Here is a 55,537-nt window from a genome sequence, read left to right as displayed (position 1 = left end):
CTCGTCCGCCGAGCCGACGCGGGAGAACTCGGCCTCGCCGAGCCGTGGCGCCGAGCGGACCCAGTCGCCCTCGGCGTCCGCGTCGCCCACTCCGCGCGAGCCGTCCGTCACTCCTTCGAAGGACACGACGGAGTCGACCGCCGAGCGGTCGGAGAAGACCACGAAGCCCGCCGCGGCGCCACCGCGGCCGAAGGCCGGGATACCCACCCGCTCCAGCGAGGCCCCGGCGCCCGAGCAGACCACCGAGCGCGCCGTGGAGGCCCCGGCGGCCCCCGGCTCCAGTTCCTCCGAGGCGGCCGTGCTCTCCCTGGTCAACAAGGAGCGCGCGAAGGTGGGGTGCAGCCCGGTGCGGGCCGATGCCTCGCTCGGCAGGCTGGCGCAGGACTTCAGCGACGACATGGCGGAGCGCGGGTTCTTCGACCACACGGACCCGGACGGCAAGACGCCCTGGGACCGCGCCGACAAGGCGGGCGTCAAGGGTCTGGGCGGCGAGAACATAGCCAGGGGGCAGGCCACCGCCCAGTCCGTGATGGACTCGTGGATGAACAGCGAGGGCCATCGCGCGAACATACTGAACTGCGATTACACCCGGCTGGGTGTGGGTGTCCACACCGGCTCCGGCGGCCCGTGGTGGACGCAGGATTTCGGCTTCTGAGCCCGACCGCCCCTGACGGAGCCCCGGCCGCCCCCGGTAATGCTCACTAACCATACGAAAGCGCCATCTGTCGGGGAGCGCTTCCGGTTGTAAAGTCGCCGCTATGGACGCCTTCGATGTCTTCTCCCGGCAGTGCCCCTCGCGCACCACGCTGGAGCATGTGACGGGCCGCTGGGGCGGCCTGACGCTCACCGCCCTGTACGAGAGCCACGAGAACGACGAGAGCCGCCTCCGCTTCAACGAACTGCGGCGGCGCGTCGACGGCGTGAGCGAGAAGATGCTCTCCCAGACCCTGCACGCGCTGGAGCGGGACGGCCTGGTGCTGCGCGAGGCGCGGCCGGTCAATCCGCCGTGGGTGGATTACGAGCTGACTCCGCTGGGCCGGGACGTCGCCGAGCGGCTGCTCGGGCTGATCCAGCTGGTGGAGGGGCGGATGTCCGAGGTGATCTCGGCGCGGGAGCGTTATGACACGACGCGCGGAGCCCGCTGACAGCGCGGACAGAAGTAGCTGGACCGGTTCATCCAGGGCCGTCGGCGGATCGGTGTCCCACAGCGCCGGCACGGCTGGTCCTCCCGTCCGTACGCGTCCAGCGACCGGTCGAAGTATCCCGATTCGCCGTTCACATTGACGTACAGGCTGTCGAAGCTGGTGCCGCCGACATCGAGGGCCGCGTTCATCACGTCCCGTACATGCCCGAGCAGTTCCGTGGCGCGTGGCCGGGGCAGGGTGGCCGTGGGGCGTTCGTAGTGGAGACGGCCGCGCCACAGCGCCTCGTCGGCGTAGATATTGCCGACGCCACTGATCAGCGACTGGTCGAGCAGGGCGCGCTTGACCGTCGTACGGCGCAGCTTCAGCGCGGTGAGGAAGGCGGCCTCGTCGAAAGCGGGGTCCAGCGGATCCCTGGCGATGTGCGCGATGACATCGGGCAGTCCGTCGGGGGTGTTCTCGTGGAGCGAGAGCCCGCCGAAGGTGCGCTGGTCGACGAAGCGCAGCTCGGTCCCGAGGGTGTCGGCGAAGCGGATCCGGATGCGCAGATGCTTCTCGTCGGGCGCGCTCTCCGGCTGGACCAGCAGCTGGCCGCTCATCCCGAGGTGGCCGAGGATCGAGGCGTCCGTGTCGGCGAGGGGCAGCCACAGGTACTTGCCGCGCCGGCGTGCCGTACCGATGGTGTGCCCCTTGAGCTGGGCCGCGAAGTCGGCGCCGCCCGCGGTGTGCCGCCGTACCGCGCGCGGATGCAGCACCTCGGTCTCGGCGACGGTCCGGCCGCTGACCCAGCGTTCGAGTCCACGCCGGACGACTTCGACCTCGGGCAGCTCGGGCACGGAAGGCTCCTGGGGGTGAGGGGACCGTAACGAGTGCGCCCCTCATGCCGTACGACGACGCGAGGGGCGCACCCGGAAGGAGAGAGCACGAACGCTCAGGCGTTGGCGGTGTCCGCGGGAGTCTGCTCCGAGGAAGCTGAAGAGGTGTCGGCGTCCCCTTCAGACGTGGCCTGGACAGACGTCGCCTGGACAGACGTGGCATCGACGGCCGTGGCGTCCTCCGCCTCGGTGTCTTCCGCCTTGGCGTCGACGCCGTCCTTCACGTCAACGCCGGAGCCGGCGTCGGTCTTCCCCGCCGCCTCGCGTTCGTCCGCCGCGGTCCGGATGGCCCGCCAGGCGGACTCCGCCGCCTGCTGCTCCGCTTCCTTCTTGCTGCGGCCGGTGCCGGTGCCGTACGAGACACCACCGACGCGGGCGGCAGCGGTGAAGGTCTTCTCGTGGTCCGGGCCTGTTTCCGTGACGTGATACTCGGGCACACCGAGACTCTCCGCCGCGGTCAGCTCCTGGAGACTGGTCTTCCAGTCCAGGCCGGCCCCGAGATTCGAGGACTTCTCGATCAGCGGGTCGAAGAGCCGGTGCACCAGCTCGGACGCCGCGTCGAGGCCCTTGTCGAGATAGACAGCGCCGATCACCGCTTCAAGGGTGTCGGCGAGGATGGACGCCTTGTCCCGGCCGCCCGTGCCCTCTTCGCCCCGGCCGAGCCGGATGAAGGAGCCGAGTTCGAGGCCGCGGCCCACTTCCGCAAGCGCACGCGAATTGACCACCGCGGCCCGCAATTTGGCCAACTGGCCTTCAGGCAGATCGGGGTGGGTGCGGTACAGCGTGTCCGTGACCACCAGACCGAGCACCGAATCCCCGAGGAATTCGAGCCGCTCGTTGGTGGGCAGACCGCCGTTCTCGTACGCGAACGAACGATGGGTCAGCGCACGCACCAGAAGGGCGGTCTCGAGCTGATACCCGAGCCGCCCTTCCAGAAGCGTGTGGGACGAGGCTGTGCTGACATTGTCTGTCTGCTTCTTGGCATGGGACAGTTCAGACATTGAGCCTCTCACCAGCCGCTCAGACCTCGAGGACCTGGCGCTTGTTATAGGTGCCGCAGCTCGGGCACGCGATGTGCTGCAGCTTCGGCTCCTGGCAACGCTCGCACGAAACCAGGGTGGGGACCGCAGCCTTCCACTGCGACCGGCGGTGGCGCGTGTTGCTGCGCGACATCTTCCGCTTCGGAACAGCCACGGCTACTTCTCCTGCTTCTCGTCGACGCCCGCTTCGGCGCCGCCCATGTTGTCCTTCTCGCCGTCCTTGACGGTCTCGGCGAGTCCCTGCAGTGCCGCCCAACGGATGTCGACGGCGTCGTGGTGGTGGTCCGGGTTCTCGTCCAGCCTGATCCCACATGTGGAACACAGACCGGCACAGGTCTCCCGGCACACCGGCTGCATCGGCAGTGCGAGTACCACCGCGTCACGCAGCACCGGTTCGAGATCGAACAGGCCATCTTCGACGAAGAGTCTGTCGTCGTCCTCGCTGTACTCGGCGTCAGCGGCCGGCTCCGCACGGGCGCGGCCCCGGTCATCGGCGTCGTGGTACGAGAACATCTCCTGGAAGTCCGCCGCCACTTCCTGGCTGAGCGGCTCCAGACACCTTACGCACTCCCCCTCGGCCACCGCACGGGCGGTGCCCGTGACGAGGACCCCCTCCATGACGGATTCGAGACGGAGGGCGAGCTCCACGGGCGCGCCCTCGGGCGTCCCGATCACCCCCGCGATACCGAAGTCCTTGGGGGCGGGTACCGAGCGGGTCAGCTTCTGGAGCGCACCAGGACGCCGCCCCAGCTCGTGTGTGTCGAACACGAGGGGGTCGCGGTGGTCGAGGCGCGCGTTCAGGGCTTTTCCCGCTTTCGGATCGTTGGGGGGCCGCCACCGTCGCGAGAGCGAGCGGGCGGCATGGGTCGCGGACATGCACGCGGCCGAAGAGCCAGGGTACTGGACCGGCCGCCGTAGGCCCAATCCGGTCTCTCGGCGGCCACCGGCCCGGGCGCCCGGTCCCGGCGCCCCCGGCCGGTGGTCTCAGCGTCCTTGCTCGTACCGGCGCAGCTGCTCGATGTCGATCATGCTGGTGTCGAAGAGGCTGGTCTCGTCGAGGGTGCTGCGCGGCTCGTGGGCCGGGGGCAGCGCGTGCTGCTGGGGCCGGCCCTCGGGCTGCTGCTGCCAGCCGTAGTTCGGGTCGTACACCTGCGCCTGGCCGTGGCCCTGCTCCTGACCCTGCCCCTGGCCCTGGTCCTGGCCGTAGCCCTGCTGCTGGTACGCGTACGGGTCCTGCTGGTAGCCGTACGCGTCCTGCTGCTGGTAGCCGCCGTAGCCGGCGTCCGCGGCGTACGCGCTGTCCTGGTAGCCGGCCTCGGCGTACTGGGGCACTGGCTGGGCCTGGGGCGGTGTCTGCGGGTACGCGGGCTCGGCGTAGGGCTGCTGGACCGGTACGGGGGGCTGCTGCGCCACCACGGGCTGCTGGACGCCTTCCCGGGGGTCCCCCGCGAGGTCCGCCAGATAGTCCGCGTCGCTGGTGCGCCCCTGGGGGCCGGCCGCGTCCTGGGCGGCCATGTGGGCGCCCAGATCGTCCGAGTCGGTGCGGCCGTGGAGTTTCTGCCTGCCGCGGCCGACCGCTTCGAGGGTCTTGGACAGAACGGCCTCGAAGGCGCCGAACTTGGTGTCGATGTACTCGTCGGCCCGCCGGATCAGGGTGCCGGGGTCGTCGCTGTACTCGGGGGCATCGTCGTCGTCACCGCCGGGGGCGCGGCCGAGCAGCTTCTCGCGGCCCCGGTCGACGGAGCCGATGGTCTTGGTGAGGACGACCTCGAAGTTGGCGAGCTTGGAGTCGACGTAGTCGTCGGCCTCGGCTCGGATCTCCTCGGCGTCCCTGCGGGCCTCCGCGAGGATGCGGTCGGCCTCCTCCTGGGACTGCCGGGCGACCGCGGTGTCGGAGATCAGCCCGGAGCGCTGGGCGTGCGCCGCCTCGATGATGCGCTCGGCCTCCTGGCGGGCCTGCTCGGCCAGCTGCTCCCGGCCGCCGATCAGCTCCTGGGCCTGGGCCAGCGAGCCCGGGAGCGCTTCCCGTACCTCTTCCAGCATGGCGAGCAGCTCGGCGCGGTTCACCACGCAGGACGCCGACATGGGCATGGAGCGGGCGTTGCCCACCGTGTCGACGATCTCGTCGAGCTTCTTCTGTACGTCCACCGTGTGCTCGCCACTCTCTCAGCTGGTTTGGAGACGGACGCAACGACTGTACGGCCAGTTCGAGCCCGTCCGACACCGGATGACGGGCCGTCAGTTCCTCAGCGCTCGCCGAGGCGCGTCATCAGGGCCGAGTGGACGGCCTCGGGCAGCAGGTGGGAGACGTCTCCGCCCCAGGTCGCGACCTCTTTGACCAGGGAGGAGGAGAGGAAGCTGTAGGTGGGGTTGGTGGGGACGAACAGCGTCTCGACCCCCGAGAGCCCGTTGTTCATCTGAGCCATCTGGAGTTCGTAGTCGAAGTCGCTGACGGCGCGCAGCCCCTTGACGATGGCGGGGATGTCGCGCTGCTTGCAGAAGTCGACGAGCAGCCCGTGGAAGGCCTCGACCTCCACATTGCCGAACTCGGCGGTGACCTCGCGGATCAGATCGATCCGCTCCTCGATCGTGAACAGCCCCTTCTTGGACTGGTTGATCATTACCGCGACATGTACGACGTCGTACAGCTTGGAGGCGCGGGCGATGATGTCGAGATGTCCATTGGTGATGGGGTCGAAGGACCCCGGACAGACGGCGCGGCGCAACTTGATTCCCTCGCTCTCCGGTCCGGTCATGGTGCGTCTTCACTCGTAGAGGCGGCGCGACCGTACCAAAGCGTCCCCTCGCCGTAGCGACGGGACCGCAACGGCTCGAAACCCTCCGGCCAGTCGAACTCCCCACCTCTGGTGCTGCGTTCCACGGTGGCGACGGCGGCGGCGCCGAGCCAGCCCCTGGTGCGGAGTGTGAGCAGAATCTCCCGAAGATCGTCGTCGGTGACGGCGTACGGCGGATCGAGGAAGACCAGGTCGTAGGGGGTGTCGGGGACCGGACCCAGGACGATCTGCTCCGCTTTGCCGGTACGGACCTCCGCGCCGGGAAGCCCGAGCGTCGCGACGTTCGCACGGACGGTCCGGGCGGCGCGCGGGTCCGCCTCGACGAGCAGGGCGTGCGCGGCGCCGCGGGAGAGCGCCTCCAGGCCCACGGCGCCGGATCCCGCGTACAGATCGGCGATCCGGATGCCTTCGAGGGGGCCGAGGAGCGATTCCCAGCTGGAGAAAAGGCCCTCACGCGCCCGGTCGGAGGTGGGGCGGGTGCCGGTGCCCGGCGGTACGGCGAGACGGCGTCCGCCGGCGGCACCGGCGATCACGCGGGTCATGGGAGTCGGGTCCTCGGTTCGATGGGGTCGTGGGCGGTCGGTCGGGTACGGGTGGACGCGGAGCTCGAAGAATGGCTCTGTCCCCACGATATGGCGTACGTCCCGAGCGGGCCCGGCCCGGTGCGACATGGCCGGGTCCCGTGCGACATGCCGGGGTCCGGTGCCCGTGGCCGCTTCCGGTGCGACATGGCGGGTCCGGTGCCCGTGGCCGGGTCCGGCCGGTCCGGCGGGTCAGCCCTTGTCGAGGTACTGCTCGCGTTCGGTGTCCAGCAGGGCGTCCAGCGCCGTACGCAGCTCCGGGGAGCCCGTCAGCTCCGGATCCTCGGCGACCACAGCCGCGGCCTCCTCCCGGGCGGCGGCGATGATCTCCTCGTCCTCGATGACCGCGAGCATCCGCAGCGACGAGCGGACCCCGGACTGGGCCTGGCCGAGGACATCGCCCTCACGGCGCTGTTCGAGGTCGATACGGGAGAGCTCGAAGCCGTCGAGCGTGGCAGCGACCGCGCCCAGCCGGGCCCTGGCCGGGCTCGCCTCGGGCATGTCCGTGACCAGCAGACAGAGGCCGGGGGCCGAGCCGCGGCCGACGCGTCCGCGCAGCTGGTGCAGTTGGGAGACGCCGAACCGGTCCGCGTCCATGATCACCATGGCGGTGGCGTTGGGGACGTTCACACCGACCTCGATGACCGTGGTCGCGACGAGCACGTCCACCTCGCCCGCGGCGAAGCGGCGCATCACGGCGTCCTTGTCGTCCGGCTGCATCCGCCCGTGCAGGGTCTCGACGCGCAACCCCTGGAGCGGTCCCCCGCTGAGCTGCCCGGCGACCTCCACGACCGCGAGCGGGGGCCGCTTCTCGGCCTCGTCCTCCTTGGACGGCTTCGTCTTCCCCTTCGCCTTGTCGTCCTCCTCGTCGTCTCCGATCCGGGGGCAGACGACATACGCCTGATGTCCCTTTCCGACCTCTTCCCGCACCCGCTCCCAGGCGCGGGCGAGGAAGTGCGGCTTGTCCTGGGCGGGCACCACATGGCTGGCGATCGGCGAGCGGCCCGCCGGGAGCTGGTCGAGGACGGAGGTCTCCAGATCGCCGAAGACGGTCATCGCGACCGTACGGGGAATGGGTGTGGCCGTCATGACCAGCAGATGCGGGGGCTGCTTGCCCTTGGAGCGGAGCGCGTCGCGCTGCTCCACGCCGAAGCGGTGCTGCTCGTCCACCACGACCAGTCCGAGGTCGTGGAAGCGCACCTTGTCCTCGATCAGCGCGTGCGTACCGATCACGATCCCGGCCTCGCCTGTGACCAGATCGAGCAGCGCCTGACGCCGCGCGGCCATGCCCATCGAGCCGGTGAGCAGGACGACCTTGGTGCCGTGCTCGGCGCCGCCGAGCATGCCTCCCTGGGCCAGCTCGCCCATCATTTCCGTGATCGAACGGTGGTGCTGCTGGGCGAGCACTTCCGTGGGCGCCAGCATGGCGGCCTGACCGCCAGCGTCGACGACCGCGAGCATCGCCCGGAGCGCGACCAGCGTCTTGCCCGAGCCGACCTCGCCCTGGAGCAGCCGGTGCATGGGGTGTTCGGTGGCGAGATCCGCGAAGATCTCGCCGGTGACCTTCTGCTGGCCGTCGGTGAGGGTGAAGGGCAGGTCGGCGTCGAAGGCGTCGAGCAGTCCGTCGGGCACGGGCCTGCGGGCGACGGCGGGCAGCTGCGCGTCCGCGTACCGCCGCCGGGCCAGCGCGATCTGGAGGACGAACGCCTCGTCCCACTTCAGCCGCTGTCTGGCGGATTCGATGTCGGCCCGGCTCTCGGGCCGGTGGACCTTGAGCAGCGCCTCGGGCAGCGAGGCGAATCCACGGCCCTCGCGCAGCGCGGGCGGCAGCGGATCGACGGCCTCCGCGGCTCTGGGCAGGACCGCGTCGACGGCCTTGGTGATCTTCCAGGACTCCAGCCCCTTGCAGGCCGGGTAGATCGGGATCAGTCTGCCCGCGAAGGCGTCCACGGCCTGCGCGGTGTCCTCCGTGGTCCCGTCGTCGGCGGTCGCCCTGCCCAGCGGCACATAGGTGGGATGCGCGAGCTGGAGCTTGCGGTTGAAGACGGACACCTTGCCCGCGAACATCCCTCGGCTGCCCGGCGGCAGCTCCTTGTGCGGCTTGTGGATTCCCCTGCCGAAGAAGACCAGTTGGAGCCGGCCGCTGCCGTCGGTGAGCGTGATCTCCAGACGCTGGCCCCGGCCGTGGTTGAACGTCATGATCCGGGAGTCGGCGACCTGCGCGACCACCGTGACGTCCTCGTCCAGCGGCAGATCGGCCAGCTTGGTGAGCTGGCCGCGCTCCTCGTACCGCCTGGGGTAGTGGTGCAGCAGATCGCCGACGGTGTGCAGGTCGAGGTGTTCGGCCATCACCTTCGCGGTGGCGGGGCCGAGCGTCTTCTTGAGGGGTTCATCCAGCGCGGACACGCGATCCATTGCACACCACGCCACTGACAGGCTGCTACTCCACGCCGATGAGCAGCGGAACGGACTGTCTGCCGCCCCGGTAGACCACGGTGTCGACGGCCAGATGGCCGTCCCGTACGTAGGTCTCCAGACGGTCGGCGAGCGCGTCGGGCAGCTCGTCGCCGAGCACCAGCGTCACCAGTTCGCCGCCGGCCGCCAGCATCCGGGAGAGCACCGCCTCCGCGGTGGCGGTGAGATCGGCGCCGATCACCGCCACGTCCCCGTCGATCAGGCCGAGGACGTCCCCGGCCTGGCAGATACCCGCCATGGTCCAGGACTGCCGTTCGGCGACGGCCAGTTCGGCGTAGCGGGTGGCGCCGGCCGCGGTGGTCATGGCGACCACGTCCTCGTCGAAACGGCGGTCCGGCTGGTGGACGGCGAGCGCCGCGATGCCCTGGACGGCGGCCCTGGTCGGGATGAGGGCGACCCGTACGCCCTCGGTACGTGCCTGTTCTGCGGCCGCGGCGGCGGTGTGCCGCAGCGCCGCGTCGTTCGGCAGGAGCACCACCTCGCGCGCGTGGGCCCGCCGGATCGCCTCGACCAGTTCCCCGCTGGCGGGCGGCTCCCCGGGGCGCGCGAGCACGGTCGTCGCGCCGGCCTCGGCGCACAATCCCGCGAGCCCTTCTCCCGGGACCACCGCGACGACGGCCCGCTGAACCCGCTCCGGCGGTTCCTCGGTGGCGGCGCCGAAGTGGCTGATGCGGATGCGGTACGGGCGTCCGGCCTCGACCCCGGCCTCCACGGCGGCGCCCGCGTCGTCGACATGGACGTGTACGTTCCACAGCCCGTCGCCGCCGACGACGACCAGGGAGTCCCCCAGCCCGTCGAGCCGGGTCCGGAGCCGCGCCACGGCGCGGTCGTCCGCCTCCAGCAGATAGATCACCTCGAAGGCGGGCCCGCCTTCGGGGGCGCAGGACCCGATCGCCGACTCGACCGCGGCCGGGTCCGCGTACCGGCGCCTGCCCATCGGGAAGGCGGCCGGTGTCTCGCCCGTGAGGGACCGGACCAGGGCGCCGAGGACGGCGAGCAGCCCGCGCCCGCCGGCGTCGACGACACCCGCGCGTCCGAGCACGGGCAGTTGGTCGGGGGTGGCCGCGAGCGCGGCGCGTGCGCCCGCGTACGCCGCGCGTACGGTGGCACCCGCGTCCGCCGCCCCGCTCCGTTCCGCCGCCTCCGCCGCCTCCGCCGCTTCCGCCGCGGCGGAGGCCACGCTGAGGATCGTGCCCTCGACGGGATGCGCGACGGCCTCGCGGGCCAGTGCCGCGGCCCGCCGCAGCGCCGGTGCGAGCCGTGTTCCTTCGGCCCCCGCGGTATCCGTCGGCGCCGGGTCCGCCAGTACCTCCGCCATCCCGCGCAGCAGCTGCGCCAGGATCGTCCCGGAGTTCCCCCGGGCACCGAGCAGCGCGCCGTGCGCCATGGCCCGTACGGCATCGGCGGGCGCGGGCACGGACGCACCGGTCTCATGGGCCGCGAAGACGGCCTCGACCGCCTGCGCCGCCGACTCCACGGTCAGATAGAGATTGGTGCCGGTGTCACCGTCCGCGACCGGATAGACATTGATCGCGTCGATCTCCTCGCGCTCCCGGCCCAGGGCCTCCAGCGCCAGCGAGCACCAGCTCCGTACCGCTGCTGCGTCGAGGGTCTGCGGCACCTGAGGGTCCTCCTTGAGCGGCCGTGATGCGGGCTGCACGCAGGGTAGCCCGGGGACGGGAGGCGAACAGCGGGCCAACCTGACGGAACGGAGCCGCTGGCCGTCATGGTAGTTTTCTTGTACCGAGGCAGGCGTTGTATGCTGCTGCGGTTGCCCGATGAGAGTCGGGCCAATCCCCCGGCAACGCCACATGAGTCACTGATTCCCGGCACGCCGGATATCTCTGTACGAGCATCTGAAGTCTTTGGAGTGACCCGTGGCTGCCAACTGCGACGTCTGCGGCAAGGGGCCGGGCTTCGGCAACAACATTTCGCACTCGCACCGCCGTACGTCCCGTCGCTGGAACCCGAACATCCAGCGCGTGCGTGCCGTGGTCGGTCGGACGCCGAAGCGGCTCAACGTCTGCACATCGTGCATCAAGGCCGGCAAGGTCTCGCGCTGACGCCTGCGTCGTAGCGCAGCCCCTGCGGTTGCCTTGAAGAGCCGGTCCACCTCGGTGGACCGGCTTTTTTGCCATGCCGGGGCCGCGGCCCGTGCCGGTGCCGGGGCCCGTCGTCATGTCGGCGTCGAGCGGCGCCGTCAGCGCAAGCGCCACCCGTGATCCACCGGGCCTATCCCCGCGCCCAGCGCGAAGCCGTGCGCGATCGCGCCCGTCACATACTCCTTGGCCGCCCGCACGGCCGCCACCACGTCCTGCCCCCGGGCCAGGCCCGAGGCGATCGCCGACGCGTAGGTGCAGCCCGTGCCGTGGGTGTGCCGGTTGTCGTGGCGCGGTGCGCGCAGCCAGTGTTCCTCGACGCCGTCGGTCAGCAGATCGACCGCGTCCCCGGGCAGATGCCCGCCCTTGATCAGCGCCCAGCGGGGCCCGAATTCGAGTACGGCGCCGGCCGCGCGCCGCAGCCCCGTCTCGTCCTCCACCCGTACGCCGGTGAGCTGGGCCACCTCGTCCAGATTGGGGGTGGCGACGGTCGCGACCGGCAACAGCCTCGTCCGTACGCCGTCCAGCGCCGAGGCGGCCAGCAGTGGATCGCCGTGCTTGGAGACCCCGACCGGGTCCACGACCACGGGGGCGTCGGTCCCGGCGAGCAGTTCCGCGACGGCCGCGACCAGTTCGGCGGAGGAGAGCATGCCGGTCTTCACCGCCTGGACGCCGATGTCGTCGACGACCGCGCGGTACTGGGCGCGTACGGCCGCCACGGGCAGCTCCCAGGCGCCGTGCACGCCCGTGGAGTTCTGTGCCGTGACCGCCGTGAGCACGCTCATGCCGTGCACGCCGAACGCCAGCATCGTCTTCAGATCCGCCTGGATGCCCGCGCCGCCGCCGGAGTCCGATCCGGCGACGGTGAGCACGCGCGGTGGCACGGACGGTGGCGTTGTTCGCTCAGCTGTCGGCATGGTGCCGAATCTACTGGGCGTCCTCGATGTCCCCGAAGTGGTCCCAGCCGCCCTTGCGGTTCCAGGGTGCCCCGTCGACCGTCACCTGCGGCAGCGCGGACGGGTTGAGCACCTCACCGATCACCTTCCAGCGGGCCGGCAGCTTCACGTCCGGCGGGAACGTGGCGACGATGGCGTGATCCTCGCCGCCCGTCAGCACCCACTGGAGCGGGTCGATCCCGACCGCCTGGCCGATGTCGTTCATCTGCGAGGGGATGTCGATCAGACCTGCGCGCAGATCGATACGGACCTTGCTGGCCTCCGCGATATGCCCCAGATCCGCGACGAGTCCGTCGCTGACGTCCGTCATGGCGGTGGCACCGAGCCCGGCCGCCGCCGGACCCGCGTGGTACGGCGGTTCCGGTCGGCGGTGGGCCTCCACGAAGGCGCGGGGCGAGCGGAAGCCGCGTGAGAGCACCGCGTGCCCGGCCGCCGACCAGCCCAACCAGCCGGTGTAGGCGATGACATCGCCCGGCCGGGCGCCGGACCGGGTGACCGGCTCGTGGTTGCGGAGATCGCCCAGCGCGGTGATGGCGATGGTGATCGTGTCGCCGCGTACGACATCTCCGCCGACCACGGCCGCGCCGGCGACCTGGCACTCGTCGCGAATACCGTCCATCAGCTCGGTGGGCCAGGTGACCGGGAGTTCGGCCGGGACGACGAGGCCGAGGAGCAGCGCCGTGGGGACCGCGCCCATCGCCGCGATATCGGCGAGGTTCTGCGCGGCGGCCTTCCGGCCGACGTCGTAGGCCGTCGACCAGTCACGGCGGAAGTGCCGCCCCTCCAGCAACAGGTCCGTACTCGCCACGACCCTGCGGTCGGGCGCGGCCACGACCGCGGCGTCGTCGCCCGGCCCGAGCCGGACCGCCGGGGTGGTGGTGAGCCGGGAGGTGAGTTCCCTGATGAGACCGAACTCCCCCAACTCGCCCACGGTTCCCTTCACCGAGACTCCCCTCTCTGTCATCACCGGGCCGCACGCGCGGTCGCGGTCCTTCACTGCTGTCGGTACCGTCGTGAGTCGCGTCAACTTCGTCTTCCGTACGCCACCCCGCGGGCGCCACCCGGGACCCGGGTCTCCCCGCCGCACTCGGCGACGCGATACCGTGGCGTCTCTTTCCCCCACATGATCCTCGTGGCCGCCCTGGAGGTTCCGTGGTACAGGCGTACATCCTTATCCAGACCGAGGTGGGCAAGGCGACGACCGTCGCCGAGACCATCGCCAAGATTCCGGGAGTTATCCAGGCCGAGGACGTCACCGGTCCCTATGACGTGATCGTGCGCGCTCAGGCGGACACCGTCGATGAGCTGGGGCGCATGGTGGTCGCGAAAATCCAGCAAGTGGAAGGCATCACCCGCACCCTGACCTGCCCGGTCGTGCACTTGTAGCCCCCGTCTACCCTTGGCCGGTGACCATCTCCTGTCGCCCGCCGTTCCGCCGCAGGCTATCCGGCCGTCCGCTCGTCCGCCTGTCCGCCGTCGTTGTGGTGGCGGCGGTGGCGGGCTGTTCCTCCGCCGGCACGTCGATGTCGGTCGCGGTTCCCACTCCGCCCGCCAAGGAGGCAGCGCTGTGCCGGGCTCTCCACAAGGAGCTGCCGAAGACCCTTTCCGACCTCGGCCGGGCCGATCCCGAGCCGTCTTCCGAACTGACCGCCGGGTGGGGGGACGCCGCGATCGTACTGCGCTGCGGTGTCCCCCGGCCCGAGGGGATGAACGATGCCCAGTCGGACGCGGTGGAGGCGAACGGCGTCAACTGGATGCTGGAGGAACGGGACTCGGGGCCCCGCTTCACGACCACGTACCGCGAGACGTATGTGGAGGTCACCATGGACGAACGGTTCACGCATGACTCCACGCCGCTCGCCGAGCTGGCCGCGCCGGTCAAGAAGACGATTCCGTCCAGTCTGTGACCGCCAGGCGCCCGGCACGGCCCCGACGGGGCTCCGGTACGGGCGTCAGCGCAGCCCGGTCGGCCGGCGCAGCGCCGCCTGGATCAGCCGGTCGATCAGCTCCGGGTAACCGACGCCGCTCTCCTGCCACATCCGCGGGAACATCGAGATGGGCGTGAAGCCCGGCAGCGTATTGATCTCGTTGATGACGAACTCGCCGTCCTCGGTGAGGAAGAAGTCCGCGCGGACCAGGCCCTCGCAGGAGGCGGCCTCGAACGCCTCGACGGCGAGCCGCCGCACCTCGGCCGTCTGCTCCTCGGTGAGGGGCGCGGGCACCAGGCCGGTGGCCGAGTCGATGTACTTGGCCTCGAAGTCGTAGAAGTCGTGCGCCGTGACCGGCGGGATCTCCGCGGGCACGCTGGCGCGCGGGCCATCCTCGAACTCCAGCACCCCGCACTCGATCTCGCGGCCCCGCAGCAGCGACTCCACCAGGATCTTGGGGTCGTGGCGCTGGGCCTCGGTGATCGCCTCGTCCAGCCCCGAGGCGTCCTCGACCTTGGTGATCCCCATGGAGGATCCGGCGCGGGCGGGCTTCACGAAGAGCGGCCAGCCGTGCTCCGCGGCGAAGTCGACGATCTTCTCGCGGGCGGCGGCGCCCTTGGCTCCTTCGGGTCCCTGCTCCCATTCGCGGGGGCGGATCACCAGATACGGGCCGACGGGCAGCCCGAAGGAGGTGAACACCCGCTTCATGTACTCCTTGTCCTGCCCGACGGCGGAGGCGAGGACGCCCGCGCCGACGTACGGGACACCGGAGAGTTCCAGCAGGCCCTGGAGGGTGCCGTCCTCTCCGTACGGGCCGTGCAGTACGGGGAAGACGACATCGACCTCGCCCAGCGCCTTGGGTACGGAACCCGGCTCGCTGTAGACGACCTCGCGGTTGCCCGGGTCGACGGAGAGTACGACGCCGCCGTCGGTCGACTCGGCGATCTGGTCGACGCTCGGCAGCGCGCGGTCGGCGATGGCCATCCGCTCCGGATCGTCGGCGGTGAGCGCCCAGCGGCCGTCGGTGGTGATTCCGATGGGCAGGACGTCGTACTTCGTCCGGTCGATGGACCGCAGTACGGCCCCGGCCGTGACCACGGAAATGGCGTGCTCGGAGCTCCGTCCGCCGAAGACGACGGCCACGCGCGGCTTGCGGAGCTGCTGCTCAGGGCTCTGGGGGGAGTTCTCGCTGCTCATATCGCGATGAGAGTACCTGTTGGTAGCGCCCGAGTCAGCGTTGGTCGCGGCCGAGTCAGAGACCGCCGCCCGGAGTCGGCGGCGGAGTCGGTCGCGGCGGCGGTCGCGGGGTCAGCTGCGCTCGGGCTTGGCGCTGCGCGACATCAGTTCCTTGAGCGCGACGAGCGGCGGCTTGCCGTTGTGCACGATGTCCACCACCGTCTCCGTGAGCGGCATGTCGACGCCGTGGCGGCGGGCGAGGTCCAGCACGGACTCACAGGATTTGACGCCCTCCGCGGTCTGCTTGGTGACCGCGATGGTCTCCTGGAGGGTCATCCCGCGGCCGAGGTTGGTACCGAAGGTGTGGTTGCGGGAGAGCGGCGAGGAGCAGGTGGCGATCAGATCGCCCATGCCGGCGAGGCCGGAGAAGGTGTGCGGATCGGCGCCCATGGCGAGGCCGAGCCGGGTGGTCTCCGCGAGGCCCCGGGTCATCAGGGAGGCTTTGGTGTTGTCGCCGAGGCCCATGCCGTCGGCGATTCCGACGGCGAGACCGATGACGTTCTTGACCGCGCCGCCGAGTTCACAGCCGACGACGTCGGTGTTGGTGTACGGGCGGAAGTACGAGGTGTGGCAGGCGGCCTGGAGGCGGCGCGCCACGTCCTCGTCCCGGCACGCGACGACGGCGGCGGCGGGCATCCGTCCGGCGATCTCCTTGGCGAGGTTGGGGCCGGTGATCACGGCGACCCGCTCCGCCGGTGCCTTGGCGACCTCCTCGATCACCTCGCTCATGCGCTTGGCCGTGCCGAGTTCGACGCCCTTCATCAGCGAGACGAGCACGGTGTCGGCGGGCAGTACGGTCGCCCACTCGGCGAGATTGCCGCGCAGCGTCTGCGAGGGCACGGTGAGCACCGTGAACTCGGCGCCGCGCGCCGCCTCCGCGGGGTCGGTGGTGGCCCGTACGCCCATGGGCAGTTCGAAGCCGGGCAGGTAGTCCGGGTTGGTGCGCGTGGTGTTGATCGCGTCGGCGACCTCCCGGCGGCGGCCCCAGACCGTCACCTCGCATCCCGCGTCGGCGAGGACCATGGCGAACGCCGTGCCCCATGACCCCGCTCCGAAGACCGCGACCCGCGTCACTTCGACCCCTCTTCCGCGGCCTTGCGCCGCTGTTCCGCCCTGGCCTTGCGATGGTCGTACGCGGCCGTGGGCACCGGCTCCCCGCGCAGTTCGGAGAGCAGTTCCGTGATCGCGGCCATGATGACCTCGGTGACCTCACGCAGCAATTCGGGCGTGATGTCCCTGCCGTAGTAACGCGCCAGGTCCACGGGCGGTCCGACGAGCACATGGTGCGTCTTGCGCGGGAGGAGGTTCGGCTTCTTCGCGTACGGCGGCAGCAGCAGGTTGGCGCCCCACTGCGCGATGGGGATGACCGGGCACTTGGTCTGGAGGGCGACCCTGGCGACACCGGTCTTGGCGGTCATGGGCCACTGCCCGGGGTCGCGGGTGATGGTGCCCTCGGGGTAGAAGGCCACGCACTCGCCGCGCTCGACGGCGTCGATGGCGGCGCGGAAGGCGCTCAGCGCGTCGCTGGTCTCGCGGTAGACGGGGATCTGGCCGGTGCCGCGCATCACGGCCCCGATGAATCCCTTGGTGAATAGGCCGTGCTTGGCGAGGAAGCGCGGAACGCGGCCTGTGTTGTACTGGAAGTGCGCGTACGCGAACGGGTCGAGATGCGAATTGTGGTTCACGGCGGTAATGAATCCGCCGTGTGCCGGAATGTGCTCCGCACCCTTCCAGTCCCGCTTGAGCAGCACGATCAGCGGCGGTTTCGCGATGGCCGCCGCAAGGCGGTACCAGAAGCCGATTCTGCGGCGGGACACTCGGACACCTTTCTCCTGTCGCCCGGCTCATTGCCCGGCTGCCGGGGGTCAAGTGTGGCCCCGGGCCCCTGCTCTGTCGAGAACACCGTACGCCCCGTCTCCGGGGCCGCCTCTGTGGGCCGGGACGGTGCCGGGCCACAATAGAGGGCGGATACACCTGGGCCGCCACAGCATGGACGGAGAGTTCGCCACGAACACCGACGCGACCGCTCGCTGGTCTCTGGTCGTTCCCCTCAAACCGCTCCGGCTGGCCAAGAGCAGGCTCGCGGGGGCGGCGGGCGACGCCCTGCGTCCGCGGCTCGCCCTGGCGTTCGCGCAGGACACCGTGGCAGCCGCGCTGGCCAGCCCGGTGGTCCGGGATGTGGTGGTCGTCACGGACGATCCGACGGCGAGCGCGGAACTGGCCGAGCTGGGGGCGCGCATCGTGCCGGACGCCCCGGCGAATGGTCTCAACGCGGCGCTGGCACATGGCGCGCGGGCCGTCAGGGCGGTCAGGCCACGGGCAGCCGTGGCGGCGCTCAACGCGGATCTGCCGGCACTGCGGCCCGCGGAACTGGCGCGGGTGCTCTCCGCCGCGGAGGAATTTCCGCGCGCCTTTCTCGCGGATGCCGCCGAAATCGGTACGACATTGCTCACGGCCGCGCCCGGTGCCGAATTGAATCCGGCTTTCGGCGGTCCCTCCCGGCATCGGCATTTGTCCTCGGGCGCGGTGGAAATAGTCCTGACCGGGGTGGATTCCGTACGACGGGACGTGGACACGGGCGATGATCTGCGGGCGGCGGCGGCACTGGGCCTGGGCCCGTACACGGCCCGCGGGTACGCACCGCACGGCCCGCTGCCCGCTCCCCGGCCGGGGAGCTGAGGACGGCCTCCGCGGGCCCCGGAGGACCGCTACGCTGCGGTTATGCAGGCGACCTCGTACACCTACGATTCCGAGACCCGCGCCGGGAGTGTGCTGCTGGACGACGGCACCCCGGTGGAATTCGACGCGGCCGCCTTCGACGCCGGCGGACTGCGGCTGCTGCGGCCAGGACAGCGCGTCCGGATCGAGACCGAGGGCGAGGGCGCGTCCCTCAGGATCACGCTGGTGACGCTCCAGACGCTCTGACGGCCGCACGCCGCCCCAGCGCCTTCCCGTACCGCGTACCCCGTACAACGCCGCGGGCCGGGCTCCCCGAGGGGAGCCCGGCCCGGCGCGTGTGGCCCTGTGCCGCTTGCTGCCTACTTCTTCCTGGCGGCGGTCTTCTTCGCGGTGGTGGTGCGCGCGGTGGCCTTTCGCGCGGGGGCCTTCTTGGCCGTCGCCTTCTTGGCCGGCGCGGTCTTCTTCGCCGTGGCCTTCTTGGCCGCCGCCGTCTTGGCGGTCTTCTTCGCGGGCGTGGCCTTCTTCGCCGTGGCCTTCTTGGCGGCGGTCTTCTTGACCGCCGTCTTCTTGGCCGCGGTGACCTTCTTGACCGCGGTCTTGCGGGCCGCCGCGGTCTTGGCGGTGGCCTTCTTGGCCGCGGCCTTCACGGTCGTACGGGCGGAAACACCGCCCGAGAGGCTGCCCTTGGGTGCCTTCTTGACGGCCACATCGTTCTTCGGGAGCTTCTTCGAGCCGCTGACCAGGTCCTTGAAACCCTGCCCCGCGCGGAACCGCGGCACGGAGGTCTTCTTGACCCGGACGCGCTCACCGGTCTGCGGGTTACGGGCGTAACGGGCCGGGCGGTCGACTTTCTCGAACGAACCGAATCCGGTGACCGAGACCCGGTCTCCCGCGACCACCGCGCGGACGATCGCGTCGAGAACCGCGTCCACCGCGTCCGCGGCCTGCTGACGGCCGCCGACCTTGTCCGCAATCGCTTCTACGAGCTGCGCCTTGTTCACGTCTTCCCCTTCGGAGACATTGCCAGAACGAAAGTGTTCAAGCTTTTTCGCACGTTAGGCAGATATATACCGCAAATCAAACACGAAACGGGCTAATCACCCTAGTGCCGCAACGAAGTCGACCTGGCGGAGATCCGCGGAGGTCAGTCGCCTTCCGGAAATCGACCCTCGTCCAGGTCCTTCATCAAGCGGTCCAGACGACGTGCCGCTTCCGGGAGGTCATGTTTCGCCGCGGCCGTGATGACCAGCAGCTTCCGGGAGAGCGCCATCCGTACGCCATCCGGGACTTGCAGTGCACGCACCCTCGCGTGCGCTTCTTTGAGTTGTTCGGCGACTAACCCGTAGAGCTTGAGTTGGCTGTCGCGTTCCATGCACCGATTGTGCCATCTGGGGCGAGTTGTCGCCCGACGGGGGCTCAACAAGCAACTGCACCCCCTGCCAGGAGGCAGGGGGTGCAGTAGGGGAAAAGCGCTGCTCAGGCGGTAATTGTGCGCGGTTTGAAGGACGGCCTGGCGGCCTCGTAGGCGGCGATGTCCGCTTCGTTCTGAAGGGTGAGACTGATGTCGTCGAGCCCGTTCAGCAACCTCCAGCGGGCGTTCTCGTCAAGCTCGAAATCAGCCGTCAGCGTTGCTCCGTCGGGGGAGGTCGCCCGCACCTGGCGCTGCTCCAGGTCCACGGCGACCTCCGTCGTGGGGTCGCTCTCCGCGATCGCCCAGAGGGCGTCCACGACCGGCTGCTCCAGAACCACGGTCAGCAGACCGTTCTTGAGCGAGTTGCCGCGGAAGATATCGGCGAACCGGGACGAGATGACGGCCTTGAAACCGAAGTTCTGCAGGGCCCATACGGCGTGTTCACGGGACGATCCGGTACCGAAGTCCGGTCCCGCGACCAGCACCGTCGCCCCCGCGTACGCGGGGCGGTTGAGCACGAACTCGGGGTCCTTGCGCCAGGCCTCGAAGAGCCCGTCCTCGAAGCCGTCGCGGGTGACCTTCTTGAGCCAGTGGGCGGGGATGATCTGGTCGGTGTCCACGTTGCTGCGGCGCAGCGGTACGGCCCGGCCGGTGTGGGTGGTGAAGGCTTCCATGGTTATCGCGCTCCAGCGGGCGTACGGGCGCCGGCATCGGTGTCGGACAGATCGGCGGGCGAGGCCAGATGCCCCAGCACGGCGGTGGCGGCGGCGACCTGGGGAGAGACCAGGTGGGTACGGCCGCCCTTGCCCTGCCGGCCCTCGAAGTTGCGGTTGGAGGTGGACGCGGAGCGCTCACCGGGGGCGAGTTGGTCGGGGTTCATGCCCAGACACATCGAGCAGCCCGCGTGCCGCCACTCCGCTCCCGCGGCGGTGAAGACCTTGTCCAGGCCCTCTTCGACGGCCTGGAGGGCGACCCGTACCGAACCGGGGACCACCAGCATCCGTACGCCGTCGGCGACTTTGCGGCCTTCGAGCAGCGAGGCCGCCGAGCGCAGGTCCTCGATACGGCCGTTGGTGCAGGAGCCCACGAAGACGGTGTCGACCGTGATGTCGCGCAGCGCCTGCCCTGCGGTCAACCCCATGTATTCCAGGGCCTTTTCGGCGGCGTGGCGCTCCGAGGCGTCCTCGTACGAAGCCGGGTCGGGGACGTTGGCGGAGAGCGGGGCCCCCTGGCCGGGGTTGGTGCCCCAGGTGACGAACGGGGCCAGTTCCGCGGCGTCGATGAAGACCTCGGCGTCGAAGACCGCGTCGTCGTCGGTGCGCAGCGTCCGCCAGTAGGCGACCGCGGCGTCCCAGTCCGCGCCCTCGGGGGCGTGGTCCCGGCCCTTGAGATAGCCGAAGGTGGTCTCGTCGGGGGCGATCATGCCCGCCCTGGCCCCGGCCTCGATGGACATGTTGCAGATGGTCATCCGCGCTTCCATCGAGAGCTTCTCGATGGCGGAGCCCCGGTATTCGAGGATGTAGCCCTGGCCGCCGCCGGTGCCGATCCTGGCGATGATCGCGAGGATCAGGTCCTTGGCGGTGACCTCGGCGGGCAGTTCGCCCTCGACCGTGATCGCCATGGTCTTGGGCCGGGCGAGCGGCAGCGTCTGGGTGGCCAGGACATGCTCGACCTGGCTGGTGCCGATGCCGAACGCCAGCGCGCCGAAGGCGCCGTGGGTGGAGGTGTGGCTGTCACCGCAGACCACGGTGGTGCCGGGCTGGGTGAGCCCCAGCTGCGGCCCCACGACATGGACGACGCCCTGCTCGACATCGCCGAGCGGGTGCAGCCGTACGCCGAAGTCGGCGCAGTTCTTGCGCAGCGTCTCCAACTGGACTCGGGAAACGGGGTCCGCGATGGGCTTGTCGATGTCGAGGGTCGGGGTGTTGTGGTCCTCGGTCGCGATGGTGAGGTCGAGCCGCCGGACCTTGCGCTCGCTCTTGCGGAGGCCGTCGAAGGCCTGGGGGCTGGTCACCTCGTGCAGCAGGTGCAGATCGATGAAGAGGAGGTCGGGCTCGCCCTCTGCGCGCCGGACGACATGATCGTCCCAGACCTTCTCCGCGAGTGTCCTACCCATCGCTTTCCCTCCGACCGGCTCTCACAGCCGGCGCTCCTAGAGATATGTGGGCCCACGCCCGCGCCCCCGCGCACCGGACGTCGACTGGAGACCCGTCGGTCCGCGGGCCCGTCCATACAGGTTCGCAAGTTCCCTGGGAAATTGAACTTGCGTTTCACAGAGTGAGACGAGAATATCGTTTCATGGACAACTCTAGCGGCGTCGGCGTTCTCGACAAGGCTGCTCTGGTACTGAGCGCCCTGGAGTCCGGTCCGGCCACCCTCGCCGGACTGGTCGCGGCGACCGGGCTCGCACGGCCCACGGCCCACAGACTGGCCGTGGCACTGGAACATCACCGGCTGGTGGCGAGGGACATGCAGGGCCGGTTCATTCTCGGCCCGCGGCTTGCCGAGCTGGCCGCCGCGGCCGGCGAGGACCGTCTGCTGGCCACGGCCGGGCCCGTGCTCACACATCTGCGGGACATGACCGGCGAGAGCGCGCAGCTCTACCGGCGCCAGGGCGACATGCGGATATGCGTGGCGGCGGCGGAGCGGCTCTCCGGACTGCGGGACACGGTCCCGGTCGGTTCCACGCTCACGATGAAAGCGGGCTCCTCGGCCCAGATCCTGATGGCCTGGGAGGAGCCCGAGCGGCTGCATCGCGGTCTCCAGGGGGCCAGGTTCACCGCGACGGCGCTCTCGGGCGTACGGCGCAGGGGCTGGGCCCAGTCGATCGGCGAGCGCGAGCCGGGCGTGGCCTCGGTCTCCGCGCCGGTACGGGGGCCTTCCAACCGCGTGGTCGCGGCGGTCTCGGTATCCGGACCGATCGAGCGGCTCACCAGGCACCCGGGCCGGATGCACGCCCAGGCCGTGATAGACGCGGCGGGCCGGTTGAGCGAGGCCCTGCGCCGCAGCGGCTGATCCCGCCCCTCCCGCCGGCTCTCGGCGTACTCACCGTGACGTACGTTCCACTGCCCGCTTCCACCGGCAGGCCGCTCCAGCGTCGCAGCGGCCGGGCCGGTATCGCCGTATGCGAGCGGCGTATGCGAGTGGCGGCAGCGGAGTCCAACAGGCCCTTCGACAGCGGCGGTTGACGGCGTGGTGGCAGCGGCGGCGAACAGCGAGAAGGCCCTCCCGTGAACGGAAGGGCCTTTCCGTACTGCTGTTGTACCCCCGACCGGATTCGAACCGGCGCTACTGCCGTGAGAGGGCAGCGTGCTAGGCCGCTACACAACGGGGGCATGGACCGAAGTCCAGCTGGGCTACCAGGACTCGAACCTAGAACAACGGAACCAGAAACCGTCGTGTTGCCAATTACACCATAGCCCATAGGTGGTTTAGACCAGTACCCCCGACCGGATTCGAACCGGCGCTACTGCCGTGAGAGGGCAGCGTGCTAGGCCGCTACACAACGGGGGCCCTAGCGATCCTGCATCGACGTATCCGGGTGCGACCCGAAGACATCGGAGAGAAGGATCTGTACCCCCGACCGGATTCGAACCGGCGCTACTGCCGTGAGAGGGCAGCGTGCTAGGCCGCTACACAACGGGGGCGTTGCAGACAACATCTGCGCTGGGCTACCAGGACTCGAACCTAGACTAACGGAACCAGAAACCGTCGTGCTGCCAATTACACCATAGCCCACCAAAACTGAACCCCCATGCGGGGGTTTGTCTGGCTTGCGTCTCCCGGTCGAACCTTTCGGTTTTCCCGGGCGGCGCAGGAAGAACATTACCCGATCGCGGACAGCGCTCCAAAACGGGTATCGCCCCGCAGCAGGCCGGGAAGCTGGCCGAGATCGGTGATCCGTATCAGCTCGGGACGCCCGCCGAGGCCGCCCCGGTCCAGCCAGACGCCGGCGAGCCCCGCGGCCGTCGCGCCGCCCGCGTCGATGTCCGGTTCATTGCCCACGTAGGCCACCTCCCCGGGGTCCAGCGCCAGCGCGTCACAGGCGGCGTGGAAGGCCGCGGCGTCGGGCTTGGCCACCCCCAGCTCGGCCGCGCACAGCACGGTCTCGAAGTGGTCCCGTACCCCCAGGACACGGAGCTTGCGGTCCTGGTTGCGGAGGCTGGAGTTGGACAGGACGGCCTGCCGGTAGTCGGCGGCCAGCCCGTCGAGCACGGCGAGACTGTCGGGGAACAGCGACCAGGCGGACTCGAAGTGAACGATGTACCGCTCGAACCAGGCGTCCGCCTCCGCGTCGCTCAGCTCGGCCCCGAGGAACATCCGCACGCGGTCGCGCCGCTGCCCCTGGAAGTCCGTCTCCCCCGCGGCGAACCGGTCCCAGTTCAGATCGGTGATCTCCCGCCAACGCCCGAGGGCCCGGTCGACCGTGGGAAATCGGTCGGCCAGGCCCTCGGCCGCGAGATGGGTCCGCATGCCGGCGCGGTCCGCGCTGGTGTAGTCGAAGAGAGTGTCGTCGATGTCCCAGAGGACGGCACGTATCGGCATGACTCCGACAGTACCCCGCGACGACTCTCAGGACGTCAGCTTCGCCAGCGCCGTGTCGATCCGGGACAGGGTGCGCTCGCGGCCCAGGATCTCCAGGGACTCGAAGAGCGGCAGGCCCACCGTGCGGCCCGTGACCGCGACGCGGACCGGCGCCTGGGCCTTGCCCAGCTTGAGGCCGTGCTCCTCGCCCGCCGCGAGCACCGCGTTCTTGAGCGCCTCGGCGTTCCACTCCGCCTCGGCGATCTTCGTACGGGCCGTGGCCAGCAGCGCGTCCGCGCCCGGCTTCATCGCCTTCGTCCAGGACGCCTCGTCCTCCACGGGCGCGTCGAGGAAGAGGAAGTCGACATTGGCGGTGATGTCCGAGAGCACCGTGACCCGGGTCTGCGCCAGCGGGGCGAGTGCCTCGAAGGCCGTGGCGTCGAAGGACTCCGGCGCCCAGGGGGCGTGCGGGGCCTTCAGCCAGGGACCGCATGCCTCGATGAACGTCTTCACGTCCAGCAGCCGGATGTGGTCGGCGTTGATCGCCTCGGCCTTCTTCAGGTCGAAGCGGGCCGGATTGGCGTTGACGTCCGCGATGTCGAACGCGGCGACCATCTCGTCCATCGTGAAGATGTCGCGGTCCGCGGCGAGCGACCAGCCCAGCAGCGAGAGGTAGTTGAGCAGCCCCTCGGGCAGGAAGCCGCGCTCGCGGTAGAGGTTGAGGGACGCCTGCGGGTCGCGCTTGGAGAGCTTCTTGTTGCCCTCGCCCATGACATACGGGAGGTGCCCGAACGCCGGGATCTCCTTCGCGATGCCCAGCTCGATCAGCGCCTTGTAGAGCGCGATCTGGCGCGGGGTGGAGGAGAGCAGGTCCTCGCCGCGCAGTACGTGGGTGATCTCCATCAGCGCGTCGTCGACCGGGTTGACGAGCGTGTAGAGCGGGGCGCCGTTGGCCCGCACGATGCCGTAGTCCGGGACGTTCTCCGGGGTGAAGGTCAGCTCACCGCGGACCAGGTCCGTGAAGGTGATCGGCCCGTCGGGCATCCGAAAGCGGACGATGGAGGTCCGGCCCTCGGCCTCGTACGCCGCCTTCCGCTCCGCGGTCAGATCGCGGCAGTGGCCGTCGTACCCGGAGGGCCGGCCGGCCGCGCGGGCAGCCTCGCGCCGCGCTTCGAGTTCCTCGGTGGTGCAGTAGCAGTGGTACGCGTGGCCCGCGGCGAGCAGCTTCTCCGCGGTGTCGCGGTAGAGGTCCATCCGCTGCGACTGGCGGTAGGGCGCGTGCGGCCCGCCGATCTCGGGCCCCTCGTCCCAGTCGAGCCCCAGCCAGCGCATCGAGTCGAGCAGCTGCGCGTAGGACTCCTCGGAGTCGCGCGCCGCGTCGGTGTCCTCGATGCGGAAGACCATGGTGCCGCCGCTGTGGCGGGCGAACGCCCAGTTGAACAGGGCGGTGCGGACCAGTCCCACATGGGGGTTACCGGTCGGCGAGGGACAGAAACGTACACGGACGGGTCCGTTAGCCACGCTTGATCACCTTGTTGGTGAGAGTGCCGATGCCTTCGATGGTGACGGCGACCTCGTCGCCGACGCTGAGGGGGCCGACCCCGGCGGGGGTGCCCGTGAGGATGACGTCGCCCGGGAGCAGCGTCATGGCCTCGGTGATGTGGACGATCACGTCCTCGATGGAGCGGATCATGTCGCTCGTCCGGCCCAGTTGGCGCTGCTCGCCGTTGACCGTGCACTGAAGGGTGAGGTCGGAGGGGTCGAGGTCGGTCTCCACCCAGGGCCCGAGCGGGCACGAGGTGTCGAAGCCCTTGGCGCGTGACCACTGGTTCTCACCGCGCTGGGCGTCCCGGGCCGTGACGTCGTTGGCACAGGTGTAGCCGAAGATGACGTCCTTCACGCGCTCGCGGGGCACCTCACGGCACATCCGGCCGATGACGACGGCGAGTTCGGCCTCGTAGTGGACCTCCCGCGAGAAGGAGGGGTACTCGATGGCGTCGCCGGTGCCGATCAGCGCGGTGGTCGGCTTGAGGAAGACGACGGGCACTTCCGTTACGGCGTTGCCCAGTTCGGCCGCGTGATCGGCGTAGTTGCGGCCGATGCCCAGGATCTTGTTGCCGATCACGGGCGGCAGGAGGCGGACCTTGCTCAGCGGGACCTTGGTGCCGGAGAGCTCGAAGTCGGCGTACGGAATGCCCTTGATGATGTCGAGGACGAGGCCGGCGGGGTCGCCGCTGCCGTCGCCCTCGACCGCGCCGAAGGCGACATTGCCGTCGATGGAGAATCTGGCGATGCGCACGGGTTGCTGTCGCCCCTCACTCTTGCTGGCTGGTCTGGAGACTGACAGTCCAGGCTAGACGAGAGGAGGGGGGAGGTGGATCAGCCGGATTCGGGCCCGGCGGGAACCTACTGGGCGACGGGCGCGTCCATGAGGGTCGTACGGCGGGGGTTGGCGGTCCGGTTCGGCAGCTCGACGGAGTGCTCCGGCTGCTCCACGGGGACCAGTTCCTCGGCGTCCTTCAGATGCGCCAGCGTGGTGCGCCGGGGGTTGGCGGTGGTGCGGAAGATCATCGTCGTCTTCATCTCTGCTGTCAGACCCTGTCGGTAGTACGGGCGCCGGGGGCGCCACTTGTCGGATATGCCATCCCTGTAAAGCGTCAGGCTAAACACCCGATTCCCCGCCGGAGCGGGGATCCATCGGCGATCACCGTGTGAGTTTGCTCACGACTCGCCGGGCATTTCCCGCATTACGGGCAGAGCTTGATGATCGAGGAAACGGACAATGCGTTACTGAACGTTACATTCCGCTCCTGATCATGAGGACTGGGACACCCCCCACCCGTAGGGAGCTCGTCAATAAAAGTCCCTTTCCTCCGCGAACCCTTCCTACGGCTTGTGATGCGCCGCTCACACCGTGTCATTCACGTCACAGGGGCCCCGTCGGCCCTTGTTGGAGATCCTGCACTGTGCTGGAATTCCCCCCACCGCCGCGGGTTTCAAGTACCGGCGCGCAAGGGCGCAACGCAGCGCCGAGTGGCGGTGGGGAAGGGGAGCAAGCGCCGGTCACTCACGACCACCATGGGGAGCGTTCAGCGCCCCACGACGCCGACACCGTCCCGCCGCTCGCGGGGGGACGCCTGGTCCAGAGGTTGCGACGCTAGTGCAGGGACGTTTCAAGAGGGATAGCAGCGCTGCGGCGGAGCAGGAGTCCCGTGGCGGAACCGACCGCGGCTCCTCGCCCCAGCACACCCAGAACCCGGGCCCGGCACCGTCGGGCGAGACCGGCGGCCGTGCCGGACGCCCCGGGACCGCGCCGGGCGGCGCCGGGTCCCCGGTCACGCCCCAGTCAGCGCCCAAGGCGGCGGCGCCGACTGACGCGGGGTCACGAATAGCGCTGCGCAACTGGCGCATCAGTACGCGCCTGGTGGCGCTCCTCACCCTCCCCGTGGTGGCGGCCACCACCCTGGGCGGGCTCCGGATCAACGAGTCGCTGAACGACATGCAGCAGCTGGAGCACATGCAGCTGCTCACCAAGATGACCAAGGAGGCGACCAGCCTGGCCGCCGCGCTCCAGTTGGAGCGTGACGAGTCGGCGGGTCCGCTCAACAACGGCGTCAACCCCAAGGACTTCAAGGTCCAGGACCGCCGTACGGCGACCGACCGGGCGAAGAAGGCGTTCCTCGGTGCCACGGTCGACATCGGGAACACCGATGGCGATCAGGCGCTGGAGAGCATCCGTTCCAACGTCAACCAGATCGCCACCCAGGTCAACAAGATCAGCGAAATCCGCGAGGGCGCCTACACGTCGGACGCGGACTCGCTGACGGTCGACGCGTACAGCGGACTGATCGACTCGCTGCTGAGCCTCTCGCAGGACATGGCGCAGGCGACCAGCAACCCGGACATGATCAAGCGGACCCGCGCGCTGGCCGCGTTCTCGTCCGCCAAGGAGTACGCGTCGATCCAGCGGGCGATCATCGCCGCCGCGCTGCCGGCCAGCCCGAAGACCAAGGGCAAGCTCACCGAGAACGACCGTCTCTACGGTCTGGCCGCGGCGACCAAGGAGAAGAACGCCCTCACCTCCTTCAGCCGGCTGTACGAGTCGATGGGCGGCGACGCCGAAGAGCTGATGGCTCCGCTCAACGGCCAGGGCAACCCGGAGATCCAGGCGTCCGAGAAGTACGCGGACCGCGTCCTCGCCACCACCGACGGGCTCGCGGCACAGCCCAGCCGCTCGTATCTGGACTGGACGGACCAGGCGTCCACCCGGATCGACGCGATGAAGACCATCGAGGCCACGCTGCTGGGCGAGATGGAGGGCAAGGCCCGCGAGCTGCGCACCAGTTCGCAGCAGGACGCGATCATCAACGCCGCCGTGATCCTGCTGGTGCTCGGGGTCTCGCTGGTCGGCGCCTTCGTGGTGGCCCGCTCCATGATCCGCTCGCTGCGCCGGCTCCAGGACACCGCGACGCGCGTCGCCCAGGAGCGGCTGCCCGAGCTGGTCAAGCAGCTCTCCGACTCGGACCCGCAGGATGTCGACACCTCGGTCGAGTCGGTCGGTGTGCACTCCAAGGACGAGATCGGAAAGGTCGCCGCGGCCTTCGACGACGTGCACCGCGAGGCGGTCAGGCTCGCCGCCGAGCAGGCCCTCCTGCGAGGCAACGTCAACGCGATGTTCACCAACCTCTCGCGCCGCAGCCAGGGCCTCATCCAGCGCCAGCTGTCCCTCATCTCCGAGCTGGAGTCCCGCGAGGCCGACCCGGACCAGCTCTCCTCGCTCTTCAAGCTCGACCACCTCGCGACCCGTATGCGCCGTAACGGTGAGAACCTCCTCGTCCTCGCGGGCGAGGAGCCGGGCCGCCGCTGGACCCGCCCCGTCCCGCTGGTCGACGTGCTCCGTGCCGCCGCCTCCGAGGTGGAGCAGTACGAGCGCATCGAACTGTCCTCGGTGCCCACCTCCGAGGTCGCCGGCCGGGTCGTCAACGACCTCGTGCACCTCCTCGCCGAGCTGCTGGAGAACGCCACCTCGTTCTCCAGCCCGCAGACGAAGGTCCGGGTCACCGGTCACGCGCTGCCCGACGGGCGGGTGCTCGTCGAGATCCACGACACCGGTATCGGCCTCTCGCCCGAGGACCTCGCGGCGATCAACGAGCGGCTCGCCTCGCCGCCCACCGTGGATGTCTCGGTCTCGCGCCGCATGGGTCTGTTCGTGGTCGGCCGGCTCTCCCTGCGCCACGGCATCCGGATTCAGCTGCGCCCCTCCGACTCGGGCGGTACGACCGCGCTGGTCATGCTGCCGGTCGATGTCGCCCACGGCGGCAAGAAGGGCCAGGTGGGCCGGCCGGGCGCGGGCGTCGGTCCCGGTGGCCAGAACGGCGCGGGCCAGGCTCCGGCCGGTACGGGCGGCCAGTTGGCCGGTGCCCCCGGTGCGGCCGGTGGCAACCGCCCCGGTGTCAGTGCCGGATCCGGCGGCGGGCTGCTCGGCGCGGGTGCGCCGCGCGGCCAGGTGAACGCCGGTACGGGACCGCGCGCCGCGCTGCCGTCCCGCGACGGAGGCCAGGGCGGCTCCCAGGGCGGTGGATCGCGCGATCCGCAGCGTCAGGGTTCCGGTCAGCCCAGTGTCTTCAGCCAGAACGCCTTCGGCGCACCGCCCCAGAACGGACCCGGCCAGGGTGGTCAGGGACAAGGACAGGGCGGCCAGGGCCAGGGACAGGGCCGTACGGAGGACCGTACCGGCGCGCAGAACGGCCCGAACACCGGTCAGGACCAGGGGGTCAGGGCAGGCCAGGGCGGTCAGAACGGCTTCAGCGGCCACGCCCAGAACGCCTTCCAGCAGGGTCCCCAGGGTGGCGCCCCCGACCGCGGCCGGCAGCTCCCGCCGCCCGGCGGACCGCGCGCCGAACTGCCAGGCGGCAACCCGGGGTCCCAGGCCCAGCGCCCGCAGACGACGAGTTGGGGCAGCGAGCAGCAGGCGCTCCCGCCGCGTGCCTCGCTGGACGCCCCGCGCGGACACGAGGAGCACGACTCGGGGGGCCAGTTCGCCCGGCCGACGGCCGAGCAGCAGGGCCCGGGCTCCACGTCGGAGTTCCAGCGGCCGGACTTCAACGGGCCCCGCCCCGACCAGAACCCGGCGCAGCGCGGTGGCCCGCAGGATGCCGCCGCCACGGCCGCGTTCCCGCGACCGGACTTCAACGCGCCGGCCCCCGCGGGTTACGGCTCCGGGGAGTACGGCGTACCGCAGGGCCAGAACGCGCAGTCCGACTTCCGCCCGCAGGCGGAGTACCCGTCGGCGCAGTACCCGCCGTCGGAGTACAGCGCTCCGCAGCAGGGCTTCAACGCCCCGCGGCCCCCGGCACCCGCGCCGGCGCCCGGTTCCGAGGGCGGCTACCGGCGGCCGAGCCTGCCGCCGCAGCCCCAGCAGGAGGCACTGCCCCCGGCCGGTCCCGGTGATGGCCGTACCCCGCTGTACGACACCCTGGAGACCAACTGGTTCCATGGCGCGCAGCAGGGTGGCGGGCAGCAGCCGGGGGACCGCGGTCCTGCCGAGCGTTCTCCCATGCCGCCCGAGCAGCAGCGCGAGCCGATGCCGCGGCGCGAGCCCGCCAACGGTTCGGGGCCGGGCGGTCAGGGCACCAACGGCTCGGGATTCCAGACGTCCGGTACGAATGGTTCCGGTTTCGGCGCCTCGGGGAACGGTTCCAGCGCCCATGGCGTCGGCGTCACGTCCTCCTGGCGTACATCGCCCAACGACGAGCTGGTACGCCAGGCCGAGCGGGTCAAAAAGCCCCAGGCCGGCGGCATCACCACCTCCGGTCTGCCCCGCCGGGTCCCGCGTGCCAATCTGGTGCCGGGGACCGCGCAGGAACAGAACAACCAGGCCGGTCCGCAGGTCTCGCGTGCGCCGGCTGACGTACGCGGCCGGCTGACCAATCTCCGTCGGGGTATTCAGCAGGGTCGTCAGGCGGGCAACACCGGCCCGGCGAACAACGGCTTCAACCTCGGCACCTCTCACCAGCAGGAGCGTTAGTTGAGTCCGATGAGTCAGGCTGCGCAGAATCTGAACTGGTTGATCACCAACTTTGTGGACAACACCCCTGGGGTGTCCCACACCGTGGTGGTCTCCGCCGACGGACTTCTGCTGGCCATGTCCGAGGGCTTCCCCCGCGACCGCGCCGATCAGCTCGCGGCCGTGGCGTCCGGTCTGACCTCGCTCACCGCGGGGGCCTCCCGGATCTTCGAAGGCGGCCCGGTCAACCAGACCGTGGTGGAGATGGAGCGCGGCTTCCTCTTCCTCATGTCCGTCTCCGACGGTTCCTCCCTGGCCGTGCTCGCGCACCCCGAGTGCGACATCGGTCTGGTGGGGTACGAAATGGCCCTCCTGGTCGACCGCGCCGGTACGGTCCTCACCCCGGACCTGCGCGCCGAGCTTCAGGGAAGTCTGTTGCACTGAGGCTCCCGAGGACCGCCCCAAGCCCCATACCGTCAGGCCGCCCAACCGGCCCCCCACCGGCCAAGTCAGACGGCACGCAGACATCCTGCTGTCACGCCCGGAGGATTCATGACCCCGCCACCCGCCTCTCACGATCCGTACGGCGCCTCGGTCGACGCGTCGTACGGTCCTGAAGGCGATCAGCCGCTGGTACGTCCGTACGCCATGACCGGCGGCCGGACCAGGCCGCGGTACCAGCTCGCCATCGAGGCGCTGGTCAGTACGACGGCAGACCCGGCGCATCTCGCCACCCTGCTCCCCGAGCACCAGCGCATCTGCCACCTGTGCCGTGAGGTCAAGTCGGTGGCCGAGGTGTCGGCGCTGCTGACGATGCCGCTGGGCGTCGCGCGCATCCTCGTGGCCGACCTGGCGGAGGCGGGCATGGTCGCGATCCACCAGCCGGGAAACGGAGAGGCCGGCGGCACGCCGGATGTGACACTGCTCGAAAGGGTGCTCAGTGGACTTCGCAAGCTCTAGCGGCGGAGCGGCACGGTCGACCACCAGCGCGAAGATCGTGGTGGCGGGCGGCTTCGGCGTGGGCAAGACCACGTTCGTCGGCGCCGTCTCGGAGATCAACCCGCTGCGTACCGAAGCCGTCATGACCAGCGCCTCCGCCGGCATCGACGACCTCACCCACACCGGAGACAAGACCACCACCACCGTGGCCATGGACTTCGGCCGCATCACCCTCGACCAAGACCTCATCCTGTACCTCTTCGGCACCCCCGGACAGGACCGCTTCTGGTTCATGTGGGACGACCTCGTCCGCGGCGCCATCGGCGCCGTCGTCCTCGTCGACACCCGCCGCCTCGCCGACTGCTTCCCCGCCGTCGACTACTTCGAAAACTCAGGACTCCCCTTCGTCATCGCCCTCAACGGCTTCGACGGACACCAGCCCTACACCCCCGACGAAGTACGCGAAGCACTCCAGATCGGCCCCGACACCCCCATCATCACCACCGACGCCCGCCACCGCGCCGACGCCAAAAGCGGACTCATCACCCTCGTCGAACACGCCCTCATGGCCCGACTCAAGTAGACGGCCGACTACGGTAGTTGACGTAGGGGATGCGTGAGGCGGGCTATGTCCTTCGACACGGCCCGCCTCCATGTTCATAACATTTCGACAGAGAATTCACGGTCTCCGGACACCCGACGCACTCATCCGGTGCCGCTGCGCTCACATCAGCCCCGCCTTTTGCCGGGGCTCGCTCTTTATGCCCGTTTTATGTGAGGCTTGTACCACTCGGAATGGCTGATTCCTGCTGTTTGGAATGGGACCCTTCCCCGTGCTGGAATTCGACAACTCCCGAGTAGTACGGCCCTGAACAGAACACGGCACAAACGTAGGTGCCGACGCCGAGAGGTTGTTGGTCGAGTGAGGCGAAGCAAGACGAGCTCCGCGGAGCAGCAGGCGCGGGGCAACTTCACCCCGCCGCCGCGCGCAGCGGTGCCGCCTGCGGTCGCGACCGGCTCGCCACCTGTGGCGGGCGGCTCCAGCCGGTTCTCGCCGCGCAACTGGCGCGTACCCACGCGGCTGAACGCCATTCTGCTCGTCCCGGTACTGGTGGGCCTCGTGATGGGCGGCTTCCAGGTCAAGGGGGCCGTCGACACCTGGCAGGAAGCGCGGGACGCCGAGCGGACGGCGCTCGTCGTACGGGCCGCCTCGGAGTACAGCAAGGCGCTGCTCAATGAGCGCGACCTCACCGCGCAGCCGCTGCTGACCAACAAGCGCGACGCCCCGAGCGTCGTCCAGGCCCGCGCGGCCACGGACGCCGCGAAGAGAAAGTTCGACGTGGCGGTGCGGGACATGCCCGCGAAGGAGGGCCTGGAGCGACGGCTCGGCCTGTTCCGCGGTGAAGAGCCCAAGCTGGAGAGCATCCGGAAGACCGCGTACACCGCGGGTGTCGAGACCCCGGACAAGGACGGCGGCAACGGCGGGCCCGTGGCGACCGAGGAGGGCTATGTGCTGGTGCAGCACTCCCTCATGGAGTTCGCCAATGAACTGGGGCTCGGGACCGGCAACATCACCAGCTACGGCCGTACCGTCTACGCGCTCCAACTCGCCAGGGCCGCGGGGTCGCTCCAGCGCTCCATCGGGATGCATCTGCTGGTGAGGCCGAGCCAGAAGGACGACGTCAGGGACGGCCAGTCGATCGCGTTCTCCTCGTACGCGTATCTGGAGGACATCGCGATCGCCGAGTATGTCTCCGGCGGAACCGCCGAGGACACCGTCAGGCTCCAGGACGTGATGAGGGAGCAGGCGGCGGCCGGTGCGCGCAAGCTCGCCACCGCGCAGCAGCAGGCCATGGCCGCCGGCCAGGACTTCAAGGCGCCGCCGAGCAAGAACGGTTCGGTCCTGGACGGCATGGTCGCGGCGATCGCCACCGGGGACAGTCCCGAGCGGCTCGCGGCGCGCGGCGTCACGCCCGAGACCTGGATGGCCGCCTCCACCGCCAAGTTCGACGGCTACACGGAGATCGAGAAGGATCTCGTCGACCGGGCCGTGACCGAAGCGGCCCAGATCTCGGACAACGCCAGGAACGACGCCATCATCAACGGCGCCGTGGTGATCCTCGCGCTGCTCGCGGCGTTCATCCTGGCGGGCATGATGGCCCAGCAGATGAGCCGTTCGATGCGCGCGCTGCGTACCGCCGCGTTCGGGATCGCCGAGCAGCGGCTGCCGATGCTGGTCGACCAGCTCTCCCGGGCCGAGCCCGGCCGGGTCGACACCCGGGTCCAGCCCATCCCGATCGATTCGCGCGACGAGATCGGCGAGGTCGCCCGCGCCTTCGACCAGGTCCACCGCGAGGCGGTCAGGCTCGCCGCCGAGCAGGCGATGCTCCGCGGCAACGTCAACGCGATCTTCACGAATCTCTCGCGCCGCAACCAGTCGCTGATCGAGGGCCAGTTGTCGCTGATCTCCGATCTGGAGAACAACGAGGGCGACCCGGACCAGCTGGAGAACCTCTTCAAGCTGGACCATCTGGCGACCCGTATGCGGCGCAACGGCGAGAACCTGCTCGTCCTCGCGGGCGAGGAGCCGGGCCGCCGCTGGAACCAGCCGGTGCCGCTGGTGGACGTGCTCCGCGCCGCCTCCTCCGAGGTGGAGTCGTACGAGCGCATCGAGCTGTCCGGCGTACCCGAGACGGAGATCCACGGCCAGTCCGTGACCGACCTCGTGCATTTGCTGGCGGAGCTGCTGGAGAACGCCACCACGTTCTCCTCGCCGCAGACCAAGGTGCGGGTCACCGCGACCCGGCTGCCCGACGGCCGCGTGATGATCGAGATCCATGACAAGGGCATCGGCCTGACCGCCGAGGACTTCGCGGACATCAACCACAAGCTGGCCAACCCGCCGACCGTGGACGCCGCCGTCTCCCAGCGCATGGGGCTCTTCGTGGTCGGCCGGCTCTCCGACCGGCACGGCATCCGCGTCCAGTTGCGCCCCTCGGGCGAACAGGCGGGAACCACCTCGCTGGTCATGCTCCCCGACGCGATCACCCACGGCGGTGGCGGCGAACCCGCCGCACCCGAGGACTTCACCGTCTCGCAGATCATCCCCGACCAGCCGACGCCGTCGGCGCAGGAGCAGGCCTTCCCGACCGCTCCGATGCTGACCGCCGCCGAACTGGGCTTCGACGACTCCCGCTACGACGAACAGCAGCCGGCGGCGGGCGACTCCCGGGCGCTGGACCCCGTCAACCGCACCCTGCGCCGCGACGAGCGGCGGGCCGCGCTGGGCGGTACGCGGGACGCCCCCCAGCCGCTCCACACCGACCAGGCCGTCGGCCAGTACCGCGAAGAGGTGGACGGCCGGTACGCGCCCCAGCAGGCGTCGTACGACGCCGGTTTCGCGGCGCGGCCGGAAGAGGGCGGGACGGCGTACCAGGGCGGCGGCTACGAGGAGTACCGCGCGCCCGGCGCCTACCAGCCGCAGCAGGCTTATACGGAGGCGTCGTATCAGCCTCCGCAGAGCCCCGAGGGAACGTATGAGAACGCCTTCGGCGCCCAGCCCCACCAGGAAGAGTGGCCCGCTCAGAGCGGTTACCAAGGCGCGTACCAAGCCGAGTCGCGGACCGAAGCGGAATCTGCAGGGGGCGCTCCCGAGAAAGCCCGGGAACGCGTAGGCTTCGACCGTCCGGGCCCTTCTCCGAGCGCGAGCCACGCGCTGACGGATGCGGGTCTGCCGCGCCGGGGGAGCAGCCAGCAACCACGGGAGTGGGCACCCTCCGGTCAGAACGAAGAACAGACCAGCCAGACCGGACCGATCAGCCAGACCGGCCGGGCCGGACAGACCGGCGGGCCGGTGGGGACCCCGCCGCTCGGCGGGAGCGGCGGCCAGGGCAACGCGCCGAGCAGCCGGCACGGCGATGGTGACAGCGCGGCCGGCGGCGGCGAGAGCGGTGGCGGTGGTGGCGGCCGGAACGAGGCGGCCGCCTCCGAGGACTGGCGTTCCGCGAACGACGACCGCTGGCAGCGGGCCGAGAAGCTGCGTGAGCCCAAGGCCGGCGGAGTCACTTCGTCCGGCCTCCCCCGCCGCGTGCCCAAAGCCAATCTGGTCGAGGGAGCGGCGGAGCAGACACCGCAGAGCGGTACCCAGGTGTCCCGCGCCCCGGAGGACATTCGTGGCAGGTTGAGCAACCTGCGACGCGGTGTCCAGCGGGGACGCAACGCGGGAGCGGACACGAACGGACCGGGCTACGGCTCGGGCAGTACCTACAACCAGGAGCGTTAGTGTGAGCCCGATGAGCCAGGCGGCGCAGAATCTGAACTGGTTGATCACCAACTTTGTGGACAACACCCCTGGGGTGTCCCACACCGTGGTGGTCTCCGCCGACGGACTCCTGCTGGCCATGTCCGAAGGCTTCCCCCGCGACCGCGCCGATCAACTCGCGGCCGTGGCGTCCGGTCTGACCTCGCTCACCGCGGGGGCTTCCCGGATCTTCGAGGGGGGCGCCGTCAACCAGACCGTGGTCGAGATGGAGCGCGGCTTCCTCTTCCTGATGTCCATCTCGGACGGTTCCTCACTGGCCGTCCTCGCCCACCCGGAGGCCGATATCGGCCTGGTGGGTTACGAGATGGCGCTGCTGGTCGACCGCGCGGGCACGGTCCTCACCCCGGACCTGCGCGCCGAGCTCCAGGGAAGTCTGCTCAACTGACAGACAGTGCGCTGCCCGCCGCCGCACCATTAAGGTTCGGTGGCGCGGATTCCACAGGTCCGTCAACATAGGGCCCGGCGACCGGCAGTCGGAGGAGGAAACGTGGCTACACCCCCAGGCGGACATCCCTATGACGATGGCGCGCGGTCCACGGGAGAGCATGCCCAAAACCGCTTCAACTTTCCCTCCACGCCGAGCAGTCAGGTCGGCCAGGGGGGCCCCGACGGTGCGCGCCCACCACAGCGCGCACCGCGGCAACAGCCCTATCCCCCACCACAAGGGCCTTACGAGGAGCCGCGGCGGCCCCGCATCCAGCCGGTGCAGCCGCGGCACTCACCCGAGCCCGAACCCATGGGCACACACAACCCGTTGGTGCGCCCGTACGCCATGACCGGCGGCCGGACCAGGCCGCGGTACCAGCTCGCCATCGAGGCGCTGGTCAGTACGACGGCCGATCCGTCCCAGTTGCACGGGCAGTTGCCCGAGCATCAGCGGATCTGCCAGCTGTGTTTCGAGATCAAATCGGTCGCCGAGATTTCGGCGCTCCTCTCCATTCCCCTCGGCGTGGCCCGGATCCTCGTAGCCGACCTGGCGGAGGCGGGACTTGTCGCCATTCATCAGCCCGGCGGCGACGAGGCCGTCGGGGGCCAGCCAGATGTGACACTGCTCGAAAGGGTGCTCAGTGGACTTCGCAAGCTCTAGCGGCGGTGCAGCCCGCTCAACCACCAGCGCGAAGATCGTGGTGGCGGGCGGCTTCGGCGTGGGCAAGACCACGTTCGTCGGCGCCGTCTCGGAGATCAACCCGCTGCGTACCGAAGCCGTCATGACCAGCGCCTCCGCCGGCATCGACGACCTCACCCACACCGGAGACAAGACCACCACCACCGTGGCCATGGACTTCGGCCGCATCACCCTCGACCAAGACCTCATCCTGTACCTCTTCGGCACCCCCGGACAGGACCGCTTCTGGTTCATGTGGGACGACCTCGTCCGCGGCGCCATCGGCGCCGTCGTCCTCGTCGACACCCGCCGCCTCGCCGACTGCTTCCCCGCCGTCGACTACTTCGAAAACTCAGGACTCCCCTTCGTCATCGCCCTCAACGGCTTCGACGGACACCAGCCCTACACCCCCGACGAAGTACGCGAAGCACTCCAGATCGGCCCCGACACCCCCATCATCACCACCGACGCCCGCCACCGCGCCGACGCCAAAAGCGGACTCATCACCCTCGTCGAACACGCCCTCATGGCCCGACTCAGGTAACCATGACGGTCATACGAAGGCCCCCGCGCTCCGGAGAGTGCGGGGGCCTTCGTCGGTGCCGTGTCAGCGCCGTGTGTCAGCGCCGTGTGCTACGGGGTGGGCTCAGCCCTGCCAGCTGTGCGGGGCACGGAAGCCGGGCGTGCGCTCCAGACGGCGCCAGCCGGCGGTGGAGCGGCCCCGGTGGGAGGGGGCCTCGGGCTGCGCGGCGGCACGGGCCATCAGCACCGCCGTGATGGCGGCCAGCTCCTCGGGGCCGGCCTGGCCCTTCTCGACGCGCAGCAGGGATTCGTTCGTGGGATCGCTCATGGAGTCGTGTCTCCGTCTTCTCGGCGGGAGGGCGCGGGCCGCAGGCTACTGCGGGGGGTTGCCGTGCTTGCGGGACGGCAGGTCGGCATGTTTGGTGCGGAGCATCGCGAGCGCGCTCGCGAGCACCTCACGGGTCTCCGCGGGGTCGATGACGTCGTCGACCAGTCCGCGCTCCGCCGCGTAGTAGGGATGCATCAGCTCGGCCTTGTACTCCTTGACCATGCGGGCTCGCATGGCCTCGGAGTCCTCGGCTTCGGCGATCTGCTTGCGGAAGATGACATTGGCGGCACCTTCGGCGCCCATCACCGCGATCTCGTTGGTCGGCCAGGCGTAGGTGAGGTCGGCTCCGATGGACTGGGAGTCCATCACGATGTAGGCCCCTCCGTACGCCTTGCGCAGGATCAGGGAGATCCTCGGCACGGTGGCGTTGCAGTAGGCGTACAGGAGCTTGGCACCGTGCCGGATGATCCCGCCATGCTCCTGGTCGACGCCCGGCAGGAAGCCGGGGACATCCAGCAGCGTGACAATGGGGATATTGAAAGCGTCGCACATCTGGACAAAGCGCGCAGCTTTCTCCGATGCCTCGATGTCCAGGACCCCGGCGAGCGACTGCGGCTGGTTGGCGACGATGCCGATGACCTGACCGTCGAGTCGCGCCAGGGCGCAGATGATGTTACGGGCCCACCGCTCGTGGATCTCCAGGAAGTCGCCCTCGTCGACGAGTTCCTCGATGACCTTGTGCATGTCGTACGGGCGGTTGCCGTCCGCGGGGACCAGATCGAGCAGCACGTCGGAGCGGCGGTCCGCCGGGTCCTCGGAGGCGACCGTGGGCGGGTTCTCCCGGTTGTTCTGCGGAAGCATCGACAGGAGGTAGCGCACCTCGGCGATGCAGGTCTCCTCGTCGTCGTACGCGAAGTGCGCGACACCCGAGGTCTCCGCGTGCACATCGGCGCCGCCGAGGCCGTTCTGGGTGATCTCCTCGCCGGTGACGGCCTTGACCACATCGGGGCCCGTGATGAACATCTGCGAAGTCTCACGGACCATGAAGACGAAGTCCGTGAGCGCCGGGCTGTAGGCGGCGCCGCCCGCGCACGGCCCGAGCATCACGCTGATCTGCGGGATGACTCCGGAGGCGCGGGTGTTGCGCTGGAAGATCCCGCCGTAGCCGGCGAGCGCGGAGACACCCTCCTGGATCCGGGCGCCCGCGCCGTCGTTCAGTGAGACCAGGGGCGCGCCGGCCGAGATGGCCATGTCCATGATCTTGTGGATCTTGGTGGCGTGGGCCTCGCCCAGGGCGCCGCCGAAGATCCTGAAGTCGTGCGCGTACACGAAGACCGTACGGCCCTCGACCGTGCCCCAGCCGGTGATGACACCGTCGGTGTACGGCTTCTTGGCCTCCAGGCCGAAGCCGCTGGCGCGGTGCCTGCGCAGCTGCTCGACCTCCTGGAACGACCCCTCGTCAAGCAGCAGCTCGATACGCTCCCGAGCGGTCAGCTTGCCCTTCGCGCGCTGTGCCTCGGTCGCCCGTTCGCTCGGCCCTCGACGGGCCTCCTCGCGCAGGGCGTGCAATTCGGCCACACGGCCCCGGGCGTCTACGGGCTCGCCCTGCGTCTCGTCCACTACGGTCATGTCCCAACCCTACGAAGAGCACCAAGGAATCGCGCCGTAGACTCCACACAGTCTCGCGGCGGTATTCCTGGTGGGCCTGGACAGAACCCGGCCCGATGCGGGGTTCCTGAACAGCAAGCTACCCCCGGCTCTTGTGGGATTCCCCTAGATGTCAGCGCACGGCAAACTCACAGCGGTGGCTCGCGCCGGCTGTTCCCGGAGTGACCCTCAGCCGTACGCCGCGGCCCGCCGCGAGCACCTCGACGGCCGGGTCCCGGCCGATGACCCGCCGTACCGGCCGGTCCCAGAGGATCTCCAGCGGCTCTCCGTCACGGGTGGGGCCGCTCACCAGGAGCACCGCCGTACGGCCGCGGACCACGGCCAGCACGCTCGCGGGAGCGGACGCGCTGAGGGGCCCGGCCGTCCCCGGCTGCCAGAAGTTCGCGGCGGTACAGCCGAGCGAGCGGATCTCCACCGCCTGGAGGGCCGCCGTATTGGCGAGGATCCCGAGCCAGTGACGGTCGGCGGCGCGGGCCGCCACGGTACGCCGGGAGGCGCCGGGCAGCAGCAGATAGGCGTACGAGGCGTCCACCGGGTCGATGCCGTGGTCCAGCCAGAGAGTCCGATAGCGGCGGGTACGCCGTTCGGTGGAACTGGTGGTGTTGATATCGCTCCAGGAGCCGGTGCGCGCCTGCGCGAGGGTGCGTACGCCGGCGCCGCCGGGGAAGACCCAGCCGCCGTGGCCTTCCAGATGGGCCCAGCGGGGGCGTGGCCCGTCGTCGAGCGTGAAGGCGTCGGCGCCGTTCTCACCGAGATTGCGGTTGTCCACGACCGTCTCGGCCGGCACCCCGTCCGTGGCAGTGATCCCGGCGCCCAGACAGATCACGGCGTCGGCCGCGAAGAACCAGGACTTGCGGGCTTCGAGGGTGGATCCGAGCCCCTTGAGATGCTGGCCCACGGCCGCGAACTCCCCGTCGGTCGCGCCGCCGACCCAGCGCACCGCCGGTTTGGGGGCGCCCCACTCGCCGCCGGCCCGGTCCGCGAGCCGTCTGGTGGAGACCGTCGTACCGGGCAGCCGGTACGGGTCCACCGTGGGCCAGAACCAGTCGGTGTACTGGTCATTGCCCCGGTCCGCGCCCCACCAATAGAGCATTCCGGCGCCGGTGTGCCAGCCGCGTGGATTCTCTCCGTTGCCGCACTCGTAGTACGTGATCCGGTCCGAGGCCATGGAGAGCGCGGCGGCCCAGCCGGGCCGCCGGTGCACGGCGCGGTCCATCGCGGTGAAGAGCGTATGGCCGACCGGCTCCGGGGCGGCGGGGACGGCCGAGGTGGCGACGGCGCCCAGCCGGGCGAGATCCGCGACGTCGAACTGGCGGGCGGTGAGGATCGGTGAGACCGTGTCCCGCTCGATCCACCCCTTGACCCGGGCGGTCCACCGGTCGCGCTCGGCCGGGGAGGCGCCGCCCGCGAGCAGGGGGATGGCCGCGATCAGCCCCTGGCCATGGAAGTGGTCGCCGCGCAGCACCCCCTGGTCGTCGTTCTTGAGGTAACCGCGGCTGATGGCCCGGCCGTTGACGCCGTCCATCATCAGTCCGTTGTAGATCAGCGGGGCGTAGGCGCGCTCCACACTGTCGAGGATGATCTGTCGCGCGGGGTCGGTGACGGCCCAGGTGGAGCCGGCGAGCAGGGTGAACAGCCGGCCGAGCCCGTCCAGCATGACCTGTCCGTAGGTACCGGAGTAAGCGACCCAGGTGTGCTGGATGAAGGAGCCGTCGGCGTAGAGACCGTCGCCCTTCGTGACATACGGGAAGACGGGCGAGAGCGCGTCGCGGGCGAGGGCGAGCTTGGCCGGGGCCCGGCCGAGCACCCCGCGCAGGGCCACGGAGCGGCAGAGGTCGACCCGGTTGGCGCCGGTGCTGGTGCCGGAGTAGTCGGCGAGCAGCCTGTCGGGGACGAAGTGGTCGACGGCGGCGCATGCGGCGGCCCGCCGCTCCTCGGTGAGGTGGTCGTACAGAACGGCCACGAGATCCATGAGCAGCCGGGGGGAGCCGATCTGCCACTCCCACCAGTTGCCGTACGGAGTGGTCCCGGGGCGGTAGACGGTGGCGGCGAGATGATCGAGACCTCGCAGGACATCGGCGAGGAGCGCCGTGTCGCCCGTGAGGCCGGTGCCCGGCTGGGAGAACGCCTGGGCCATGGTCCACAGCCGGCTGTAGCTCTGGGTGATTCCGGCGGGTGGGTCGAAGGGATGGTCAGGCCAGAGGGAGGCGGCGGCCGGGGCCATCGATCGCCACAAGCGCGCGGCGAGTTCGCCGGTCCGCGCGAGCCGGGAGGCGTACGGCTCGACGGCCGGGTCGTAGTCGGTGCCGAGTTGGAGATCCACCCAGCGCCGCCGCAGTTCCTCGAACTCGTCGGCGGCGGGCTGTCCGGCGGCGGCCGGGCGGGAGAACGGGAGCGGGAGCGCGAGGGCGCCCGCCCCCGTGGCGGTCAGAAAGGCACGACGGGACCAGGCGGACAGCAGCGACACGGAGACCCCCGCGATCGGAAGTGGTGGAGACCGACTGGTGGTTGGTCTAGCACCGCGCTCGAAGGCTTTCAACGGCGCCTGGGGGCCCGACAGTTGCCGCGTCGCACGGAGGCTCACGCACCAAAGCGGTGCCCCGCCCTCCCATGACCGGGAGAGCGGGGCACCGTCCTGTCCGAGGACCGCCGACGGCGTCAGCAGCCGCCGCAGTTGTAGAACGTCACATCCCAGTGGTTGCCCTCGTCGGCGTAGATGTTGCCGGCGCCGGACTGCCACTGCGGGGCGCCGTCGCCGCGCACCCCGATGTACGTGAAGACGTTCTTGACGTAGTTGTTGACGCAGGTGGCCTTGCCGAAGTCCAGCTTGTAGCCGTTCCAGTGCGAGTACGTGCCGCCCGCGTGGCCGGTCTCCGTACCACCGGTGATGTTGAGACCGCAGCCGCTGGCGCTCCGCAGGGTCTGCGCACCCTTGGCCGTGTCCAGGTTGAGCTGGTCGAACGACGTACAGGTCGGGTTGTTGCGGTCGGAGCAGCCGCCGGACGAGGACCATGTGATCCCGGACGAGCGGAACATCGAAGTGGCGGTGGCGTGGCTTATCTTGGTGGCGGCCTGGGCGTCGGTGGCCGTGCTGAGGACACCAAAGCCGGGGGCGAAGAGCGCGCCGAGCACGAGGGCGAGCGCGGAGATGACCGAGCGGATTCTCATTGGGGGGATTCCCTCTCCTGCAGAAGACCGTTGAGCCGATTGGTGCCGATGGGCGGTGGGGCCAATGGGGCGGTGGGGCAGGTGGAACAGGGAGATCGTGCCCGATGTCTACGCGCGTCCGCCAGAGGGCGACGCACTCAATCGGCCTCGATCGGGTGACATTGTTGAAATCCGAACCAGAGCCGTCTATGGTGATGCTCGTTGAAGGTTAAACAACCACCTCGTGCCACCACTCTCAGGAGCAACCATGGGACTCTTCGGCCGCACCAACGACTCCGCCCAGTCCTCGGCCCCCACCGCCACGGTGGACCCTGCGCTCGCCGCGCTGACCGGCGAATACACCATCGACCCCGCGCACAGCACGATCAGCTTCACCGTCCGGCACGCGATGGTCACCAACGTCCGGGGCTCCTTCACCGAGCACGAGGGTTCGCTGAGCCTGGACGGTACGAACCCGGCGGCCTCCTCGGCGTCGATCGATGTCTCCATCGCCAGTGTCGACACCGGAATGACGGACCGCGACGGTCATCTGCGCAGCGCCGACTTCTTCGACGCCGAGACGTTCCCGAAGATGTCCTTCCGCTCCACCTCGGTCGAGCAACTGGACGCGGAGACCTACCGGCTCGTCGGTGACCTCACCATCAAGGACGTCACCCGGCCGCTCACCATCGACCTGGAGTTCAATGGCTCGGCCACCGACCCGTACGGCAACGAGCGCGTCGGCTTCGAGGGCAGCGCCACGATCCTGCGCTCCGACTGGGGCCTGACCTGGAACGCCGCGCTGGAGACCGGCGGTGTGATGGTCAGCGACAAGGTCAAGCTGAGCTTCGACATCTCCGCGATCAAGAAGGCCTGACCGACAGCGGGCCAGGCACCAGGTTCTCAGCGGAACGGGCACCGGGTCCTCGAAGCACCGGTTCTAGAACCCGCCGCCCCCGTCGAACCCGCCACCGCCGCCGAAGTCCCCTCCCCCGCCGAAGCCTCCGCCGCCGAAGTCGCCCGGGTCGAAGTCCGAGCCGGAGTAGTCTCCCCCGCTGAAGCCGGACAGGTCACCGCCGCCGAAGTCCGCGGCGTAGGCGGGGGTCGCCATCATCGAGCCGAGCATCGTGCCGACCAGCAGCCCCGGCAGCAGCCCGCCGCCGAAGTAGCCGCCGGCCCACGGCCCGTACGCCGGTCCGGCCTCCCAGTAGGGGCGGGGGCCGTCCTCGGTGCGCACCGTACGGGTCTCCGGGTCCCTGCCGTCCGCCAGCCGGGCGGCGTCGGCCGCGCAGACCGGGACCGTACGCGGGACACCGGCGGGCGGGGCCCACTGCGCGTCCGTCGTGGAAGGGCCGTGCCGCGGGTCGAAGAAGCAGGGCGAACGGCGCTCGGGAAGCGGGGCACCCGTCCGGCGCGCGGCCAGCGTGGCCAGCGCGAACCGGCCGTCCTCCAGCGCCTCGGTCACCCCGCGTACGTCCTCGGGCCGTTCCGCCGCGCCCATCAGGGACTTGGCCTTCTCGTACGAGTCCAGGGAGCGTTCGTAGTCCCCGCGCATCGCGTCGTCGGCACCCGGCTCGCCGGGGTGGAAGTCCAGCCGGTCCAGCTCCTCGCCGAAGGCGGTGATGTCCTCGTCCACGACGACCCGCAGCTTCTCCAGCGCCTCGCGGGCGCGTTCGGCGCGCTTGCGGCGGTTGGTGCGCGCCACCGCGTACGCGCCCGCGCCGCCCACCACGATCACCGAGCCGAGGACGATCAGCCCGGTGGACGAGCCGCCGGCACCGGCCGATCCCGACCCTGTGTCCCAGGAGGCCGGGGCCTGGCCCCGGGTCTGTGGAAGGGCCTGGTCGACGAAGTTGTTCAGCTCGGTCGCGGCGTCGACCGGACCGCCCGCCTTGACCGCGTCCGTGAGATTACGGACGGCCTGGCTGGGCAGCACCGCGGAGTCGGCGCCCGCGTCGAACCGGTCGCCGAGACGGATGGCGTACAGCCCCGTCACGCCGGTCTCCGCCCGTACGGTCCTCAGCACGGACGAGGCCGGGAACTCGGCGGTGGCCGGCAGGACGGCCACGAAGAGGGGTTTGTCCGCGTCCTTGATCTTCTTCGCCAGAGCCTCGGCTTCGGACGCCGAAAGCTGTCCCGCGGCCCGCGGGTCCACATAGACCGGCCCCTTCTTGAGGGCAGCGGCCACCGCCTCGGGGCCGGTGGCCGCCGACACGCTGGTGGCCGTTGTCGCATGGGTGGCCGTTGTCGCATCGGGGGACGCCCACGCGCCCGGCGCCAGGAAGGCCGCGGCGAGGAAGGCGAGAAGCAGTCCGGACAGCAGGGAGATCAGCCTCGTCCTCATACCTATTGACGCTACCCGAAGTACGGCCAAACCGGACGGGCGAAGGACGAGCGGAAAGGCGGACGGAAGGCGAGCGGAAGGCGAGCGGAAGGCGGGCGGCAGGCGGGCGGCAGGCGGGCGTGGCAAGGGACGGCGGCTTACGGCGCCGACTCCCGGACGATGATCTCGGTGGGCAGGACCACCGGCTCGCCGAGGCCGGGCGATGTCCCGGCGAGATGTCCGAGCAGCAGCCGTGCCGCCGTCTCGCCCATCAGCCGGGTGGGCTGGCGGACGGTGGTCAGCGGCGGCTCCGTGTGCCGGGCCAGCGGGATGTTGTCGAAGCCGACCACCGCGACATCGTCGGGGACCTTGCGCCCCGCCGCCCGCAGGGCCCGCAGCGCGCCGGCCGCGCTGATGTCGTTGTGCGCGAACACGGAGTCGAAGCGGACCTCGTTGTGGAGAAGCTTCTCCACCGCGAGACGTCCCGACAGCTCGGTGAAGTCCCCCACCATGACGAGATCCGTGGGCAGGACCTCACGGAAGCCCTTGAGCCGTTCGCGTACGCAGCCGAAGTGCGCGGGCCCGGTGATCACCAGCGGTCTGCCGCGCCCGCCGGCCAGCAGATGGCGGGCCGCGGAGGCGCCGCCCTCGTGGTTGGTGGTCACCACGGACGGGAAGCCCTCGGGGCGGCTGCCCCGGTCATCGATCAGTACGACGGGCAGCCCCTTGCGGTGCAGTCCGATGATGGTGTCGAGGGTGTTCTCCGGCTCCACGACGAGCAGTCCGTCGAAGGCGCGGGCCGAGACCTGGGTGACGAAGTGCTCCACCGATTCGGGGCCGCGGTTGCAGGTGAAGAGCAGCAGGCCGTAACCGGCCGCCTCGACGGTGTCCACGACCCCCTGAAGGACCTCGGCCATCCAGGGCCAGCTCAGCGCGGGCACCAGCATGCCGATCGTATGGACCCGGCCGCGGGCCAGTCCGACGGCGCCCGAGCTGGGTACGTAGCCGAGCCGGGCGATCACGGCCCGGACGCGGGCGGCCGTGCTCCGGTCGACTTCACCTTTGGTATTGATCACCCGCGACACGGTCGTCTTGCTGACCCCGGCCTCCCGGGCGACATCGGCGATGGTGACACGCATCGTGGCCTCCCCGAAGAGGTGGGGAACCGGTCGCGGCCCCCGGGGCCGGAACCGGTCCCGGAACCGGTACCGGTTGCTCGGCGGTGAGTTAACCGGCGCGCCGGAGCGCCGTCAACACTTCACGCCGAGATTGGTCCGAACCTTCGTTACGTACCAGCCGGGCCGCAGGTCGGAGGCGACGCGGGGGTGTTGAGCGTTCAGTTCCTGAATGCGCGACCTCTTGACGGGGGTTCGTAACGGCAGTTCACTCACGCCGCACGGCTTCACCCCCCACAGCACTGCCGATGAAGGGCAGCAGACTTATGTCGAGATCGACTGGCATCGGGCGGCGGCTGACGAGGATGCTCCTCGCGGGCGCCCTGACCACCGCCGGACTCAGCGGCCTGTCCGCCGGTACGGCGCACGCCGCGGGCGAGCAGGTCAATATCTGGCTGACGACCACCGACGACAGCGGCGGACGCCATGTCACCCGCGGTCTCCAGCAGCAGACCCCCGTCAACTTCCAGCCGGGCAACGGCGGCAGCGGTACGAACGTCAGCGTCGACGAGGGCACCCGTTATCAGACCTTCACGGGCGGCGGCGCCTCCTTCACGGACACCGCCGCCTGGCTGATGAAGGGCAGCGGCGCGCTCTCCCAGGCGACCCGTGACGACACGATGAAGAAGCTCTTCTCCCCCACCGAGGGCATCGGACTCTCCTTCATCCGCAACCCCATGGGCGGTTCCGACCTCGCGCGCTTCGGCTACACGTACAACGACCTTCCGGCGGGCCAGACCGATCCCACCCTCGCGCGCTTCTCCCTCGCGCACGATCTGGCCGATGTACTGCCGCTGACCAAGCAGGCCAAGCAGCTCAACCCGGCGCTGACGACCATGGCCTCGCCGTGGACGGCACCGGCCTGGATGAAGGACAGCGGCCAGCTCAACGGCGGCTGGCTGAAGGCGGAGAACTACGGCACCTACGCCGACTACTTCGTGAAGTATCTCCAGGCCTATCGCGACCAGGGCATCCCGGTCGACTATGTGTCGGCGCAGAACGAGCCGACCTGCTGCGCCGGTTATCCGTCGATGAGCTGGAACGCCTCGGGTCTCGCGTACTTCACCAAGAGTGAACTGCTGCCCAAGCTCCAGAGCGCGGGACTGTCCGCCAAGGTGCTGGCGCACGACTGGAACTGGGACACCTACGACGCGTACGCCGCCGAGACCGTGAACGACGCGGCCATCCGCAACCACCCCAACTTCGGTGGTGTCGCCTGGCACGGCTACGGCGGCAACGTCCAGAAGCAGACGGACGTCCACAACCAGTATCCGCAGCTGAACGCCTTCCAGACCGAGCACTCGGGCGGCACCTGGATCGCCAATCAGCAGCGCGAGGACATGTCGAACATCATCGACTACACCCGCAACTGGGCGAAGTCGGTGACCAAGTGGTCGCTCGCGGTGGACCAGAACCGCGGCCCGCACAACGGCGGCTGCGGCACCTGCGACGGGCTGATCACGGTCCACAACGGTGACGGCAGGCACGGCCAGGTCGACTACACCATCGAGTACTACACGATGGGCCATCTGACGAAGTTCGTGAAGCCGGGCGCGGAGCGCATCGCCTCCACCGCCAGCACCACTGTGCCCAATGTGGCCTGGCGCAACCCGGACGGCTCCAAGGCGCTCATCGCGTACAACGACGCGTCGGCCGCGCGCGAGCTGCGGGTCAACTGGGGCGGGCAGAACTTCAGTTACTCGCTGCCCGGCAAGACGTCGGCGACCTTCACCTGGTCCGGCACCCAGTCCGGCGGTGGCGGCACCGGCACCTCGGGCACCTTCATCGGGCTCGCCGGCAAGTGCCTGGACGTGGCGGGCGGCGCGAGCGCCAATGGGACGGCCGTCCAGCTCTACGACTGCAACGGCTCAACGGCCCAGCGCTGGACGGTCGGCACGGACGCGACGATCAGGTCCCTCGGCAAGTGCCTGGACGTGACGTCGGCGTCGACGGCGAACGGCGCCAAGGTGCAATTGTACGACTGCAACGGGAGCGGTGCCCAGCAGTGGTCGTACAACGCCGGGACCGGTGACATCGTCAACACCGCGGCGGACAAGTGCCTCGATGTGACGGACAATTCCTCGGCCAACGGCGCGCGCGCCCAGATCTGGACCTGCACCGGAGCCGCCAACCAGAAGTGGCGGCTCCAGAGCTAGTCGAGTAGGTCCGAAGTCTCGTCCGGAGGCCGGGGCGACCGCGCGGGGTGGTGACTACTCCGCCGGTTCGACCCCGGCCCGCAGCAGTCCGTACGTGTACGCGTCCTCCAGCGCCTGCCAGGAGGCCGCGATCACATTCTCGGCGACCCCGACCGTGGACCAGTCGCCGACCCCGTCCCCCGTGGTGATCAGCACGCGCGTGGTGGACTCCGTACCGTGCCTGCCTTCCAGGATGCGGACCTTGTAGTCCACCAGCTCCAGCTTGGCCAGCTGCGGATAGATCCGCTCCAGGCCGACCCGCATGGCCCGGTCCAGGGCGTTGACCGGGCCGTTTCCCTCGGCGGTGGCGACGATCCGCTCGCCCTTGGCCCACAGCTTCACGGTGGCCTCGTTGGCGTGCGTCCCGTCGGGCCGGTCCTCGACGATCGCGCGCCAGGACTCCGTACGGAAGTAGTTACGGGGCCGGCCCTCGACCTCTTCGCGCAGCATCAGCTCGAACGACGCGTCGGCCGCCTCGTAGGTGTACCCCTTGAGCTCGCGTTCCTTGACCCGGCCCACGACCCGGCCGACCAGATCGCGGTCGCCGCTGAGGTCGATGCCCAGCTCCCGGCCCTTCAGCTCGATGGAGGCGCGGCCCGCCATGTCGGAGACGAGCATCCGCATGGTGTTTCCGACCCGTTCGGGGTCGATGTGCTGGTACAGGTCGGGATCGACCTTGATCGCGGAGGCGTGAAGTCCACCCTTGTGGGCGAACGCGGAGACGCCGACATACGGCTGATGGGTGGAGGGGGCGAGATTGACGATCTCCGCGATGGCGTGCGAGATCCGGGTCATCTCGGCGAGCGCGCCGGCGGGCAGGACGCGCTTGTCGTACTTGAGCTCCAGCGCGGCGACGACCGGGAAGAGGTTGGCGTTGCCGACGCGCTCGCCATAGCCGTTGGCGGTGCACTGGACATGGGTGGCGCCGGCGTCGACGGCGGCGAGGGTGTTGGCGACGGCGCAGCCGGTGTCGTCCTGGGCGTGGATACCGAGGCGGGCACCGGTGTCGGCGAGCACGGTGGTGACGATGGCCTGGATCTGGGCGGGCAGCATGCCGCCGTTGGTGTCACAGAGGACGACGACATCGGCGCCCGCCTCGGTCGCGGCCCGTACGACGGACTTGGCGTATTCGGGGTTGGCGCGGTAGCCGTCGAAGAAGTGCTCGCAGTCGACGAATACGCGGCGGCCCTGTTCGCGCAGGTAGGAGACGGTGTCGCGGACCATTTCGAGGTTCTCGTCGAGGGTGGTGCGCAGCGCCAGCTCGACATGGCGGTCATGCGACTTGGCGACCAGGGTGACCACCGGCGCGCCGGCCTCGACCAGCGCCTTGACCTGGGGGTCCTCCGCCGCCCTCGCACCCGGCCTGCGAGTGGAACCGAACGCGACGAGCTGGGCGTTCTTGAAGTCGATCTCCTGCTGGGCGCGCGCGAAGAATTCGGTGTCCCGCGGGTTGGCGCCGGGCCAGCCGCCCTCGATGAAGCTCACGCCGAAGTCGTCCAGGTACCGTGCGATGGCCAGTTTGTCGGCGACGGTCAGATTGATGCCTTCACGCTGGGCGCCATCGCGCAGCGTCGTGTCGAAGACATGAAAACTGTCGTCTTTCCCCGTGGGTCCGGTGGACTCAGTGGTCATGGTGTGTAGCTCCTGTCGAGTGGAAGGACTGGCTCCACTTGCCCCCATCATCGCTCGCCTCATTTCCGGCGAGGGTGGGGCCGGAAAATGAAAAAACCCCTCGCGGGTGCGAGAGGTCTGCGCGCGGGTCTGAGGCACGGTGGCCGCGCCGTACATGGTGGTACGAGGCGATCACTGCGGACCGGCGCGCTTGCTGCCGATAATCATGGCGAACGAGAGCACAGGGCGATTTTCGCATGCCTGCGGCTCTGGGGAAGGCCTGTCTCACGATGCGGTCGGTACAGATGAGCGGTGCGTGACGAAAGCGGGCCCCGGGACGTACGACGGGGGCCGGACCAAGGCGCGTCGGAGGCCCGCGCCCGGGTTCGCTCCCGGCCGCGGGCCTCCTCGTTCGCCCTGGTGACAGCCGGCCGTCAGCCCAGCTGGTGCATCCAGCCGTGGGTGTCCGCCGTCCGGCCCGTCTGGATGTCCAGCAGGGCCTCACGCAGCTTCATCGTGACCTCACCGGGACGGCCGCCCGACTGGGTCCACTCGCCTCCTGTCGACTTGACCACACCGACCGGGGTGATCACCGCGGCCGTACCGCACGCGAAGACCTCGGTGAGCGTGCCGTTCTCGGTGTCGCGGCGCCAGTCCTCCTTGGAGATCCGGCTCTCCTCGGAGCTGTACCCGAGGTCGGCCGCCAGGCTCAGCAGCGAGTCACGCGTGACGCCCGCCAGCAGGGAGCCGGTCAGCTCGGGGGTGACGATGCGGTCGCCGTACACGAAGTACAGGTTCATCCCGCCCAGTTCCTCGACCCAGCGGTGCTCCACCGCGTCCAGATAGACCACCTGCTCGCAGCCCTCCTCGGCCGCCTCCGCCTGGGCGAGCAGGGACGCCGCGTAGTTGCCGCCGGTCTTGGCGAAGCCGATGCCACCCGGCACCGCGCGGACGTAGTTCTCCGAGAGCCAGACCGAGACCGGCTTCACCCCGCCGGGGAAGTACGCGCCCGCGGGCGAGGCGATGACCAGGAACAGATACTCGTTCGCCGGCCGCACCCCGAGCCCGACCTCGGTGGCGATCATGAACGGGCGCAGATAGAGGGATTCCTCCCCGCCATGCGCCGGCACCCATGCCCTGTCCTGCTGGACCAGCGCGTCGCACGCCGCGATGAAGGTCTCGACGGGGAGCTCCGGCATGGCGAGCCGGCGGGCCGAGACCCGGAAGCGCTCGGCGTTGGACTCCGGCCGGAAGGTGGCGACCGATCCGTCGGGGCGGCGGTATGCCTTGAGCCCCTCGAAGATCTCCTGCGCGTAGTGCAGGGTCATGTTCGCCGGGTCGAGCGAGAGGGGCCCGTACGGAATGAGCTGCGCGTCGTGCCAGCCGCGTCCCTCCGTCCACCGGATCGTCACCATGTTGTCGGTGAAGTGGCGGCCGAACCCCGGGTTGGCCAGGATCGCCTCGCGCTCCGCGTCGGACAGCGGGTTCGAGGTGGGCTTGAGTTCGATCGTGGGCGTGGTCATGAATACTCGTCCTTCACCGGTTGATGTGACGGACCGCGTTCACGCCGCTACTGCTACTAGGACGTCCGAGCATTCCCGCATGCCGCGGCCCACGCCGATTATCGCGTGGGTGGGACGGTGCATGAAACGGGGTGAAAGCGGCCCTTGGATGATGGTGGCACCCGATGGCCGCAAAAGAACAGCCGCCGGGCTCCGAAGACCCGGCGGCTGTGTGGAGTCGACGGGTCAGCTCGCTACTCGTACGGCGAGCGCGTCACCGATCTGGTCGGTCGTACGCGCGGTGGCCGCCGTACCCTCACGTCCGGCGAGATCGGCCGCGACGGCCTCCTCCACCCGGACGGCCTCGGCGTCGAACCCGAGGTGTCGCAGCAGCAGGGCGACGGAGAGGATGGTGGCCGTGGGGTCGGCCTTCCCCTGGCCCGCGATGTCCGGCGCCGACCCGTGGACCGGCTCGAACATGGACGGGAACGTACGGTCCGGATTGATGTTCGCGGACGCGGCCAGGCCGATTCCGCCGGTCACGGCGGCGGCCAGGTCGGTGAGGATGTCACCGAAGAGGTTGTCGGTGACGATCACGTCGAAGCGGTCGGGCCGGGTGACGAAGAAGATCGTCGCGGCGTCGACATGCAGATAGTCGGTGGTGACGTCCGGATACTCCTGGCCCACGCGGTCGAAGATGTTCTTCCACAGGTGGCCGGCGTAGACGAGGACGTTGTTCTTGTGGACCAGCGTCAGCTTCTTGCGCGGACGGGAGTTGGCACGCTCGTACGCGTCCCGGACGACCCGCTCCACGCCGTACGCCGTATTGAGGCTCACTTCGGTGGCCACCTCGGCGGGCGTGCCCGTGCGCAGTGAACCTCCGTTGCCGGTGTACGGGCCCTCGGTGCCCTCGCGGACGACGACGAAGTCGATGTCCGGGCGGCCCGCCAGCGGCGTGGCCGTGTTGGGGAAGAGCTTCGACGGCCGCAGATTGACGTAGTGGTCGAAGGCGAAGCGCAGCTTGAGCAGCAGCCCGCGCTCCAGGACGCCGGACGGCACGGTCGGGTCGCCGATCGCGCCGAGTAGGATCGCGTCATGCCCCTTGAGGGCTTCCAGCTCCGCGTCCGGGAGGGTCTCCCCGGTGCGGTGCCAGCGGCTCGCGCCGAGGTCGTACTCCTTGGTCTCCAGCTTCACATCCTGGGGAAGGACCGCGCTCAGGACCTTCAGGCCCTGGGCCACGACCTCCTGGCCGATGCCGTCACCGGGGATCACTGCGAGATTGAGGCTGCGAGACATGGAGGCACCCTACCCTCCGTCCCAGTGCATGACATCGCGTGTCCATTCTGTGGACACATTGCGAAGCAGTCGTCGACTGTATGCCCGCGATACACGCCTTTGCCACCCATTGGTGTCACCGTCGGCACATGGAAACCCCCCGCGTCGGGATTCCCGACCATCTCGCCTCCCGTATGACCATGCCGGAGCAGCACGCGTATCTGCGCGAGAGAATCGGCCGACGCGGTCTGCTGCGGGCCGGCACGCTCGCGGCCGGGACGGTGGCGGGCGCCGGTCTGCTCGGCTCCAGCGCCGTCACCGCGGGGGCCACCGCGGACACCGCCCCCGCGTTCGCGCCGTCGTCGGCCGCCGTCCGGGTGGACGGATCGCTGGTGGCACCGTTCGGCCGGCATCTGGCCTTCGGCGCCGACCCGAAGACGATGATGTCGGTCTCCTGGCAGGTGCCGTTCGCGGTGAAGAACCCCTACGTCCGGGTGGGGCTCAAGCCCTGGGACCTGAGCCAGAAGATCAAGGCGGAGGTGCGGTCGCTGCACACCCCCTCGCTGTCGGCCAAGCTGCCCGCGGTGGACCAGTACTACCTGCATGTCTCGCTGGAGCGGCTGCGTCCGGGGACCACCTACTACTACGGCGTGGGACATGACGGCTTCGACCCGGCGGACACGCGCAATCTGGGGACGGTCGGCACCTTCCGCACCGCCCCGGCGCGCGCCGAGCCGTTCGTCTTCACCGCCTTCGGCGACCAGGGCGTCTCGTACGACGCCCTCGCCAACGACCAGGTGATCCTGGGCCAGAACCCGGTCTTCCATCTGCACGCGGGGGACATCTGCTACGCCGACAGCAGCGGCCAGGGGCTGCCCACGGACGTCTATGACGCGCGGGTCTGGGACCAGTTCCTGGCCCAGACCGAGTCGGTGGCCTCGCGGGTGCCGTGGATGGTGACCACCGGCAACCACGACATGGAGGCCTGGTACTCCCCCGACGGCTACGGCGGCCAGAACGCGCGCTGGTCCCTGCCGGAGGGCGGACTCGATCCGGTGAAGTCGCCCGGCGTCTACTCGTTCACGTACGGCAATGTCGGTGTGGTCGCCCTCGACGCGAACGATGTCTCCCACGAGATCCGCGCCAACACCGGCTACACAGGCGGCGCCCAGACCCGCTGGCTCGACCGGCGGCTCCGGGAACTGCGCGCGCACGAGGACATCGACTTCATCGTGGTGTTCTTCCACCACTGCGCCTTCTCGACCACGAACGCGCACGCCTCGGACGGCGGGGTGCGCGACGCGTGGGTGCCGCTCTTCGACAAGCACCGCGTCGATCTGGTGGTCAACGGCCACAACCATGTCTACGAGCGCACCGACGCGCTGCGCGGCGGCGGCATCGGGCGCCGGGTGCCGATCGGCGAGTCGGTCAGTTCGGTGCGAGACGGCATCGTGTACGTCACGGCGGGAGGCGCGGGCAAGGCGCTGTACGACTTCCCCGTGCCGGACAGTTACGAGGGCCATGTCGCCGACGTCGAGAGCGTGCCCTCGTACCACTGGGAGCCGGGCGGCGCCAAGGCCACCGAGACCGTGGAGTGGTCGCGCGTGCGCTATACCGGGTTCTCGTTCCTCGCCGTCGAGGTGACGACGGGGCGCCGGCCGGCGCTCAAGGTCTCCGCGTTCGCCGAGAGTGGCGAGCGCGTGGACCACTTCACGATCACGCGCTGACCTTCGCGCAGGTCAGTGGCCGGTCGAGCCGCCGTTGTCCCTGCGGTCGAGAGCGCGCTGCAGGGCGGCGGCGGCGTTCTTGCGGTCGGATTCGCTGGTGCGGGGGGTGTGACGGACACGGCGACGGACAGTCGTCTCGGCCATGATGATCGACTCCTTGAGATAGCTGAGCCACGCGGCGGAGCAAAACCGCCAAGGGGGGCACGGCCGGAAGGGGCGGGGGCATACGCGGCAGGGGTTACCTGCGTGGGGGCGCGTGCCAACGACCGCCATTCGCTCGATGGAGCGAGACGTTCGGCTCATTCCAAGCTAAGCGAGGATCACCGCTCTGTCTCCACAATTACTCGGACTTCCTACTATCTGAGACGGTGATCGTTCCGACCTGCGGAAACCCCTCGCGGGTCAGCGGGCCACGGGGCCCCGGGGCCATCGGACCGCGGGACCATCGGACCGCGGGGCTACAGCACGTCGCCGACGCGGTAGGAGCGGCCGTCGTACAGCACCCGGCGCTGGACCACACTGCCGTGCGCGAGCAGGGTGCCGTCCCCGTCACGTACGAGGGCGTGCACACCGCCGAGGCCGTGGTCCTAGACGAGTAAGTCCGAAGGCTTGGTTAGTGGTCGTAGGCGGTTAGCGAGCGTGTGATGGTTCGGCCGGTGTTGCGGTTGTGCCAGATCGCGGTGGTCAGGGCCAGGATTCGCTGTCCGACGCGGGCGAGCACTCCGGCGGGGGTTCTCGCTCCGTGGCGTTCGAGGTCGAGCTGGCCTTTGAGGGTGTCGTTGACCGACTCGATGAGCTGGCGGACGGGCTTGAGCAGGTGTTCGCCGGGCCGGGTCCTGAGGTTGCGGTAGCTCGGCCTTAACAGGGTCAGGCCGTGCTCGGCCATGAAGGCGTCGAGGTGCTTGGACACATAGCCCTTGTCACCGATGACCGTCTGCCCAGGGTGTGTCGC

Annotated in this window: 52 protein-coding genes, 5 tRNA genes and 1 pseudogene (1 of these 58 cut by a window edge); 19 read left to right on the top strand and 39 right to left on the bottom strand. The window is 69.9% G+C overall.

Annotation, left to right across the window (positions count from 1 at the left end):
- Positions 1–655: the 3' portion of a CAP domain-containing protein gene (locus ABTZ59_RS10215; protein ID WP_351393662.1), read on the top strand. 251 nt of this gene lie to the left of the window's left edge; only the last 655 of its 906 coding nucleotides appear in the window; its start codon lies off the left edge, out of view; the stop codon is at positions 653–655.
- Positions 656–758: 103 nt separating this feature from the next.
- A complete protein-coding gene (locus ABTZ59_RS10210; RefSeq protein ID WP_351393660.1) occupies positions 759–1,145 on the top strand; it encodes a winged helix-turn-helix transcriptional regulator in 387 nt (128 codons plus the stop codon).
- Here the strand turns inward: ABTZ59_RS10210 and mutM are convergent.
- The 9 genes from mutM to ABTZ59_RS10165 form a co-directional block, all read right to left on the bottom strand.
- Positions 1,118–1,978, bottom strand: a complete 861-nt coding sequence (gene mutM / locus ABTZ59_RS10205) for a bifunctional DNA-formamidopyrimidine glycosylase/DNA-(apurinic or apyrimidinic site) lyase (RefSeq protein WP_351393657.1) — start codon at positions 1,976–1,978, stop codon at positions 1,118–1,120. The genes ABTZ59_RS10210 and mutM overlap by 28 nt on opposite strands.
- Before the next feature lie 95 nt (positions 1,979–2,073).
- On the bottom strand, positions 2,074–3,018 hold the full coding sequence (rnc, locus tag ABTZ59_RS10200) for a ribonuclease III (protein WP_351393655.1): 945 nt from the start codon (positions 3,016–3,018) through the stop codon (positions 2,074–2,076).
- A gap of 19 nt (positions 3,019–3,037) precedes the next feature.
- Positions 3,038–3,211, bottom strand: coding sequence for a 50S ribosomal protein L32 (rpmF, locus tag ABTZ59_RS10195; RefSeq protein WP_003965982.1), 174 nt, complete (start codon positions 3,209–3,211; stop codon positions 3,038–3,040).
- A 2-nt stretch (positions 3,212–3,213) separates the two neighbouring features.
- The gene (locus tag ABTZ59_RS10190) at positions 3,214–3,933 is read right to left on the bottom strand and encodes a YceD family protein (RefSeq protein ID WP_351393652.1); all 720 of its coding nucleotides are present in this window, start codon (positions 3,931–3,933) and stop codon (positions 3,214–3,216) included.
- Positions 3,934–4,041: 108 nt separating this feature from the next.
- Positions 4,042–5,205 (bottom strand): F0F1 ATP synthase subunit B, encoded by a 1,164-nt coding sequence (locus tag ABTZ59_RS10185; protein ID WP_351393650.1) that lies wholly within the window; start codon positions 5,203–5,205, stop codon positions 4,042–4,044.
- 98 nt (positions 5,206–5,303) lie between these two features.
- Complete coding sequence (coaD, locus tag ABTZ59_RS10180) at positions 5,304–5,783, bottom strand: pantetheine-phosphate adenylyltransferase (protein ID WP_351394004.1); 480 nt, start codon at positions 5,781–5,783, stop codon at positions 5,304–5,306.
- A gap of 26 nt (positions 5,784–5,809) precedes the next feature.
- Entirely contained in the window at positions 5,810–6,394 is a 585-nt protein-coding gene (gene rsmD / locus ABTZ59_RS10175) for a 16S rRNA (guanine(966)-N(2))-methyltransferase RsmD (protein ID WP_351393646.1), read from the bottom strand.
- 231 nt (positions 6,395–6,625) lie between these two features.
- Complete coding sequence (gene recG, locus ABTZ59_RS10170; RefSeq protein WP_351393643.1) at positions 6,626–8,848, bottom strand: ATP-dependent DNA helicase RecG; 2,223 nt, start codon at positions 8,846–8,848, stop codon at positions 6,626–6,628.
- A 25-nt stretch (positions 8,849–8,873) separates the two neighbouring features.
- Positions 8,874–10,529 carry a DAK2 domain-containing protein gene (locus ABTZ59_RS10165; RefSeq protein WP_351393641.1) on the bottom strand — a complete coding sequence of 552 codons (1,656 nt, stop codon included), beginning with the start codon at positions 10,527–10,529 and terminating at the stop codon, positions 8,874–8,876.
- A gap of 256 nt (positions 10,530–10,785) precedes the next feature.
- On the opposite strand from ABTZ59_RS10165, the gene rpmB reads away from it, so the two are divergent.
- On the top strand, positions 10,786–10,971 hold the full coding sequence (gene rpmB, locus ABTZ59_RS10160; RefSeq protein WP_003957616.1) for a 50S ribosomal protein L28: 186 nt from the start codon (positions 10,786–10,788) through the stop codon (positions 10,969–10,971).
- A gap of 137 nt (positions 10,972–11,108) precedes the next feature.
- Here rpmB and thiD read toward each other — a convergent pair whose 3' ends face one another.
- A complete protein-coding gene (gene thiD / locus ABTZ59_RS10155; RefSeq protein ID WP_351393638.1) occupies positions 11,109–11,924 on the bottom strand; it encodes a bifunctional hydroxymethylpyrimidine kinase/phosphomethylpyrimidine kinase in 816 nt (271 codons plus the stop codon).
- 10 nt (positions 11,925–11,934) lie between these two features.
- Positions 11,935–12,906, bottom strand: a complete 972-nt coding sequence (locus ABTZ59_RS10150) for a thiamine-phosphate kinase (RefSeq protein ID WP_351393635.1) — start codon at positions 12,904–12,906, stop codon at positions 11,935–11,937.
- A gap of 209 nt (positions 12,907–13,115) precedes the next feature.
- Here ABTZ59_RS10150 and ABTZ59_RS10145 point away from each other — a divergent pair, with 209 nt between their 5' ends.
- The gene (locus ABTZ59_RS10145; RefSeq protein ID WP_030351778.1) at positions 13,116–13,349 is read left to right on the top strand and encodes an Lrp/AsnC family transcriptional regulator; all 234 of its coding nucleotides are present in this window, start codon (positions 13,116–13,118) and stop codon (positions 13,347–13,349) included.
- Between the two features lie 26 nt (positions 13,350–13,375).
- Positions 13,376–13,870 carry a DUF3515 domain-containing protein gene (locus tag ABTZ59_RS10140; protein ID WP_351394001.1) on the top strand — a complete coding sequence of 165 codons (495 nt, stop codon included), beginning with the start codon at positions 13,376–13,378 and terminating at the stop codon, positions 13,868–13,870.
- Between the two features lie 45 nt (positions 13,871–13,915).
- Here the strand turns inward: ABTZ59_RS10140 and ABTZ59_RS10135 are convergent, their stop codons facing one another.
- The 3 genes from ABTZ59_RS10135 to ABTZ59_RS10125 form a co-directional block, all read right to left on the bottom strand.
- The gene (locus ABTZ59_RS10135; protein WP_351393632.1) at positions 13,916–15,088 is read right to left on the bottom strand and encodes a D-alanine--D-alanine ligase family protein; all 1,173 of its coding nucleotides are present in this window, start codon (positions 15,086–15,088) and stop codon (positions 13,916–13,918) included.
- 111 nt (positions 15,089–15,199) lie between these two features.
- Positions 15,200–16,201 carry an NAD(P)H-dependent glycerol-3-phosphate dehydrogenase gene (locus tag ABTZ59_RS10130; RefSeq protein WP_351393629.1) on the bottom strand — a complete coding sequence of 334 codons (1,002 nt, stop codon included), beginning with the start codon at positions 16,199–16,201 and terminating at the stop codon, positions 15,200–15,202.
- Positions 16,198–16,944 carry a lysophospholipid acyltransferase family protein gene (locus tag ABTZ59_RS10125; RefSeq protein ID WP_351393627.1) on the bottom strand — a complete coding sequence of 249 codons (747 nt, stop codon included), beginning with the start codon at positions 16,942–16,944 and terminating at the stop codon, positions 16,198–16,200. The genes ABTZ59_RS10130 and ABTZ59_RS10125 overlap by 4 nt, the downstream gene beginning before the upstream one ends.
- A 172-nt stretch (positions 16,945–17,116) precedes the next feature.
- Between ABTZ59_RS10125 and cofC the strand changes: the two genes are divergently transcribed.
- Together cofC and ABTZ59_RS10115 are read left to right on the top strand one after the other, a co-directional pair.
- Positions 17,117–17,806 (top strand): 2-phospho-L-lactate guanylyltransferase, encoded by a 690-nt coding sequence (gene cofC / locus ABTZ59_RS10120; protein ID WP_351393624.1) that lies wholly within the window; start codon positions 17,117–17,119, stop codon positions 17,804–17,806.
- Between the two features lie 42 nt (positions 17,807–17,848).
- Positions 17,849–18,052, top strand: coding sequence for a hypothetical protein (locus tag ABTZ59_RS10115; protein WP_249953755.1), 204 nt, complete (start codon positions 17,849–17,851; stop codon positions 18,050–18,052).
- Between the two features lie 113 nt (positions 18,053–18,165).
- Here the strand turns inward: ABTZ59_RS10115 and ABTZ59_RS10110 are convergent, their stop codons facing one another.
- The 4 genes from ABTZ59_RS10110 to leuC form a co-directional block, all read right to left on the bottom strand.
- Positions 18,166–18,807 (bottom strand): HU family DNA-binding protein, encoded by a 642-nt coding sequence (locus tag ABTZ59_RS10110; protein ID WP_249953756.1) that lies wholly within the window; start codon positions 18,805–18,807, stop codon positions 18,166–18,168.
- A gap of 143 nt (positions 18,808–18,950) precedes the next feature.
- Positions 18,951–19,178 carry an SCO5555 family protein gene (locus tag ABTZ59_RS10105; RefSeq protein WP_351393619.1) on the bottom strand — a complete coding sequence of 76 codons (228 nt, stop codon included), beginning with the start codon at positions 19,176–19,178 and terminating at the stop codon, positions 18,951–18,953.
- 104 nt (positions 19,179–19,282) lie between these two features.
- Positions 19,283–19,891 carry a 3-isopropylmalate dehydratase small subunit gene (gene leuD, locus ABTZ59_RS10100; RefSeq protein WP_351393616.1) on the bottom strand — a complete coding sequence of 203 codons (609 nt, stop codon included), beginning with the start codon at positions 19,889–19,891 and terminating at the stop codon, positions 19,283–19,285.
- Between the two features lie 2 nt (positions 19,892–19,893).
- Entirely contained in the window at positions 19,894–21,333 is a 1,440-nt protein-coding gene (gene leuC, locus ABTZ59_RS10095; RefSeq protein WP_351393613.1) for a 3-isopropylmalate dehydratase large subunit, read from the bottom strand.
- 182 nt (positions 21,334–21,515) lie between these two features.
- Here leuC and ndgR point away from each other — a divergent pair, with 182 nt between their 5' ends.
- Positions 21,516–22,232, top strand: a complete 717-nt coding sequence (gene ndgR / locus ABTZ59_RS10090; protein ID WP_030351789.1) for an IclR family transcriptional regulator NdgR — start codon at positions 21,516–21,518, stop codon at positions 22,230–22,232.
- A gap of 247 nt (positions 22,233–22,479) precedes the next feature.
- Here ndgR and ABTZ59_RS10085 read toward each other — a convergent pair.
- From ABTZ59_RS10085 to ABTZ59_RS10045, 9 genes are all read right to left on the bottom strand, one after another.
- Positions 22,480–22,552, bottom strand: a tRNA-Glu gene (locus ABTZ59_RS10085).
- A 16-nt stretch (positions 22,553–22,568) separates the two neighbouring features.
- Positions 22,569–22,640: transfer RNA gene (locus ABTZ59_RS10080), tRNA-Gln, on the bottom strand.
- Positions 22,641–22,657: 17 nt separating this feature from the next.
- Positions 22,658–22,730 (bottom strand) — tRNA-Glu (locus ABTZ59_RS10075).
- A gap of 61 nt (positions 22,731–22,791) precedes the next feature.
- A tRNA-Glu gene (locus ABTZ59_RS10070) sits at positions 22,792–22,864 on the bottom strand.
- Positions 22,865–22,883: 19 nt separating this feature from the next.
- Positions 22,884–22,955 (bottom strand) — tRNA-Gln (locus tag ABTZ59_RS10065).
- A gap of 87 nt (positions 22,956–23,042) precedes the next feature.
- Positions 23,043–23,762, bottom strand: a complete 720-nt coding sequence (locus ABTZ59_RS10060) for an HAD family hydrolase (RefSeq protein WP_351393609.1) — start codon at positions 23,760–23,762, stop codon at positions 23,043–23,045.
- A gap of 27 nt (positions 23,763–23,789) precedes the next feature.
- Complete coding sequence (gene gltX, locus ABTZ59_RS10055; protein WP_351393607.1) at positions 23,790–25,262, bottom strand: glutamate--tRNA ligase; 1,473 nt, start codon at positions 25,260–25,262, stop codon at positions 23,790–23,792.
- Positions 25,255–26,040 (bottom strand): fumarylacetoacetate hydrolase family protein, encoded by a 786-nt coding sequence (locus tag ABTZ59_RS10050; protein ID WP_351393604.1) that lies wholly within the window; start codon positions 26,038–26,040, stop codon positions 25,255–25,257. The genes gltX and ABTZ59_RS10050 overlap by 8 nt, the downstream gene beginning before the upstream one ends.
- A 107-nt stretch (positions 26,041–26,147) precedes the next feature.
- A complete protein-coding gene (locus tag ABTZ59_RS10045) occupies positions 26,148–26,324 on the bottom strand; it encodes a hypothetical protein (protein WP_351393601.1) in 177 nt (58 codons plus the stop codon).
- A gap of 577 nt (positions 26,325–26,901) precedes the next feature.
- On the opposite strand from ABTZ59_RS10045, the gene ABTZ59_RS10040 reads away from it, so the two are divergent.
- From ABTZ59_RS10040 to ABTZ59_RS10005, 8 genes are all read left to right on the top strand, one after another.
- On the top strand, positions 26,902–30,768 hold the full coding sequence (locus tag ABTZ59_RS10040; RefSeq protein WP_351393598.1) for a nitrate- and nitrite sensing domain-containing protein: 3,867 nt from the start codon (positions 26,902–26,904) through the stop codon (positions 30,766–30,768).
- 9 nt (positions 30,769–30,777) lie between these two features.
- A complete protein-coding gene (locus tag ABTZ59_RS10035) occupies positions 30,778–31,191 on the top strand; it encodes a roadblock/LC7 domain-containing protein (RefSeq protein WP_030351794.1) in 414 nt (137 codons plus the stop codon).
- Between the two features lie 108 nt (positions 31,192–31,299).
- Positions 31,300–31,707 (top strand): DUF742 domain-containing protein, encoded by a 408-nt coding sequence (locus ABTZ59_RS10030; RefSeq protein ID WP_030351795.1) that lies wholly within the window; start codon positions 31,300–31,302, stop codon positions 31,705–31,707.
- Entirely contained in the window at positions 31,688–32,269 is a 582-nt protein-coding gene (locus ABTZ59_RS10025; RefSeq protein WP_189282429.1) for a GTP-binding protein, read from the top strand. The genes ABTZ59_RS10030 and ABTZ59_RS10025 overlap by 20 nt, the downstream gene beginning before the upstream one ends.
- Positions 32,270–32,608: 339 nt before the next feature.
- A complete protein-coding gene (locus ABTZ59_RS10020) occupies positions 32,609–35,968 on the top strand; it encodes a sensor histidine kinase (protein WP_351393594.1) in 3,360 nt (1,119 codons plus the stop codon).
- Between the two features lie 10 nt (positions 35,969–35,978).
- The gene (locus tag ABTZ59_RS10015; RefSeq protein WP_010984131.1) at positions 35,979–36,392 is read left to right on the top strand and encodes a roadblock/LC7 domain-containing protein; all 414 of its coding nucleotides are present in this window, start codon (positions 35,979–35,981) and stop codon (positions 36,390–36,392) included.
- A gap of 102 nt (positions 36,393–36,494) precedes the next feature.
- A complete protein-coding gene (locus ABTZ59_RS10010) occupies positions 36,495–37,094 on the top strand; it encodes a DUF742 domain-containing protein (RefSeq protein ID WP_351393591.1) in 600 nt (199 codons plus the stop codon).
- A complete protein-coding gene (locus ABTZ59_RS10005) occupies positions 37,075–37,656 on the top strand; it encodes a GTP-binding protein (protein ID WP_031229389.1) in 582 nt (193 codons plus the stop codon). Before ABTZ59_RS10010 ends, ABTZ59_RS10005 begins: the two co-directional genes overlap by 20 nt.
- Positions 37,657–37,758: 102 nt before the next feature.
- Here the strand turns inward: ABTZ59_RS10005 and ABTZ59_RS10000 are convergent, their stop codons facing one another.
- From ABTZ59_RS10000 to ABTZ59_RS09985, 4 genes are all read right to left on the bottom strand, one after another.
- Complete coding sequence (locus ABTZ59_RS10000; RefSeq protein ID WP_249953779.1) at positions 37,759–37,962, bottom strand: acyl-CoA carboxylase subunit epsilon; 204 nt, start codon at positions 37,960–37,962, stop codon at positions 37,759–37,761.
- Between the two features lie 45 nt (positions 37,963–38,007).
- On the bottom strand, positions 38,008–39,591 hold the full coding sequence (locus ABTZ59_RS09995) for an acyl-CoA carboxylase subunit beta (protein ID WP_249953780.1): 1,584 nt from the start codon (positions 39,589–39,591) through the stop codon (positions 38,008–38,010).
- A 151-nt stretch (positions 39,592–39,742) separates the two neighbouring features.
- Positions 39,743–42,088 (bottom strand): polysaccharide lyase 8 family protein, encoded by a 2,346-nt coding sequence (locus tag ABTZ59_RS09990; RefSeq protein WP_351393998.1) that lies wholly within the window; start codon positions 42,086–42,088, stop codon positions 39,743–39,745.
- Positions 42,089–42,288: 200 nt separating this feature from the next.
- The gene (locus tag ABTZ59_RS09985; protein ID WP_351393586.1) at positions 42,289–42,798 is read right to left on the bottom strand and encodes a hypothetical protein; all 510 of its coding nucleotides are present in this window, start codon (positions 42,796–42,798) and stop codon (positions 42,289–42,291) included.
- A 247-nt stretch (positions 42,799–43,045) separates the two neighbouring features.
- Between ABTZ59_RS09985 and ABTZ59_RS09980 the strand changes: the two genes are divergently transcribed.
- The gene (locus ABTZ59_RS09980) at positions 43,046–43,654 is read left to right on the top strand and encodes a YceI family protein (RefSeq protein WP_351393584.1); all 609 of its coding nucleotides are present in this window, start codon (positions 43,046–43,048) and stop codon (positions 43,652–43,654) included.
- A gap of 63 nt (positions 43,655–43,717) precedes the next feature.
- Here ABTZ59_RS09980 and ABTZ59_RS09975 read toward each other — a convergent pair whose 3' ends face one another.
- Entirely contained in the window at positions 43,718–45,121 is a 1,404-nt protein-coding gene (locus ABTZ59_RS09975) for a hypothetical protein (protein ID WP_351393582.1), read from the bottom strand.
- A 137-nt stretch (positions 45,122–45,258) separates the two neighbouring features.
- On the bottom strand, positions 45,259–46,239 hold the full coding sequence (locus ABTZ59_RS09970) for a LacI family DNA-binding transcriptional regulator (RefSeq protein WP_351393579.1): 981 nt from the start codon (positions 46,237–46,239) through the stop codon (positions 45,259–45,261).
- Positions 46,240–46,541: 302 nt separating this feature from the next.
- On the opposite strand from ABTZ59_RS09970, the gene ABTZ59_RS09965 reads away from it, so the two are divergent.
- Positions 46,542–48,431, top strand: a complete 1,890-nt coding sequence (locus tag ABTZ59_RS09965) for a ricin-type beta-trefoil lectin domain protein (protein ID WP_351393577.1) — start codon at positions 46,542–46,544, stop codon at positions 48,429–48,431.
- A gap of 54 nt (positions 48,432–48,485) precedes the next feature.
- Here the strand turns inward: ABTZ59_RS09965 and cimA are convergent, their stop codons facing one another.
- The 3 genes from cimA to ABTZ59_RS09950 all read right to left on the bottom strand — a co-directional run bounded on the left by cimA (position 48,486) and on the right by ABTZ59_RS09950 (position 52,879).
- Positions 48,486–50,102: a citramalate synthase gene (cimA, locus tag ABTZ59_RS09960; RefSeq protein WP_351393574.1), complete on the bottom strand. Its 1,617-nt coding sequence runs from the start codon at positions 50,100–50,102 to the stop codon at positions 48,486–48,488.
- A 413-nt stretch (positions 50,103–50,515) separates the two neighbouring features.
- Entirely contained in the window at positions 50,516–51,604 is a 1,089-nt protein-coding gene (locus ABTZ59_RS09955; protein ID WP_351393571.1) for a branched-chain amino acid aminotransferase, read from the bottom strand.
- Positions 51,605–51,829: 225 nt separating this feature from the next.
- Positions 51,830–52,879, bottom strand: a complete 1,050-nt coding sequence (locus ABTZ59_RS09950) for a 3-isopropylmalate dehydrogenase (RefSeq protein WP_351393568.1) — start codon at positions 52,877–52,879, stop codon at positions 51,830–51,832.
- Between the two features lie 128 nt (positions 52,880–53,007).
- Between ABTZ59_RS09950 and ABTZ59_RS09945 the strand changes: the two genes are divergently transcribed.
- Complete coding sequence (locus ABTZ59_RS09945; protein ID WP_351393565.1) at positions 53,008–54,585, top strand: purple acid phosphatase family protein; 1,578 nt, start codon at positions 53,008–53,010, stop codon at positions 54,583–54,585.
- A gap of 12 nt (positions 54,586–54,597) precedes the next feature.
- On the opposite strand, the gene ABTZ59_RS09940 is transcribed toward ABTZ59_RS09945, so the two are convergent.
- The 3 genes and pseudogenes from ABTZ59_RS09940 to ABTZ59_RS09930 all read right to left on the bottom strand — a co-directional run.
- Positions 54,598–54,729, bottom strand: coding sequence for a hypothetical protein (locus ABTZ59_RS09940; RefSeq protein ID WP_106979167.1), 132 nt, complete (start codon positions 54,727–54,729; stop codon positions 54,598–54,600).
- Positions 54,730–55,049: 320 nt separating this feature from the next.
- Positions 55,050–55,172, bottom strand: a pseudogene (locus ABTZ59_RS09935) (GNAT family N-acetyltransferase); the annotation flags it as partial.
- Positions 55,173–55,198: 26 nt separating this feature from the next.
- Positions 55,199–55,537, bottom strand: a 339-nt coding sequence (locus ABTZ59_RS09930) for a transposase (RefSeq protein WP_351393562.1), incomplete at its 5' end; no start/stop codon positions are given.

Origin of the sequence: Streptomyces sp. NPDC094034, assembly GCF_040303865.1 — a bacterium.
In the GTDB taxonomy this organism is placed as follows: Bacteria; Actinomycetota; Actinomycetes; order Streptomycetales; family Streptomycetaceae; genus Streptomyces.
Note: the sequence above shows the minus strand (reverse complement) of the source record. Positions and strands in the feature narration are given on the sequence as shown.

Excerpts from the sequence above, each read along its gene's own strand:
- recG (WP_351393643.1), bottom strand. The coding sequence starts at position 8,848 with ATGGATCGCGTGTCCGCGCTGGATGAACCCCTCAAGAAGACGCTCGGC.
- ABTZ59_RS09945 (WP_351393565.1), top strand. The coding sequence starts at position 53,008 with ATGGAAACCCCCCGCGTCGGGATTCCCGACCATCTCGCCTCCCGTATG.
- ABTZ59_RS10000 (WP_249953779.1), bottom strand. The coding sequence starts at position 37,962 with ATGAGCGATCCCACGAACGAATCCCTGCTGCGCGTCGAGAAGGGCCAG.
- ABTZ59_RS10035 (WP_030351794.1), top strand. The coding sequence starts at position 30,778 with ATGAGTCAGGCTGCGCAGAATCTGAACTGGTTGATCACCAACTTTGTG.
- ABTZ59_RS09955 (WP_351393571.1), bottom strand. The coding sequence starts at position 51,604 with ATGACCACGCCCACGATCGAACTCAAGCCCACCTCGAACCCGCTGTCC.
- rsmD (WP_351393646.1), bottom strand. The coding sequence starts at position 6,394 with ATGACCCGCGTGATCGCCGGTGCCGCCGGCGGACGCCGTCTCGCCGTA.
- ABTZ59_RS10115 (WP_249953755.1), top strand. The coding sequence starts at position 17,849 with ATGCAGGCGACCTCGTACACCTACGATTCCGAGACCCGCGCCGGGAGT.
- ABTZ59_RS10210 (WP_351393660.1), top strand. The coding sequence starts at position 759 with ATGGACGCCTTCGATGTCTTCTCCCGGCAGTGCCCCTCGCGCACCACG.
- ABTZ59_RS10060 (WP_351393609.1), bottom strand. The coding sequence starts at position 23,762 with ATGCCGATACGTGCCGTCCTCTGGGACATCGACGACACTCTCTTCGAC.
- leuD (WP_351393616.1), bottom strand. The coding sequence starts at position 19,891 with ATGGAAGCCTTCACCACCCACACCGGCCGGGCCGTACCGCTGCGCCGC.
- rnc (WP_351393655.1), bottom strand. The coding sequence starts at position 3,018 with ATGTCTGAACTGTCCCATGCCAAGAAGCAGACAGACAATGTCAGCACA.
- ABTZ59_RS10030 (WP_030351795.1), top strand. The coding sequence starts at position 31,300 with ATGACCCCGCCACCCGCCTCTCACGATCCGTACGGCGCCTCGGTCGAC.
- ABTZ59_RS09940 (WP_106979167.1), bottom strand. The coding sequence starts at position 54,729 with ATGGCCGAGACGACTGTCCGTCGCCGTGTCCGTCACACCCCCCGCACC.
- ABTZ59_RS09975 (WP_351393582.1), bottom strand. The coding sequence starts at position 45,121 with ATGAGGACGAGGCTGATCTCCCTGCTGTCCGGACTGCTTCTCGCCTTC.
- ABTZ59_RS10190 (WP_351393652.1), bottom strand. The coding sequence starts at position 3,933 with ATGTCCGCGACCCATGCCGCCCGCTCGCTCTCGCGACGGTGGCGGCCC.
- ABTZ59_RS10015 (WP_010984131.1), top strand. The coding sequence starts at position 35,979 with ATGAGCCAGGCGGCGCAGAATCTGAACTGGTTGATCACCAACTTTGTG.
- ABTZ59_RS09995 (WP_249953780.1), bottom strand. The coding sequence starts at position 39,591 with ATGACCGTAGTGGACGAGACGCAGGGCGAGCCCGTAGACGCCCGGGGC.
- ABTZ59_RS09970 (WP_351393579.1), bottom strand. The coding sequence starts at position 46,239 with ATGCGTGTCACCATCGCCGATGTCGCCCGGGAGGCCGGGGTCAGCAAG.
- ABTZ59_RS10135 (WP_351393632.1), bottom strand. The coding sequence starts at position 15,088 with ATGAGCAGCGAGAACTCCCCCCAGAGCCCTGAGCAGCAGCTCCGCAAG.
- ndgR (WP_030351789.1), top strand. The coding sequence starts at position 21,516 with ATGGACAACTCTAGCGGCGTCGGCGTTCTCGACAAGGCTGCTCTGGTA.
- ABTZ59_RS09965 (WP_351393577.1), top strand. The coding sequence starts at position 46,542 with ATGTCGAGATCGACTGGCATCGGGCGGCGGCTGACGAGGATGCTCCTC.
- cofC (WP_351393624.1), top strand. The coding sequence starts at position 17,117 with ATGGACGGAGAGTTCGCCACGAACACCGACGCGACCGCTCGCTGGTCT.
- ABTZ59_RS10105 (WP_351393619.1), bottom strand. The coding sequence starts at position 19,178 with ATGGAACGCGACAGCCAACTCAAGCTCTACGGGTTAGTCGCCGAACAA.
- cimA (WP_351393574.1), bottom strand. The coding sequence starts at position 50,102 with ATGACCACTGAGTCCACCGGACCCACGGGGAAAGACGACAGTTTTCAT.
- ABTZ59_RS09950 (WP_351393568.1), bottom strand. The coding sequence starts at position 52,879 with ATGTCTCGCAGCCTCAATCTCGCAGTGATCCCCGGTGACGGCATCGGC.
- ABTZ59_RS10045 (WP_351393601.1), bottom strand. The coding sequence starts at position 26,324 with ATGAAGACGACGATGATCTTCCGCACCACCGCCAACCCCCGGCGCACC.
- thiD (WP_351393638.1), bottom strand. The coding sequence starts at position 11,924 with ATGCCGACAGCTGAGCGAACAACGCCACCGTCCGTGCCACCGCGCGTG.
- ABTZ59_RS09985 (WP_351393586.1), bottom strand. The coding sequence starts at position 42,798 with ATGAGAATCCGCTCGGTCATCTCCGCGCTCGCCCTCGTGCTCGGCGCG.
- leuC (WP_351393613.1), bottom strand. The coding sequence starts at position 21,333 with ATGGGTAGGACACTCGCGGAGAAGGTCTGGGACGATCATGTCGTCCGG.
- ABTZ59_RS09980 (WP_351393584.1), top strand. The coding sequence starts at position 43,046 with ATGGGACTCTTCGGCCGCACCAACGACTCCGCCCAGTCCTCGGCCCCC.